The sequence below is a fragment of the Paenibacillus agri genome (genome assembly GCF_013359945.1).
Classification (GTDB): domain Bacteria; phylum Bacillota; class Bacilli; order Paenibacillales; family Paenibacillaceae; genus Paenibacillus_AQ; species Paenibacillus_AQ agri.
The window spans coordinates 114,767-163,793 of record NZ_JABWCS010000207.1; the positions used below are offsets into that span (position 1 = coordinate 114,767).

Consider the following 49,027-nt stretch of genomic DNA (forward strand, 5'->3'; position numbering starts at 1 on the left):
ATTTCTAGGGCCACATTGATATCTATATTGGATTTATTCTCATAGTTGATTGCATTTTTAAGTATATTAACTAATTTAGTCATATTTATAATATCTGATTTATAAACAGTTTCTCTAGAAAATATTTCATCCACTTTTTTTCGAGTGATAATATTTATTCTTTTAAGCTGTGAATATATTGGATAGTAAAATTCTACATTTTTAAGAGCTAATTCATATTGCAGCTTATCATTTATGCTTAATGCATAAATTTCTTGTAGTTGCAGAACTGCAAAGGAGTCTAATAGCTCTTGTTTCATGTAATCGCCCATGCTGGATAGAGTACTTCTAGTTCCCGGATCGAAGCCTATTTTCTCTATTGTACCTATAGAATTTTCATATTTTTTTATTGATAGAATTGTTTGGTCAAATTCCTTGTTAACATTACATGATTTACCATTCAAAAATTTTAAGCGGTCATAGCCATAGTCCAATTCACTGGTAATTCTGTTGCGATTATGTAGTGCCACACTTTCTAATGAAAGCAAACGATAATCATCATTTTTTATAGCAAGGAGTCCTCTGATCGTTTGTAAATAATTCTCAAGCATTAACTTTGCTGTATCTTTTTCATTTATTCTAGCGTAGATTACTGCTTTTTTAATTCCCCATTCAATCTCATTAGTTTGTACATCCCATTCCAGCAAAAGCTTTTCGAGAGTTTCTATATCATTACGAATAAAGAAGTACATTATCTTTTCATAGATGAGATGATGGCACTGCTCTTTATTTAGCGGTAAATTCTCTAATATACCTTGATATTTCACAAAAGCTTCTTCATCACAATCTAACCTTGCCTCTTTTAGCAAACAAAAAAGTGATGGGTAAAGTCTTTCATCAAATTTATTCTGATCCTGATTATCAATAATGGTTACAATTATTTGATATACATAGTATTCAAGCGGAATGTAAAATTTATCATAACACCATAAAATCTCATTCAAAAAATCAATCGATTTATCATCAATTGTTTTCTCTTTAATATAATCTACTAACTTTATTGCAGATAGACGAATACTTTTAGCATATTTTCTTCTAATCTCATCTGGCATCACGATCCAACCAGGATAAGTATTTCTATTATATATAAAAGATTGTACATCGTTATCCTCACTATAAACTTTATGTGGCCACATTGTTTTTTCTTCTCTATTCTTATAAGCTAAAAATTCGAATATATCTGTAAACATTGCTTTATAAGGTTGGTCATATTCCGAATAGATATTTTTAAAATCAATCAAAGTAACGCCTATATCTTCAAGTTCAGATTTGCGATGTTCTTGTCCGAAACCAATCATATAAATTTTAGACATATGCTCCCCAAGATTATTCGAAACCCAAGAAGTCCATCTTTTAAAATTGGGATCATCACCAGAGAAGCCAATGAGAACAAAAGTTGTTTCCATTATTGATTGCTGTACCATGTTTACAAGAGGACTGAACTTTACTTGATATTCGTTGTAATCTTTTTCTGTAAAGACGAAAGGTCTATTAGCAGGAAAACTGCCGTGCAATTTAATGATTCTCGGTTGAACAGAACTTGTTATATCACTAATATTGTAAATAGTCTGATAATTGCGTTCATATACAAACTTTTTTGCACGCTCTAATAAAGTATCATAATTAGTCGTGTAAATATCAGTCCAAGGAAGCTTTAGGAGACTATAGTGAATCTCGTCAGGTTCATAATTATTATCTGGTATAGCTTCTTTCAAAATTGTATCTAAACTCGATCTTCCATATTCTTTTACATATAATTGTCCAATCTCTAAAACATCTTTACTCGTAATCCCTTTATGATGATTTAACTCTTGAATTAATTTATTTTTTATATCCCCCCAAACAGCCATTCCTTCAAAAGAATCTTCAATCTTCTGGGCATTCAAACTAAAGCCAGCACCAATCATGACAGAGACACGACTTTTACCATCACTTGCCCACAATTTGTTACGTATATTTTTAAGATGTGGGTACATTTCTAATTTTTCTTCGAATAGTTCTTCAACTTTTTTATCCATTAGTAAGTCTCCTATCACAAAGTAGGAATTCTATTGAGCTGAAGCTAATCTGGTTATAATTGTTTTTTTTATTTTACTCACTTTTATCTATGTCTGAATGTGTATTTGGAAAGCAATTAATAATCAATTATAATAATCAACCTAGATTCAGTTAGACTATTTTTCTAATATTAAGTGGGAGTGAATACTCTTGTACTTTACTTCTATAATTAATTGTTATGTCGGATTGATCCGTATTATTAACACGTCCTGTACCAAAAACAGCCATTCCTTTATCTATCATAATAATATAGTTTTCAGTAAGAATATTCCGAGCGTGCTGTTCACGTTTCATATTAACAATATGTATTTCGGAAATATTCCATAAGTCAAATGGTGATGATTTGAATTTATTTATAATATTCGCTTCTGTATTTCTATTGTTAACCATTGTTATTAATTTAATATTCGCATCTTTATCAATATATTTAATAACGTAATTATAAAAATTAATAGAGTTTTCATATAAAAAATTGTCTATAATTGTTATTTCCTTTTCATTTTTTAGGAACCTCCCTAACCACTTACTAAGTGCAAAACTATTTTCTCCTTGAGGAACCCTTTTAAATATCGGGATTTTATAGTGATTAAGAATTGTTGGTTTGTTTTCATCAAGAATTTCAGTACTATTAAAGCTAGATATACTCATTTCATTTTCTAACTTTTCTTTTTCAAAATCATTTAAAAGCTCACTCATTAATATTTTGTCCTCTGTCGAATTACAAACATTAGTAACTATTCTATTATTATTAGAATCCGGAAAAATCAACTCTACAACTGGACTTTCATTAATATTATCCACGACTTTACTATACATCTCGTTATTCAATATTGAACTAACAAAAGCAGCATAGATATCAAATAATTCAGGTCTATCATGTTTAAAGTAACTTTCATAAATGTTCTCGAGCTCATGATGTATTATTAGTTTTCTTCTTTTTAACTCATTAAGTAACGTAGTTTCATCAAATACATTAGTGATGCTATCAAAGCACTTCTCAAGTAATGAGTAACATAGTGTTACCTCTAATTTCATTTTTCTCGATCTCCTCTCTTTTTTGACATACTCAGTAATTCTTTACTTAGTTCGTAACCTTTGTCAAAGAATCCTGATGGCCACTTATCAGTAAATTGTCCTTTATCGTTTAGTTCCATTCTTTTTACACAAGAAGAACCATCATTGCTTTTATCTATATAGTAAAAAGCAACATCCTGATGATTTATTTTTATATCAGGGTCAGCTATTAGTACCTGTAATCTTCTTATTAAATGTTCACTATGTGTCTCAATTAGAATTCTACTGTCAATTTCCGACAATGACTTCTCTACGAATAGATTAGCCAGGTTAGCCTGAGCAGCTGGATGTAGATGAAGTTCAGGTTGTTCAATAATTATTGTCGATTTCTTTCCCATATTGTAAACTGTCCTTCTAAATTCATCATTTGAGCTGTGTTCCATGAATATCTGTGTTACTATTGGCAGCACTTGCGCAATACCATATCCTACATCTATTAAATTGTCCTTACTCCTGCCATCTGTTGAAGAAACCACTACTTTAAACAGATTGCTATTTTCAATTTCATCAATATTAATTGTGTAACCCATTGATGCTTTAAACCAATCTGATACTTTATTCAGTAAAAAATTCTTATTTTGATCGGCTTGCCGTAAAAGTAAACTTGTATTTTCACCGTTTTTACCAACATCATTAAAACTGTTCTCGGAATCTCTATATACTCTTTCTGGGTTTTCCCTAAATGGTCCAATATATGTGACTTGGTTTGAAAATTTGTTGAGTTTAGTATAAATAGACGAAAGAATTGCAGAATAAATAAGTAAATTTTTCATAATTGTATTTAATTCTTCAATTCGTTTTTTCATACCTTCAGGAATAATCCCTTCAGCAATATTTGATTCTAATTCAAATAAATCTTGATATAAATATTCCCTATTTGTAAAGTGATTTGAAATAACATTAAAAAGTTCTTCATCCTCTTTTTTTATTCCAAGATTATTCTTAAACGTATCCTTTAAGATTTCACCATACATCTGTATGTCAGGAATGAATTTATTAAATGAAACATTCATATTTATTAACTCTGGATTTGTTAGCTCAGATAAACCCATCTTCCCAATCTCTAGAACACCATGTATTCTAATATCATATTTATTTTTTTTCGCTTCTCTTTTTATAGTCAGTACCAACTTTTTATCGATTAGTAAGTGAAAAGAATCAACTATCATTTTTTTATTCACTTTTTTCACTTCAACTTCAATATCTACCTCATCAAAATTCTTATAAAAATGCCTCATCAAATTTTTCATGTCATGTATGTGTATATTATTTCTACGCATAATTTCATGGCGTAACTCTTTAGCGGAGAAACCAAATCCGAACGCAAACTTCTCTCCTTCATGATTATAAATCACGTCATCAAAGTTACCGTAATCAATTAGTTTTCCAAATAAAAGTAATGGAGTATGTATATCTTCTTGGAACGTTTGGCTTAGAACCACTGGGAATCTGATTAAACTACTTTTACCGGAACTGTTTCTTCCGACAAATATATTTATTTTTTTTAATTCTACTTCTGAATATTCAGAGAATGATTTAATGTTCGACAGCTTAAATGATTTCATAGGTTACCTCCTAGGTATGTTCATTACTTTGTTATAGAATATCATCTCAATAACAGCCTGTTTTCCCAAGCGGATTTATTCAACTCATTAGGCACAGCAATTACAAGCAATTTCCTTGGTCTCGTCATCCCTACATATGCAATTCTTAGTTCTTCATCATCTATCGTTTTATAATTTTGAGTTAGCATTGTTCTATAAAGGCGTCCTTTTGCTCCCTTCTCTTTTAAAATAAGAAGAACCGATTCAAAAGTTTCTCCTTTGACCGTATGCACCGTACCTAACCTAAATATTGCGTCTTTATCAGTAACAGCTTTAAATATTTGATCAAAGGTACATTCAGAACTATCTTCATCAATACGTAATTGTAAAGTAACACCATTAGCTATGAGTTCAGTATTTGCTCGAAGAACCCAAGATTTTATAGATCCTGTTGGTTCGGGTAACATTTCGATAATACGATGTATCTCTTTTCTATGATTAATTAATCCCTTTTTTGATATCCACTGTTCCAGCTCATACTGCGAACAGTAATTTCTATAATTCTGACCTTTGTATACAGCTCTCTCAATCAACCGAAATGCTTCCCTCGAATCACCATTAACGGCCATATATTTCCCCTTAGCCAAATCCTTAACAAACTTTTTCCCTACTAACCAAGGTTCCTTAATAAAATCAGGCTGCTTGTATATTAAATTTTGAATAGACTTGCTCCTGAAGATGACAGCTACATTATCGTGATTAACCTCAACCTCATGTTTCCCACAGAGCTCAAGAAAATAATCTAGTGTAGCTTGAATATTAGCTGGATCATAAACAATTATTTCTGGGATATGCTCGAAGTCTTTCACTGTTTCGGTAATTGAGGTAGATGGATTATCAAAATAGGCTAACTGAGCCGTTGCATTACAGATTTTTTGAGAGCTTCTTCTATTTTCATTAAGAATTATAGAATTTTCTATCCATTCATTAAATTTATCTGTAAAAAGATTCGGTCGAGCATTATTCCATTCAAATATTGCTTGATCGGGATCACCAACTAGCGTAATATTCTCCAGTCCGTTTTCAATTAGCTGATCGATAATACTCATCTGTATCTCAGAGGTATCCTGAGCTTCATCAATAATCATCTCAGGAAACCTAATTGCAATTGAACGAGAAATATTAGGGTATTGCTCTAGAATTTTCAAAGAGAAATAGTTTGCGTCTGCTTGTGTAGCATATCCGAGTTTCCAGAACTTTTCCTTTACATTACGTATATTTTTCACATGTTTATTCCCTGAGCCATCTATATTGTTCTTCCAACCAAAATGAAATTTAGTCATATCGGTAGTAGTCGATATAATATCAGCATTTATATTTAAACTCGTACAATCAAAATATTGGTCATAATCTCTTCCATAATTACCACCAGACCATGTCCCATGAGGTTCACCTACTAGAATAGGTCTCTTGTTACACTCCATAATCAAATGACCAAAGGGGAGAAATATATATTTATTAATAAAACTATCTATCGTACCGAGATAATGAGGATAACTAACCACACTCCCCGAATTATCATTAAGCTTTCTTCCTACCTCTTTCCAAGCCACATTAGTAAAAGATAATACTGCTATTCCCATATTCGGCGAGTTCCAATTGCTCATCCTGTGTGCTAACCTGGCTGCTACTGTATAGGTTTTCCCACTCCCTGGACAAGCTCTAACCACAAACTTACCACTCTTCTCAAATACGATTGAGCGTTGACGAGGAGAAAGGCTATCAAACATTGAGGTCACCCTTTATGACCCAATTAATAGAACGTTTTATATAATCAGGTACAATAAATTGCCTTCTAGCAGATTCATTCGATTCTAGATAAAGCGCTAGGCGATGTGAAAGTTCTGATTTTGCTTTATTACTCGCTACCTTAGCCAAAAAATTCTTTGCATACTCTTTAATATCATTACCTTCGGAAATTCTTGAAGCCGATACTGGGTGCATTTCGCTATAAATCAATAACATTAACTCTCTATTATATTCTCCAGCTATAAACAGTTCATATTCAAATGTAATTTCGGAAGTTTCGACATGTAAAAACCCGTTCTTAAGTGCCAACGCATTGTCTGCTCTGGAGGAGATTTCATCAGTAGTTTGATCCCTATCATCATCGGTAATTATTACGCTTCGAATATTCAACCTCTTATGTGCTTCGTCGGAATTAAATAATTTTCCGAAATGTTCGAACGAAACTCCATTCACTATAACTATTTCTACTCCCATTTTATCTAAGTCATATTCTGTTCCTAAGATTTTAGAAAACTTCTGCAATAAGAGAGCTTCTGATATACCCTCAACAAATATAACTCCGTTTGAAAAGAACAATTGTGATTTTGTTACATCAAGGAATTTCCCAAGATATATCTTGTTCTGATCTGACAACTCTGATTGTAATAAAGAATATGTAAACACTTGGTTGTTCTGGCACTGCACAATAATAAGGGAATCTAAGTTCGCTTTGGCAGTAATTGTTGGTGAATGCGATGTAATAAATATTTGAAAACCTATTCCGTCCAGCTTATTCAGATAATTAAAAAAGATACTTTGGAGTTGGGGATGTAGGTGAGCTTCTGGCTCCTCAATGAACAAGGCTATGTATGCTTCTGGATCTAATTCTTTACGATTTTTTAAATCTCCAAGGATTGCTGCCATGTATAAAAGATTGTTGTAGCCAAGACCATTTTGATTGATGTCGAAGTATTTTTGTTTGTTAGTATCGCCTTCCAGAAGGCTCTCGTCAAAAACCGGAAGTAACACTCTTAAGTTATCTACTATTTTTCTAAATTCAAAGGGCAAGAAGTCTACCTCTACCGCCTGTTTCTTATTTGTTATTGATGTTTCCTCAAGGTGCTCATTAATTTTCTTCTTTCCGGTTTCAATAATATTGTTCCATTCAACATCTCCTGTTAACGAATTTCTAAGACGTTGTGTTAATTCATCACGCTTTTCATCCGTTATAGGATTGCCTAAACTATCTTCACGAAGGTGAGCATATAATTCTCCTAATCTATTCCCGCGCACTGGCCTAAGATTGTGTGAGGCGTCTCTAAGAGCATCAAGATATACGTAAAGTAGCAAGCTAAATACATCTGGTGTGATTTGTTGCCCTTCATTGTCCCCTCCCCAGACTGTGTATTTTATCTTTTCCAATCCATTCCGATCCTCTAGACGGTATATAAAATGAATCTTCAGCCACTGTAGGGATGGATCCTGGTTTTGAGACAATAGATCATTAAAAATACCAGTTTCGATAGGATCCTCTATCTCAAAAGTTAAGTGAAACTCAATCGGATTAATGGTTGCAACGGGATCATTTCGGTTAATATGAAAGTCACTTCTCTTTACATATAAATCTCTTGATTGTTTTCCGTAACTAAGACAAATCCTTAGTGCATCAATTATCGCTGATTTGCCTGAATTATTTTCTCCGACTAATATATTTAGTCCTTTATGGAAATCGACAGCCAAATCATTAATATTCCTGAAATTTTTCATTTCTAATGTCTTTAAAAACATAATCGATCCCCCATTTTTCTAAGATCTTATCCCTTTACTATATTGAGATTTCTTGTAATATACTGCTATTAGTGAGTTCTAAACTTGTGCTTAATCCCTTTTGATTGTTTCACTTTCCATAAAAAATCACCTCGAGCAAAGACGCGACCATTAGATAACTTATAGGAATATTCATTCTTTCTTGCATCCCAAAAAATTAATTCGAATTTATACGTAGCCAGACCCATGCCATATTCATCTATGTTCAGTGGAAATGGATCTGAAGAGCCAAAGCCTACATACAATTGACCCACCACTTCGGATTTGGGAGGCAAAGACAATTTAAAATCAGCCCCAACATATTGATCTAATCCAAATACGGGATGTTTAGTCAGTTCTACGCCCTCTGGATTTGTAATAATCAGCACACCACCTACGATAGTCAATGGCCTCTCTGTAGCATTCGCTATTAAAACCTCTATACTTGCACATCCCTCTCGATCATGTACTGCGTGAAGTACACTCTCCTGCAGCTTAATTTCCACTTTATCTTTGTTAACGTACATATAATCAAAATCGCTTCGTTTTGCATTAGCGTTCAAGCTGCCCTTACGTATTTTGCAAAATCCTTCTTCAAGCCTTTCATATTTACGTCTAATCATATAAGGTTTATTATCTGTATCAAATATTCTAAAAATGCCTAATGTAACACCCTCATAATCATATTTAAAATATTCAAAGTGAATATCCGGCTCAACAGTACCGTGTACGATTTGTGTATAGTTGGACGAGTCAACAAACTCCTTAGCTTCAATTCCCTTAATTACTTTTCCTTCAGGTAGATCCTTTACTCCAACAATTATGTACTTATCTTCCTTATAACGGGAATTAGCCATTGCCATAATATCAATGATTAAATCCATATGTTTATCCTTAGAATATTGTTTTTCTTTAAAATCCAGATACTCACACTCATATCCGTATTGTATCAATTCAGATATTTTATCCATTCATATTCTCCTCACATTACATTAACAATGAGTTATGTTGTCATATCTTGATACTATAAAAACCGACTAAATAAATCTATATCCTACCAATTATACCATCATAAATTGTGAAAATCTGTATACAATAATGATATATAAGAAAATAAGCATAAGCCATTTGACCTATGCTTACACATTACCTAATATTCCTTATCTCTTACTTATTCCTTAATTCTAGCTATTCTCACCGTGTATTAAATAATAGGTTTAGTGCTTGCTCTATTTTCAACTTTTCTTCCTCAGTACAGCTGTTGTATCCTTTTCTGACTTTTAGACTTTCGAAGGAAATTGTCTTGTATCTATTTCCTCTCAAAAATTTTACTACCTGAGGTAATATACGAATTAAATAATCTATCTTTTCTTCCGAACACTCATTGACAGCTCTCTTTGTTTTTGGCAGTACTTCTTTATTAATTGAATATCTACCAAAGTCCTTTTTTGATAATCGAGATAATATTGTATACGGCTTGATTTGCTTTTGTGGGTTTTCTCTGTACAATTGATTGGAAATAGTCCTGATTTTATTATTTAAGTCAAGATCAATTGAGTCATAATCCAGCTTTTCATTACCACCTACACATACGGCCGGCATATTTTTTTCAAACCATACTTTGTCATTCTTAGATAGCCAATTATATTGGACACGCTTCAACTTCTTAATTTCCGTCCTACTTAAGTTATGTCCTTCTTGTAGAAGTGGCTGTAACACTTCTCTATATCGAAGACATTTGGAATCGTCCAATCCAACACATACTTCTTCAATACCTCTTTGTATTTCACTTATCCAAACACTTGAAGTTGGTTTACTTTTTAGCATTGAATCAGGTAGGCAATATTTTCTTACCGTCCTGTCGGAGATGTTTAGATGCTTTGCTATATTCTTTTTGCTCCATCCCTGGGTATAGAACTTTTGGATTTGTTTACGTTTTTGAAAGCCAATCGTCCTTATAGTTAAGGTCTCATTTTCAACGTTAGCCTTAAAATGTATATAAGCGCATCCACACTCATTACACTCAAACAGTCCGATAAAAAATCGGCTTTTTAGCGTCATCTTATAAGTTCTGATTGATTGCTTAGAACATTTTGAATTCTGGCAATTCCATGGGCCAGTGCCAAACTACTTAAATAGTTCATCCATTTCAATATTCCTCATTGATTCAAAAAAATTTCCTGCATCAAAAAAAACTAACTCGATTGAACTATCTTCAAAATGTTCTCTAACTTCACGAATAATTCTTGTACTATTACTCACATCATATATACCATAAGCTATCTTTTGTATCGCTGAATGTTTGATTGCATCAATAATATGCTTATCGCTGTCTTTATCGAGCGATTGTCCGTATATTGTTAATCCTTTAGAAGTTTTAATCAAAGCATCATAACAGAAACTCAAATATTTATTATTCAAAATATTGTTCAATTTTTGTTTCCAAGTGCCTTCTGATATGTATAACGGAAAATATCCTGACTCATATGTCTCTGTAATAGTGTGTAATAAAGGTAAATCAATTTTGCCTATTGGATTTCTTCTAGTAGTTATTTTAATAATCTCACCTTTATCCATGTATAAGTGTAATGAACCATGAAGGTGATATAATCTTATTGGATTTTCTTTTGGAGGAACTCCTGGTCCAGCACCAAAAATTATCATTTCAGAATCTCTGTCATATCCAAAGCCATCTGCCACTTTTCTACTAACACCATTGACTTTATTTAATGCCCAGTATGCCAATAGATCATAATTTGTGGTAAATACTTTTTCTTGAAAAAGCCTGAATGTTGTTTTAAGATCATTATCTTGTTCAAAAGTTAGTTCATGTGGTTCAGGATGAACCTTTCTTACTGTTTCAATTAAGGCATCTTTAATTCTTTGGTAGCTATTTTCAATAGGTTCAAAATCTATATTAAAAATTCTATTTGTATTAATTGAAATACCTAAAATACGGAGTACATACTCAAAATTTGTTGTATCCAAATCTCCAAACAAACTAATATCCTCTTCCACAAGTAGTTCTTTTGCTTCTTCAAATAGGTTACTATACATAAACTTGCTACCAAAGTTAATAGAAAATCCATTTCCGAACAACAGGTTTGTAAGATATATCTTATCTTCATTTATAAGTTCTTCAAAAGTTTTCAAGTCTTCCATGCTGTACATCACTCCTAATTATATTGTGTCGATTGCATATAACGTTGTTGTATTCACGAATTCGTGAGGCTTAAGGGTATTTGTGCCCAGGTCGAGATTTAGCCTCGAAGATTGTCTGCAGCAATAACTTCTTCGCCTTAGTTTCTGCAGACCAAGAAGTCGATAGGGACCCTCAACGTGAATGTACGTTAGCTGAAGTTGCTTGCTTCTTCGAAAGTCCTACCAAATTCTTGATCATACAATATCTTCAATATAGAAAAATAATGAAAATCTCCCTTAAATTCTATATTTCTCGAATAAAAGAGGGATAACTCTTCAATTTGCGTTGTCTGTAAGTTATTCCAAATAAAATCAAACTTGGACTTTAGAATACCTTCAATGCAAGAGTACTTGTTTGAAAGTGAAATTATTCTCAGAAGTACTCGAATAGTAATCTTATGAGGTGTTATGATCTGCTTTTTATTGATTTTATAATCGATAATTTGATTGCTTAAGATTAAATTTAGCTTTAACTGATATTTACCAATTGAATAATTTATTAAAGGTTTTCCAAAAAAGTAGTGCTGAAACCATCGTAAAATTAGAATTGAATACTCAATTAATCGCCATAAAAGAAATCTATTTTCTCGTTCTATTGACTCGATTCCAGATATAATTGTAATCAATTCTGATCTGGGGAACTTCATTTTATACTTTTTTACTCTTCTACTATGATTTAACTGCAGGGAATATAAATAATTTTTCTGATGATTTGTCATATTATCCTCGTATTTTGTTAAATACAAATTTCAGCAAAAATAGCGAGCTACTAATAATAATAGCAGTAATTATTCCTGCAATAATATTTTGGTAAAGTGGATGCATTGCTGAGTACTCACTCAAAAAGCTATTATAATACTTCTTTGTAAAAAGATTTTCGCTATTGATTATATTGTAGAGATTTATTGCAAGTATCGAAACACCTAAGTTAATCAATACATATACAACATAAATAATATATAACGCTTTTCTCTTTCTAAATAATTCATTTGACAATATATATGTTGGATATAGAATTGATGGCCAAATTATTAAAAAGGAAGTTAAAAAACTATATGATAATACTAATTCCCTATAATGATCAGTAAAAATAAAAGGAAGTATCAAACTAAAAACAAAAGTGGGGAAAAATGTAAGAAATACACCACTGATACTTATGTCTTCTGAATCGGAAACAATTAATTGTTTCAATGAAAAGTAAATGGAATTAAACTTGCTTCTAAAGTATTGATGAATAAGGATTGTTGTTATTGAAAAAAAGAAAATGAAAATCAGTTCAAGATTCATATAAGCCTCCTGTTTTTTAGCAAATTCAGCTAACATCTTATTTACGAGTTTGTAAATGACTCTATATGTAGTATTCGCGAAATCATTATTCTATCCTGCACGTTAGTTTAATGCCCTCGACAGTCTAGTACTTTATTTTCTCACTCTGAAGGTTTATTTTCAGTCTAAAACATCATTTTCTTCTGACAGTTAACAATAAGCCAAAACAGTTAAATTTATTTCTTCAATATCTATTTGCCCTTTTTGAACAAGAAAATCCCGATGATTATTTACATCATCGGGATTTTCTTGAGGTTCATGACTTTCTTTACTGGTTGACGAGTTTCTTTACTGGTTCGTGACTTTTTTTACTGGTTCACAACTTTTATTTCACTGGACAACAAAATTTAATTCTCTTTATCCCTTACTCCACCGTAACACTCTTCGCCAAATTCCGTGGTTTATCCACATCGTGGCCCAGGGCCAGCGATGCGTAGTAAGCCAGCAATTGCAGGGATACTACGGACAGAGCTGGTGTCAGCAGTGGCAGAGTTTGTGGAATAACGAACGCCTGGTCAACAGACTTAAGCAGGTCGGTGACATGCTCTTGGTGGGTGATTGCCAGCACGTCTGCGCCGCGGGCTTTCACTTCCTTGATGTTGCTGACGGTCTTCTCAAGCACGCTCTCTTGAGTAGCCAGAGCGATCACTGGAACGCCATCTTCGATCAGCGCCAGGGTACCATGCTTCAATTCACCTGCAGCGTAAGCTTCGGAATGAATGTAGGAGATCTCTTTCAGCTTCAGCGAGCCTTCTTGAGCTACTGCGTAATCTACGCCGCGGCCGATGAAGAAGAGGTGCTTGTGCTCGGAGATTTGCTCCGCATAGTTTTTGATGGCTTCTTTTTGAGCCAGAATTTCTTCTACTTGCTCCGGCAAAGAATCCATTGCTGCCAGGATTTCTTTCACCTGTGCTTCGGACTGTGTACCGCGAACTTCTGCCAAGTACAGACCCAGCAAAGTGAATGCGATCAGCTGCGAAGTGTAGGCTTTGGTAGAAGCAACTGCGATTTCCGGTCCAGCCAGGGTAACCAATACACTGTCAGCTTCACGGGCGATGGAGCTGCCCACCACGTTAGTAATGGCCAGTACATGCGCACCATTCGCATGGCCTTCACGCAGTGCTGCCAAGGTGTCAGCAGTCTCACCAGATTGGCTGACTACGATAACCAGCGTATCTGGGTTTACGATCGGAGCACGGTAGCGATATTCCGAAGCGATATCATTTTCCACTGGAATGCGCACCAGAGTTTCAATCAGGTTACGTCCAACGAGACCCGCATTGTACGCAGTACCGCAAGCGACGATTTGAACGTTACGAATGTTCTTAATTTGTTCTTCGGTCAAGTTCAGCTCAGGCAGAATAACTTTAGTGCCTTCAGCATTAATGCGACCACGCATAGTGTCACGGTAAGCCTTAGGTTGCTCGTGGATTTCTTTCAACATGAAGTGCTCAAATCCGCCTTTTTCTGCGGTTACAGCATCCCAATCGACAGTAATCATTTCCCGAGAAATAAAGTTACCTTCAATCGTCATCAATTCGACAGCATCCCGTGTCAATACAGCCATTTCGCCGTCGTTCAAAATATATACGTTACGAGTGTATTCCAGCAGTGCAGGAATGTCAGACCCGATAAAGTTTTCGCCTTCTCCAAGACCGATAATGAGCGGGCTGGCTTGACGCACAGCAACCAATTTATCCGGTTCATACTCTGTCAGAACTCCCAGTGCAAAAGCACCACGCATAAAGGTAATCGCTTTTTGTACAGCCTTCACGATATCCCCGTTATACTCGCGGGCAATCAGGTGGGAAATAACTTCTGTATCTGTCTCGGAAGTGAACTGGGCGCCTCCGGCGATCAGCTCTTCTTTCAGCTCCAGGTAGTTCTCAACAATCCCGTTGTGCACTACGGAGAATTTGTGGCTATTGTCCGTGTGTGGGTGGGAATTCTCGTCGGAAGGTTTACCGTGAGTAGCCCAGCGAGTGTGGCCGATGCCAGCACTTCCTGCCAGTGGACTGGTTTCCAGCTTGGATTGCAAGTTCGCCAAACGGCCTTTTGCCTTAACTACTTGCAGACCTTCCTGGGTGAACACAGCGATTCCCGCGGAATCATATCCACGATACTCCAGCTTCTTCAAACCCTCGACCAAGATTCCTTGCGAATTCTGATTACCAATATATCCTACAATACCACACATTATATTTTCCTCCGTCCAAGTTATCGTAATGTGGGCGGCAATAGGAAAGAAACGTGCCGTGCGGCATGTTGATGAGAGTTAGCCAATATTCTGTTGTAATTCAGGCGCAACAAAATAAACTTTCACTACTTCACAAAATCATGAAATGTACAGCTTTCCCCTCTGCCGTGGCAGAACTATCGTGTTTCCCTCTGCTTGCGCACACCCATGAATTATTAATTTTGTGCACCCATGAAAGCGTTGTGTGTAAGGTCGCCCTTGCATTTTCCGCTTGCATTCACGGCTCTGGTGCATCACCGGGAGGTCCCCGCCGAACATTTCGAACACCTCCACCTCGTCAGCTTACGTCTGCCGTGATCCGTTCAAGCTAATTAGCTTTCCCTTCTCCCCCGCGCAAGACCAAGCTCTGGCGCTTGTTATTACTGATACCTCACGATCCTCGCTTTCCTTCTTGAATGAATGACACTTTATCTATTATATGCACCATGTCGTACTTTGGCAATGCTTCTGACAATGTTTTCTTTCTGAAACAATGACATCTTAATTTGAAAAATAATTGCAGAACGTTAAACCGGTGCAGCGGTTCGCCCACCGGTTCACCGTTCATTACGCTTAGTAATTACACCAGTTCACGTTGAACAACTTCTACAATCTGTCCTACATACCGATCCAGTTCATCCTTGTCCGGACCTTCTGCCATTACACGGATGAGCGGTTCTGTACCCGATGGACGCACAAGCACACGGCCGTTGCTGCCCAGCTTGGCCTCAACTTCACCAATAGCCGCTTCAATCGCCGGATTATCCGGATAGTTGGTCTTATCCTGCACACGCACATTCACAAGCACCTGCGGATATTTGGTCATCATGGATTTCAATTGACTCAGCTTCTGACCCGAAGCCTTCAACGTGTCCACCAATTGAATCGCTGTGAGAATACCGTCACCAGTTGTATTGTAGTCCAGGAAAATCACGTGGCCGGATTGCTCGCCGCCCAGATTGAAGCCACCCCGGCGCATTTCTTCCATCACATAACGGTCGCCTACTGCAGTTTTAGCTGTGTTGAGGGACAATTGCTCAGTCGCCTTATAGAAACCAATGTTACTCATCACTGTGGACACGATAGTGCCATCTTTAAGCTTACCTGCACGGTTCATTGCATCACCGCAGATACACAGAATAAAGTCACCGTCTACTTCGTCACCTGTATTATCAATGGCAATCAGGCGGTCAGCATCTCCGTCAAAAGCAAGTCCCAAATCCGCGCCATGCTTCAGCACTTCTTCACGCAATTTCTCCGGATGGGTGGAACCGTATCCGTCATTGATATTCAGCCCGTCCGGCTCTGCTCCGATAGCGATAACTTCAGCGCCCAGCTCGCGGAACAGTCTTGGAGCCAGCTCATATGCCGCGCCATGTGCGCAGTCCAGTACGATCTTAATACCTTTGAAATCCTGGGAAATGGTTGTTTTCAAGTATTCCAAATAAAGATATTTGGAATCATGATCGATAGTCACTTTACCCAAACCGGAGCCTACAGGGCGTGGCAGTTCGTCTTTTTCCGCATCCATCAACTCTTCGATCTGCAGCTCAGTCTCATCTGTAAGCTTGAAGCCGTCGCCGCCAAAAAACTTGATTCCGTTATCCTCTACCGGGTTGTGTGAAGCAGAGATCATAACCCCTGCGTCAGCCTTAAGCAGACGCGTAATATACGCTACCGCGGGTGTGCTAACGACACCCAGCCGGATGACTTCTGCCCCAATGGATAGCATGCCTGCTACCAGTGCGGATTCCAGCATAGGACCGGAAATCCGTGTATCCATGCCAATAACAACCTTCGGTTTCTCCACATTCCCTGTTAGTACATATCCACCGCAGCGGCCAATGCTATAAGCCATTTCTGCTGTCAACTCGCGGTTCGCTACACCGCGAACACCGTCAGTTCCAAAATACTTCCCCATGTCTTTTCTCCTTTGATTATGCTGCTATAGCTTAATGTATAATGTATGCTTAAACTGTCTTCCGGTGTCATCAAGATACACCTGTATAGACATCTTGTTCCCATAAAAGTTAGGTCCCGCCTGTACCCGTAGCCTCTCCATTGCTCCCGGTACCTGCGTTCCCATTAGTTGAACCACTATTTTCAGAATGCTGTTCTGTAGGAGTCGGCGTCGGCGTTCCAACTGGATCTCCACTATGTGTCGGCTGGTCCACCGGGTCCTTGCCCTCCCCTATAACTGGCTCAGCACTTGGCTCAGGCGTATTCTGGGTTCCCCCAGTGCTCGAGTTCTGTGAAGGCTCTGTGGACACTTCTGGTGTCGAGGAGTCCTGCAACTGTATAATCGCCTTAAGCTGCTGCCCTGCCGGTTGCTTTAGGGCAATGAACTTGGGCAGAGAAACCTGAAGGGTGACTTCATGCGTACCTGCTGCTAAATTACTGACGTCAGCAACGACGCTGATCTTGTCTACACTAAGCTGGTTCAGAAGATCAGGCGCCCCCGATACTGTTAACGAAAGGGTCTGGTCCGCGGGATCTGTTATGACCGCCTTCAACCCGGCAGCAGCACCTTCGAGCTTGATGGGTACCCCTTCAAGGGTACGCTCCCCATTCTCGGAGGTCGTCACTGTCACATTGACCTTGCCTGGCTCGATTTTATCGATCCCAGTTGGTGGTACCAGGTCCACTTTGAGCTGCTCCGTGCCGGCCGATTTAATCTGGCTAAGATTGACGGTCGCCTCGTAGGCTGTCAATGTTGCCAGCGCTTCTTTCTGACCATATACGGTTACCGAAGTCTGGTCCGCCTTCACCTGAGACAACACCAGTGAATCGGGCAGCTGACCGGTATAGCCGATCTCGAGCGGTACACTTTTAAACGGAAGGGTGATCGGAATTTCTACCGAGACGTAGGCTGGCTTGATCACCGCATCCTTGATTTCATTCCCGTTGCTGTCATAGGCGAACAGCTTCATTCGCTTCTCCTTGAAGGTCTCACTATCACCATCAAGCTCAACGGTCCCCTGCACCTTGGCAACCTTGCTCAGCTCACTGGCAGCGAGAGTGACCTCTGCTTCCCCTGTTGGCTGAATCACCGGTGTGCCGAGTTGATAGCCCTGGGCGGGCGTTCCTTTCGTCAATAGCGTAATCGGAAAAGCCTTCGTATTCCGCAGCTCCACATGCACATTCACTTCATCCGGTGTCAAGGATTCTAGAGTCACACCATTCGGAAGTGAATAGGACAAGGAGAGTCTGTTATTTCCCGGCTTCACCTTGCTAAGATCAACGCTTACCTTGTAAGAATCGGAGAACCTATAATTCAGATCCGACTTTTTTCCCCGGACCTCCATTCTCACACTATCGACATCCAAAGGTTCCATGACATATTTGTCCTCATCAAAACCGGTCACTTCGATCTTCACATTCTCAATAGTCTTCGTATCCATACGTGTAGTTGTCTGGGAGACGGGAGCCGTATCGGCATGAACCATAGCCCACAGGATAATCCCCAGCGCCAGCGCCAGAATCTTGTTGAAGTTATTGTTGTTCATCCATTTATTCATCACGCTTGTCCCCCTTCCGTTTCCAGAAAGCAGAACCCTTCTCCTTGAGCGGAGAACTCGCGCTTAGTTCTTGATACAGCTTAGAAATTAGCGATTCTTCCTTGATATCCCTCACAATCTGACCATTGATCGCCAGAGAAATCTGTCCCGTCTCTTCCGATACCACAACCGACACAGAATCTGCCACTTCACTGATCCCGATCGCCGCCCGGTGACGCGTCCCTAACTCTTTGCTGATAAACGGATTCTCGGACAGTGGCAAGTAACAAGCAGCAGCCGCAATCTGATTACCCTGCATAATGAGCGCCCCATCATGCAGTGGAGTATTGGGGATGAAAATATTGATCAGCAGCTCCGAGCTGACCGCCGATCGCATAGCTATGCCCGATTCCGTGTATTCGTTAAGCCCGGTGGCTCGTTCGAACACGATTAAGGCCCCAATTTTTCTATGGGATAGGTAATTCACGGCTTTAATGACTTCTCCGACCAGCTTGCCGACTTCTTCATCGTTCTCCGCACCACGTCCGAAGAACTTCCCTCGCCCAAGCTGCTCGAGACCACGCCTCAGCTCCGGCTGGAAAATAATGAAGATGGCAAACACCCCAAACGTATAAATCTGATTCATCAGCCACTTCAGCGTATACAAATCAAGGATCGTGGCGAATGCCCAAATGAGCACAAGCACCAGAATCCCTTTTAACAACTGAACCGCCCTTGTACCCCGGACCATATTCAGCACTTTGTAGATGATATAGCTGACAATCAGAACATCTATAATATCTTTAAAGGACTCTTTCCAGGTAAGGTCCATGAAATAGCTCATTGCTCAAACCCCCATCAATTCTAATTAGCTGGGTTTATTTATGTAAATGGCTAAACAGTGCCATAATATATCTAGGTTATAACGTTCACGCCCAGGTTGCAAGTTTAGCCCCCCTCACAAATTAAGGATGCGGCAAAAAGGCAACAAAAAAGCGCCATCTTTCCGGAAAAAGAGGCGCAAAGGATATGCCTGCAAGGGGCCACTGCTTAACGGTAGGCAACTTCAGAGAACATGTTCGTGACTTTATACCAGATCCAGCCTACCGCTTGGTCTATGCTTTTGACTTGGCCAGAAATATGGGCCGTTGAAGCCTGATACAGAGAGCCGTCGATGACCGTTACATTGCCGTTGACTTCCCCATACACCTGAGTTTTGCCATTCTCCACCGTAAGATCCCCGGTAATGATTTTGCCGGAAGGTACAATGACTGTATCTCCCTTGATGACAACCTGATCCAGGTTGGTACCCCGAACCACCAATTGTCTATCCTGATTCCAGAAAGAAACAGAGCTCATCAGCATCACCAAAATAAAGATCGATGCCGCCGTAAGGGCGGGATGTCTCTTGATCCAGGTAATAAACCGTTTCTCCTTCTTGGATTTCGGTAAAGAATTCATTATCCGGCCTACAAGATCTTCCGACGCGACAGGACTTTGGTGCATCAGGGAAAACATCAACATATCGGTCTGTTCCAATTCATTGAACTTCGCACGGCATTCCGGGCAGGATAGAAGATGCTCCTTCAATTCCCTCTGCTGCTGTTCGGGCAAGTCGTCATCCAAATAATCATGCATCATAGAGACGGCCAGTTTGCATTCCATAGGAGCCAATCCTTTCGTGAGTGCTATTTAATTTTTCCAAGACACAGGGTCGGGTCATAAGACTTGCTCATCATACATACGTCCCTGATCTGAAGATGTTTCATAATTCCGCTGGTTATTTTTACATTTTAGGGCCTAATTTTTTACGTAAAAATTCACGTCCGCGGTGTACACGGGTCTTAATCGTGGTCACTGGCATATCCAATACATCGCTGATCTCCTGAAGTGACAGGTCCTGCAGATATCTCAGGATCATCACGGATCTGTACTTCACAGGCAGGCTGTCAATCGCCTCATAGATGGTTCTCTGTGTCTCAGAGAGCAACAGTTCCGTCTCTGGTGTCACATTATCGCTCGGAATCATGGAATAGCCGTCAATGCCATCCTGATCGTTCATCTCCGCATCCAGCGAGTAGGTTGGTTTGCGCTTCCGCAGTCGGTCTATACAGAGGTTCGTGCCGATCCGGTAGATCCATGTCGAGAACTTCTGTTTGTCATCGTACCGATCGAGATTTCTGTAGACACGCAAAAACGTCTCCTGAACAATATCCTCCGCCTCATGGCGGTTGTTCAGCATCCGGTATGCCAAATGATATATTTTGTCTTTATATAGTTCCACAAGCTCGGCAAATGCCCTTTGGTCGCCCTTCAGGGCGAGCTTTGTCAATCTGCCTTCCAAATTCTCCACCTGTCAACTCCCCCAGACTTGCCGCCCTTGGCATTCAAAACTAACTGAATATCCACGGTACAAGCATTTAAATCGTAATTCAAGTTTGTGTAAAAATCAAGGATTGAAAACAAAAAAAGCCGTTCGCCCAGGCAAAGGGCGAACGGCTTGGTATCCATTGTAAACGCAAAATATAACGTGTTAGTTCATCAGCCAGTATTCCGAAGTCCGGCAGCGACGCCGTTGATGGTCAGTAGCACCTCACGCAACAATTCAGCGTCATCCCCATCCTGATCGCGCAGCTCTCTCAGCTCGGACAACAGCTGTACCTGCAGGTAGCTAAGCGGATCGACATACGGATTCCGCAAGCGGATCGACTCCTGAATAACCGGAACGTTATCCAGAATATCCTGTTGACCTGTAATTTTCAGAATCAGCTCCGAGGTCAGCTTGAATTCCGCATCAATTTGACCAAAGATGCGCTGACGAGCCTCTTCATTTTTAGCCATGCCGGCATATTCCTTCGCAATCACGAGGTCCGCCTTGGAGATGGCCATTTGCAGCGTGTCGATCAATGTTGTGAAGAACGAGAATTTCTCATACATCGTTTTCAGGATGCTAAGGTTCTCCTCTTTACCGTCATAGAAGCTTTGCAGACCTGTTCCAGCAGCATACCAGGCTGGAAGCAGATACCGGCTCTGCGTCCAGGCGAACACCCAAGGGATGGCCCGCAGATCTTCAAACCGGTCGCTGTTCTTGCGCTTGGAAGGACGGGAACCAATATTTAGCTCGCCCACCTCAGGCAGTGGAGTCGACTCCTTGAAGAATGTCAGGAAGTCTGGATCACGGAAGATCAGGTCCTGATATTTGTTCAGGGAGACTTCCGAAATTTGCTTCACAATCTCTTCCCACTTGGACTCGTCCAGATCAGTTTGCGGCAATCTGGCATTAACTGCAGCCGTTACCAGCGCTGAAGTCGCTTGCTCCAGACTGCGGTAAGCAATCCCCTTCATCGAGTAACGTGAAGAAATAACTTCGCCCTGCTCTGTAATCTTGATGCCGCCGCCGATTGTAGAAGCCGGTTGGGCCAAGATACTGCGGTTCAGTGGCATGCCTCCGCGGCCAAGCGCACCGCCGCGACCGTGGAAGAACTTCAGCTTGATGCCGAATTTATCGGCAGTAGCTGTAATTTCATTCAGGGCCACCCGCAGTTCCCAGTTCGCAGTAACCACACCGCCGTCTTTGTTGCTATCCGAATAACCCAGCATAATTTCCTGCATATCGTTCATCGCCAGTACCGCTTGACGGTATACAGGCAGATTGAATAACGTCTCCATGATTTGTGGTGCTTCATGCAGATCATCAATGGTCTCGAAGAGTGGTACAGCCTGAAGGGTACATACAACTGTGCCGTCGTTATCTTTACGGAACAAGCCCACTTCCTTGGCGAAGACCATAACCTCAAGAATATCACTTGCTGCCTGTGACATACTAATGAGATAACTGGTGATGCATTTCTTGCCATATTCATCCTGTGCTTTGAAGATTGTCCGATAAACTTCCAGACATTCTTCCGTGCTCTCACTGTAGTTCTGGTATGGAGAGGTCAACGGACGCGGATCATTGAGCAAACCTTCGAGAAGAACGATCTTCTCTTCTTCCGGTAGCTTAGAGTAATCCGGTGTGATGTTCATCTTCTCCAGAATCTCAGTCATCGCATTCTCATGCTCCTGACTATGCTGACGAACATCCAGTGTAGCTGTATGGAATCCGAAAAGTTCTACTTGGCGGATCAGTTTCTTAATATAGGTATCGGCCACATAATCGGCATAGTGATGCCGCAGACTGCGGTCGATGACGTTCAGGTCATGGATGAACGCTTCAGGCGAAGCATAGCGCTCAGGCGTACCTTTTTTCTCATCGTCGAGTACGTTCTGTGTCTTAGAGATCATATAGCTTAGCTTGATCCGGTAAGGCTCGTTGTCATTGCGCCAAGCATCGCCCCGGGTCAAATTGATGATCTCCCGATCCTCTTCAATGGAATTCAGCAGCTCCGGTGTCACGTCCACAATGCTGGTACTGAAGCTAAGATACTTCATCAGTTCCCGCATAATCCGTTGGTATTCCCGGATAGCCAGCTTGCGCTGCATTTGCAGTGTCTGCAGGGTCACGGCAGCCTTCACAGAAGGGTTACCATCACGGTCGCCGCCGATCCAGGAGCCAAAACGCAGGTACGTAGGCACATGCCAGTTCTGACCCGGATAATATTTACTTAGACATCGTTCAAGTTCTTCATATACATCCGGCAAGACATGGAAAATCGTCTCATGGAAATAGTACATTCCGTTACGAACTTCATCGAGTACTGTAGGCTTACGGTCACGCAGTTCATCCGTTTGCCACAGCGTAATAACTTCATTCAGCAACTTCTCACGCAGCTGTTCCCGCTCCCGGAAGGTTAGGGTAGGATTATCAAGGTACATAACATCGTCGGCTATCCGTTTATGAATATCGAGAATGGCCCGGCGCATTGCTTCCGTCGGGTGGGCTGTAATGACCAGCTCCAGAGACAGGCCTTGTATAATCTCCCGGACCTCTTCATGTGAGAAATCACGTTCTCGAAGTCCTTGAATCGCACTTTCTATAGAACCAGGCTGTACAGTTTCACCGGCTGACCGCTCATAATCACGTTTGCGGCGAATCCGATGATTCTGTTCGGCAATATTCACCAATTGAAAATAAATGGCGAATGCCCGTATAACCTGATGACGATTCTCCGAATCCAGAGAATTAATTAACTCCTTAAATTCACTGTGCAGTTCTGGCAAAAACAATGAACGCAAAGACTTACTGGTCTCGCGGATCTTCTCCACGATCTCCAAAAGTTCGTTGCCGCCTTGGTGAACCAAGACCTCGCCCAAAATGTTCCCCAGGAACCGTACGTCCCGCCGCAGCAGATTGTTCGAGTTGCTTTTGCTAACGGTAGTCGTAAGTTCGGTCATGCTGCTCCCCCCATCCTCTCACGGATCAATGTCTTTAGCATTGTCTCTTTGAAGCTTTCCTCATATCATACAATAAAACCGCCCGGAAATCTTCATCTTTATTACGCGGTAAAGCGATACAGTAATTTTGATTATACACGAATTTCTCCATTATTACAGTCATTTCATCATAATGTATTTCTACATATTATACGGGATATCGTCAATAGCATATTCAACCCTGCTCTCTTGACCGCAGAAGATCCATAAATAATCCCATAAGTGGAGAAAAAAAACGTTCCCGATGATAAGAGCAGAAAATGTGCCGCTGGAACGGATAATTGGGAATACTTCGCATTATTAGCTTCCCCCTGGACACCTCATCCTCTACTGCCATTCTGGAGATAAAAGACACATGTTTGCCACCCAGCAAGGATTGCTTGATGCCTTCCAGCGAATCCAGAAGCAGCGAAGCCCTCGGTGTGAAACCTCCCTGCTGAAACCATTTATTAGTTAATTGCCGCGTACTCGACTCCATGTCATGAAGAATAAAGCTAGCAGAGGCAATCTCAGCCGGTTGCAGCACACTCCGGGAAGCCAGTGGATGTTCAGGTGAAAAGACAAGCACCAGCTCATCTTCGCATAAGGAGGTGCTGAGAAGACCCGGCTGTTCAAAACGCTCGGTGGAGAGAATACCAATGTCAATCTCATGGTTCAACAGCATTTCCTTGATAACAAGGGAGAGTTTTACTGTCAAAGAGATTGTCGTTCTGGGGTGCCGCTCACTGAACTCTCCCAAAATTCCTGGCAGCAGATAAGTGGCTGGTACATAGCTTGCGCCAATTTTCAGCGTACCGCGCCCGGCGTTCCCGAACTCCTTGACCACCCGCTGAGCTTCTGCCGCCAGTGAATTGATTTTGACCGCATAGTGGAGGAATGCCCGTCCGCTCTCCGTCAGGATCATCTTGTCCATTCTTGGTTCAAACAACTTCTCACCCAACTGTTCCTCCAGATTCTTCAAATGGTAGGTAACAGTCGGCTGCTTCAGCCCAAGCGCATCAGCTACAGGTGTGATTTTCTTATGTTTATCCAATAGCTCCACAATTTGCAGCTTAATTAAATTCAGGTTCACTCTTATCCTCTCCCTCATGGTGCTAGATCCATCCTAGCATAGAAAAATTCTATGAGTGTTAAGGGAATTGCATGAAAAAGTTAATAACGAGGTTACACTCGGCAAACATACCGGGAACCCTTCTTCTTTACACTAAGTACATACCAAGACCATTCATCAAAAAGTAAAAATTAAATACTAATGACAGGGAGAAAGAAATGAACGAGTTAATCATTCGCGATCTTGCCAAAAGCTTCGGAGATGTTCAAGCCCTGAAGCCGGCTAATCTGCACATCAAGGCAGGAAGCTTCACGACACTGCTCGGACCGTCCGGCTGTGGCAAAACCACATTGCTCCGTCTGCTCGCAGGCCTTGAGACGCCAGATGCAGGAGAGATTTTGGCGGATGGCGAGCCCATTTATTCAGCGTCCCGGAGAGTGAATCTGCCGGTTCACCGCAGAAATTTCGGCATGGTCTTTCAGGACTTCGCGCTCTGGCCGCATCTGAGCGTCTTCGAGAATGTTGCCTTTGGACTGCGGGCAGCCAGGCAGAAGCAAGATTTGCGGGGAAGGGTGCTAGAGGCACTGCGGACGGTCAGACTGGACGGGCTGGAAGAACGATATCCTCATCAGCTGTCAGGCGGACAGCAGCAGCGGGTAGCCTTTGCCAGAGCAGTTGTCACACGCCCACGGCTTGTCCTTTTCGATGAGCCACTGAGCGCTTTGGACGCCATACTCCGCGATGAAATGCGGGTCGAACTGATCTCGCTGGTTAAGAACATTGGGATTACCGCTTTATATGTAACCCATGACCAATCCGAGGCTATGTCGATGTCAGACGAAGTCGTAGTCATGCAAGGCGGCCATATCCTTCAGAGCGGCTCGCCTGAAGAAATCTATCGTACACCTGCGCATCCTTTTGTCGCACGGTTCATTGGTAAATCGAATTGGGTGATTCCGGATCAGCAAATGCTTCGTCCAGAGCAGCTCCGCTGGTCCCAGGAGAGCGATTCCAATCTGTCCTTTCATGGCACGATCCGGCACGTCAGCTATATGGGCGATCGTTACGAAATGATCCTGGATATGCAAGACATGGGGCAATGGATTGCCTATCATGAACAGCGGCTTTCCGTCGGCGATAACGTATGTCTGTATGCATCTCCGGGGCAAATTCACAAGCTGAATCCATCCGGATGATAACTTTTGCAATGAACTTCAACCTATTATATGGAGGTATTATCAATGAAAAAATGGGTCAATCAGAAACGAATCGGTAGTCTTCTTCTCACCACAGTTTTGGGACTGAGCCTTGCAGGCTGCGGCAACGCCAACACTCCATCGACAACAGATGCGGCCAACAATAATGGAGCGACCGGAAACACAGCTGTGGATCCAACGGCCTCTCCTGCTGGGACAAGCCTTAGCGGTAATCTCGTGGTGTATAGCGCAGGTCCTGAAGGCCTGGCGAACAAGATCAAGGAAGGTTTTGAAGCAAAGACTGGAGTAAAGGTCGAAATGTTCCAAGGCACCACGGGTAAAATCCTCGCCCGTATGGAAGCGGAAAAATCAAATCCGGCCGTGGATGTTGTCGTTCTGGCTTCCCTTCCTTCGATGCAAGGAATGAAAAAAGACGATTTGCTGCTTCCATATAAGGAAGCTGTCAACTCGGACAAGCTGGTGAGCGACTGGTCTGATCCGGACGGCAGCTATTTCAGCTACAGCGCCTCCGCACTTGGCATTGTCTACAATACGAAGAAAGTAACTACACCTCCAACTTCCTGGTCGGATCTCGGCAAGCCAGAGTGGAAAGGACAAGTTAACATCCCCGATCCATCGCTGTCCGGCTCGGCGCTTGATTTCATGACTGGCTATCTGAGTGCTCAAGGCGAGTCCGGTTGGGACCTCTTCAAGCAATATAAGGCTAATGGAGTAGCGATGGCAGGCGCCAACCAGGAAGCACTTGATCCAGTAATTACAGGTGCCAAGTCCGTAGTCGCTGCAGGGGTAGATTACATGGCTTACAAGGCAAAGGCTGCCGGTGAACCGGTTGACATCGTCTATCCTGCCGAAGGAACTGTGATCAGCCCACGTCCGGCTGCGATTATCAAAACAAGTCCAAATGTAGACAACGCCAAAGCTTTTATCAATTACCTGCTTTCTGATGAGGCCCAAGCCATGGTCTCCAAGGCATATCTCCTGCCGGGACGCACAGATGTTAAGGCTGAAGGACGCGCCAATCTGGATGAGATCAAGACGTATGATGTGAAATGGGACTGGATGAACGACCACGGCGATGAGGTCTCCACTACCTTTACGGATCTGTTCAAATAAACATTATGAAGAAGTCTTCTGTACGTACCTTTCCATGGAGAGGGGGCAGCCTGGCACTGGGGATATTGGCGATCCTGGTGCTGCTGCCGCTGCTCCTGATTTTCTGGACAAGTATTTCGCCAGGCGGCAGGCTTGATATTGGTGCTCCCTTAAAGACGATTGTGAACAACAGGGGATTGTTAGAGGTTCTGCTAAACTCGCTGGGTCTTGGAGTTAGTGTTATTGCACTGACTACTATCTTTGCCCTTCCACTGGCCTGGATTATGGCGAAAACGTCCATCGGCCGTCATCGCTGGCTGGATGTCGTTCTGTTGATTCCTTTCATGACACCGCCCTATATCGGTTCTATGGGCTGGATGCTGTTTATGCAGTCCGGAGGTTATATGGAGCAGTTGCTGCCGGCTTCGGCGGCGGTCACTCCCTATTTCTTCTCTTACTGGGGCATGGTTCTGATTATGAGTCTGCATTTATTCCCTTTTCTCTATCTGCTGCTGCGTAATTCGCTGCTGCAGATCGGCGGCAGTCTGGAAGAGGCCGCTGCGGTTCATGGCGCATCTTTTGCTTATAAGAGCAGGAAAGTAATCCTCCCCTTGTTATTATCAAGTTATGGGCTGGGCGCGCTGCTGATCTTTGTCAAAACGATTGCTGAATTCGGGACGCCGGCAACCTTTGGCCGCAAAATCGGCTTCTATGTTCTTACTTCCGAAATTCACCGCTACATCGCCAGTTGGCCGATTGATTTCGGTAAAGCTACCTCATTAGCTTCTGTATTGCTGGGGGTATGTTTGGTCATGTGGTACATCCAGACCTTAATTAGCAGTCGTTACTCCTATCGTCTGGTTGGCGGCAAAGGAATGCGTAGCAAAAGCAAAACCTCAGGCGGACTTGCAGGCTTGGCCAGTTGGGGTTATCTAGTGTTTCTGCTAATTGCTTCGATTGGGGTACCTTATTTCTCCATTATCACCGCTTCGCTGCTCAAACTGCGCGGAGAAGGCTTGTCTTGGGGGAATTTGACGCTGAATCATTATTGGGAGCTGCTATCCCCTGGTTCTCCTGGAATGCACGCGCTAATCAATAGCTTGGGCCTGGCCGTAGCCGCTTCTTGTATTGCAGTAATTCTAGGCACCTGGTTCGGGCTGACCATTGGCAAAGCCTCGTCATGGAGGCAGAAACTCACCGACCTTTTCAGTTTGCTGCCGAATACTGTTCCAGGTATTGTACTTGTCGTGGGTCTGATTCTGTTCTGGAACGCCCGCTGGATGCCTATTCCGCTATACAATACGTACGGCATGGTCGTGCTAACTTATGTAGTATTGTTTCTTCCTTATACCGTGCAATATGTAAAATCAAGCTACGGACAGCTGGACCCCGCCCTCATGCAGGCGGGCCAAGTGTTCGGCGGCAGCCGGATATATGTTTTTAGGCGTATCCTCCTGCCGCTGATTCTGCCCGGCATGGCCGCAGGCTGGATGATGACCTTCACCATTTCCAACCGGGAATTGGTCGCCTCATTGCTGATCTTGCCCCCGTCTATGCAGACATCAGCAACTTATATTTTCGCCCAGTTTGAGCAGGGCGCTGTTCCGCTAGGCATGGCTATGGCTGTCGTTTCTGTCGGCATCACAACCGCCTTGCTACTGGCGATCGAATATCTAAACCCTGACAGAAAGCGGAGACAACGATGACTACACTAACCATATGGGGGGGCGCCGGGGAGCATGGGCGCTCCTCTTATCTTATCAGGAACGATCAAGCCGGCATTTTGCTAGACTGCGGAGTCAAAAAAGAAGCAGGAAGTGAGTATCCGCTGCTGGAAGCAGAGCGAATTCCGGAACTGCTGGCTGTCTTTCTCTCCCATGCCCACGAGGATCACTCCGCTGCGCTGCCTCTCCTCTATAAATACGGATATAAAGGAAAGGTGTGGACGACCCGGGAAACCGCGCTGCAGCTGCCGGATTATTTTACAGCTTGGCGTAATTACGTGACTGCAGGACCGACTCCACTTCCTTTTGAACAAGCAGATTGTGAAGCGATTGAGTTCGCCTATCTGGAGAAACACACTGCCCCCTTAACATGGCATTGCCTGGCTCCAGGTCTTCGTGTCATGTGGGGCCGCAGCGGTCATATGATCGGATCGATTTGGCTGGTCCTGGAGTGGGACGGTAAAACCATTTTCTTCTCTGGTGATTTCACTGGGGAATCTCAGTTGCTGGCGGTGGATGATCCAGGATTGGCATTGTTCCATTCTGCCTTGCAGAAGACTGAGGAGCACTCGGCTGAGATGACAATCGGGAAGAAGTCGGAGGAAATAGCTGAAACGACACCGAAAGCGGCAACTCAAGAGATAACTCAAAAGACAAATATAGGGATAACTGAAGAGATAGGCAAAGAGGCTATTGGGGAAGCAGGCACAATGACTATAGCCGTTGAAAAAATATCCCAACGTTCTATAGATCTCGCGATCATCGATGGAGCCTACGGCGCTGATCCCGAGACCCAGAGTGACAAGCTACTGCAATTGGAGTCCGCAATCCGCAGCACATTGGAGGCAAATGGGACCGTCCTTTTACCTGTTCCACTGTATGGGCGAGGTCAAGAACTGCTTGTCTGGGCCGGGGAACAATTCCCGGATACAAAGCTAGTCGCGGAAGACAGATTGCTCGCACCTTTACGTGAGCTTGAACAAAGCTCCTTTTGGCTCAGGGAGACAGCTACCTCACGTATTCAAGCATTGCTGAACAGTGACAAGCTGCATATTGTTTCAGATCCGGACCAGCGTAGGCAGGCTATGGATCAATCTAGTGGGGCTATTATCTTTACAGAGGATGGCATGCTACTCTCTTCTACAGCCCGCTGGTATTACGATCAGTTATCGACCAGCCCCAGCAGTCAGGTTATCTTCACTGGGCATCTACCGGCTGGCAGCTTTGCACAGGGGCTGGTGACGTCCCCTCCTACTGGCGGACCTGCCATTTCTTTAATCCGCTACAAGGTCCATCAGGGCCTGCCGGATATCCGGGATATGCTGCACAGCATTCCCAGCCGTCAGAATGTACTCGTTCACGCACCCGATCATCATAATCGGCAGACGATCACTCTGCTCCAAGAGGAGGGTACTGCTGGACTGCATGCTCTTTTGCCGGGAGACCAATTGCACTTCTAATTGAATCTACTTCTATGTAAACGGCTGATACAACAGAATCCTCCGATTCCTGTATCAGCCCTTTGCGTACTATTCATTTTTTAATGATTGCATGTAATCTCCACCGTCTTGGTTAGCGCATCGTAGCCCGTTACCTTGGCGCCCAGTGCTTCGACAAGCACTCGTACCGGCACATAAGTCACTCCTTTATCCAAAAGACCGTCAGCGATTTTAATACCGTTAACTTTTACCGTTGCTAATGTTTTTTCTTCCATAGTCTGCTCCTTCGGTTCCTGCTTCGGAGTGATTATTCGGTATGCGGCTTCCACTGCAGAGTCAGACGGTTGTATTCCAGCTCTTAACTGGGCCAGTGTTAATCCGAAAGTCATTTGTAAATGGGGGTAGTCCTTGAAGCTGGTCCAATCTCCACCCCATTCAAAGCCCAGTCTCTTCCCTTCCTCTGCAACTTCCAGCCAATCTGCTATGTTGTTCCCATTACCGTCCAGCTTCATATCCCATGAGACACTACTCCCGTTCGGTAGCAGCAGCGCGAAGTCCACGGCGAGTCCGTAATTATGGTAGCTGTAACCGCCCTTGGCATTGGTAACAATGGACCCCGGCTTGGTGCGTCCTTGTGCATACAGCGCATCCTGTTCGGCGATGGTACGCAGTCCTTGTGTGATAACAATAGGGATGCCTCGGGCATAACAGCGCTCAATCAATGCCGCAGAAGCGGCAAGGATAACAGGGTGCAGACCGGAGAGCCGGGCTGTCGATTTACTTTTCACCTGAGTCAGTGTCAGCATGATGTCGTTCTTCCTTTCTGTGCACCTTTTTAATATGAAGAAATTGGTCATACGTTCCTGAACGGGTCAACGCAGCCAGAGCCAGCAGTCCTGCTGTCGTTCCTAATTGGGCAAAGATCCATGCGTATTGCAGCCAGCTAAGAAGTTCGGTTATATCCGCTCCGAGCAGCACTGCCACCTGTACCAGTAAGACAATTAGCATTTTGAACGTGTATGCCAGCAGAAAAATAAGCATCGCCAGCATGAACACGCTAACTACACCTTTTTGAAACCGCTCATAGAAATATTCCCTGTGGCAATGAATGATGTACCATGAGCAGGCAATAGCAAGGCTATACAGCAGCAATAGTACGATATCAATCATGTTCATGATGATCCCCTCGATCATAAACTAAATATTTGGCGAACCGGTTGCGGTGGATCTCCTCCTGAATTTCCTGAGAGACGTTCTTATAGTGGCTTATGGTTAGTGTAACGCTGGTTGAGGCCCTGCGAAGCTCCATCTCTTTATGTGCATGCCGGGGGAGAAGCAGCCGCTGAATCCATTGTGACAGCATCCCTAACTCCCCCTGTCTTCCGTATGGTCAATCTTCAATTTCTTGAGTACATCCAGTGTTGGCTGCATGAATTCAGAGCGTTCCTTGTCCAAAATCGCCTGTAGTCGATCCCGGTCCTCTTCGGCCCGGTCCAGCAGTTCCCGGGGCACCAGATTTCCCTTAACAATCGCTCGCAGCAGAACCATGACCACGATCATCAAGATGAATGCCACAATATAAGCGAGGCCATACTTATCGGCCAGTGGCAGCAGCTTCTCCAGTTGCGCAAGATCTCCTTGTTCCATCCGCCCGCTCCCTTCTGTGATGTTGTGTGAATTCCTGTATTGTTGAAAAAGCCCTCGGACGACTCCTCCGAGGGCTTAAAAAAACACGCTCCTGATAAGGGCGTGTTAATTAATGTCCTGAACCACTTTGCTCTGTTCCGAGAGTTTCGGTGAAAGAGATATCGGGACGCTTTTCCACAATCTGCTCTCTGACCAGTTGCTCATTGTCTACCTGCATATTATAGGAATGAATCACATCCTCAATGGGACGCTCTCCCCGATCAAAACGGGTAATGCAGGCATTGGCCATCAGCCGGATTTTGGCAGCAGCGAGTGAATCTGTCGACATGTTGAGTCTCATCTCCTTTCGGTGTTATATACTAAGCAATTCCGCCATAATAACTTCTACGTCCCCAAGACGACCGTGCAAGGATGCATTCTCTGCTCGCAACTGCTCGTTCTCCGTCAACTGCGGAGGCTTGTTCGCTTCAGCTTCCTGATAAGTCTCCCAGGCCGCTTGCAGTTCTTGCTCGGTTGGCTGTGGAGCGTCCAGGTTCCAGGCGGCAATGTATGGGCCGCGCTCTACGATATCGTAGTCTTCGCCTTCGGTTAACCGGTTGTAGTCAATGCCGTACCGGTAGTGCACGCCCTCTACTGATTCCTCGCCGTTTTGTGGTGGCTTGATCTCATAGCGGACACGGCCTTTTTCTTCGGCTCCAGGTCGAAGTACAAGCTCGGGGCCATTGTCTAGTACGATAAAATCCCTCAGTGGATCAGCATAAGGGTATAAGTGCTTGATTGCTACAGCTATATTCATCTATTCTCCTCCATTCTAGGCAATTCTTAAAATACGAACAAAGTTGTATTCCGTGGTTGTCGTAAGGAGTTTTGTGGTACTTAACCAAATAAAAACTTCGGCATAATCTCCAGCTCCCAGAGAGATGGCAGCAGCGCCCACCGCAGAAAAATCAGTACCCGCTCCCATGGTGCTGTCAAAGATTCTCACCTTTCCCGCTCCGCCATTTACCCAAAGCTCTACTATTCCACGGGTTGTACCTTCAATGCCTCCTGTAACACCAATTTGAACGCTGAATAAATACGCTCCCGTGGCACGAGCTATAAAACTTGAAGTTGCGGGATTATATTCTCCCAAGATATCCTGGTACTCCGTTGCAAATGCAACTTTGGTGAAAGTTGCAGGGTTTATGGTCTGCACACCATTTGGACCAGCTTCGGCGCGACTTCTCTGATACCACGTATTATCTCCCCATGGGTTAATAACTCCGCTAGTGATAATACCGCTGTTGACACCAACAGCACCTGCTGGTTGCGTGCCTAATGTATAAATGGCACCAAGGTTTGTATATAAACCAGCAGTAGTATTACCAATACCATTGTTATCTATTGAAGATATCGTAGAATCATTGGCCAGCATCGCTACTGACCGGTTGGAAATAGTGCATTTTGATATGGTTGAAGTCGTACCTCCCTGAACAACAATCCCCTCACGGCTCCCCGATGCGATAACTACACAACTGTCAAAATCAACCTTTCCGCTATCATCCGCCGTAAAGCCGATTGAATTTGCTGAGGTGGCTTTAAATCCTTTCACTACTACTCGGTGACAGCGGTTTGCTTTAAATGACTGTATCGATGTTTCTGGTACGCCTACAAAGTTGACATACCCCTTGCCTGTGATACCCTCAATCAGAACTGCTTCCGCATAAGTACCCGAAGCCACATTAACAGTGACTGTGTGATTAACCGTCTGTGGAATCACACTGACTGCCTTACCAATCGTCCTAAACGCCCCACCCGCCGTATTCGCCAACCCATTATTATTATCATTACCATCCGTCCGCACATAGTACGTAATATCCGCCGTCGTCTGCTGCGGCGTAGTCGTCAGCAACGGACGCGCATTAAGCTGCCCCTGAATCCCACTGGTCACACCATTCAGATAGCTGAATGCCGTATTGGATACCACACCTGTCCCGATCTTCGAGGCATCAATGCCCGCTGCCGCATTCACATCGGAATTGACAATCACCCCCGGCGCGATCGCTGTCACACCGTCCCCATTACTTGTCACATCACCTGTATGATTGGGATGCACATAATTGTTAGCCCCCGCAGCAACGCCATTCAGCTTCGCCTTATCCGCAGCCGACATCCGCCCGTTCTCCGTAGGGGAGGCAAGCTTCACGACCTCAGTGTCCAGCTTGTCCATATTCCCGTTAAGATCGGCTATATCAACGTAATCCGTGCCCTCAGGCTTTTTCAATCCTAAATTCCCTGTTGTCTGCATGTGTCACTCTCCTATCTATAAGTTCTTAATTGGTTCCATGTTTTGATTGCAGCTGTGTTCCATTTGAGAGCTTTGAGCGACTCCCACCAGGTATAGGTATAGACAAATGAGTAACTCAGATGCGCAGGCTTGATCTCCTCGATCATCTGTATGAGCCCCGCCATATTCTGTGGAACGCCGAGTGTACCGACGAAATGCACCTCAAAGCTGTACTCATTCGGTACCTCTACAACCTTTACATCCCCTCCAGAAAAAGCAGACGCCGTCCGCCTGATCATCTCCGGGGTCGTGGTTCCATTGCCCCGCCGCTTCGCTACAATCATCTCTCTACGGCTGGCATAGGACTTTGACGTGTCCGTGCTGAGCCCAAGCTCCTTCTCGAAGCGCCACAGCCCCCAGGTAGCAGACTCTACCACCAATTGTGCGGCACTATCTTCTATCGCATATATAAGCTGCCCGCACTCCACAGCCTGGCTTTTCTGGAGCTCTTCCATTTCCAGAACACCCAGGTAGTAGTCCGGCAGATAACTCATCAGATCGGGTATATTGAAATCAGGGCCTTCTTGAACCGGCTTTTCAGAAGAAAAGCTGATCGTGCCGTATAGATGCTCACCATAAGCCATAGCTATACCCCCTTAAGCTGATTCCATTTCAGCGGTCCCTTAGGCATATATTCCGAATGGGTATGGGAAGCAGGTGGAAATACTGAGGGTTTGCCATCGATGCCAGCCCACGGGACGCTATCTGCTACTTGTGCAAAGTCGACTTTCCCATTGTTGTTTGTATCGTAGATGCTTTTCAGCATGTCCCCGGTGCTTTGAGCTGCCACGAGCAGTACATTCCCACTGTTCGCCGTACCAATATACAGCTTGCCGGAATCAGTGCAAAACCCCAACTCGCCTGCAGCCAGCGTACCCAGCGCGTTTTCCAAACCACGGCGAATTTGAATCAATGTCTTTCGCGCCATTTTATCGCCTCCTAGAAAGTGCCGCCATCGATGCTAGCTACCATAAGCCTATTGCTGTTGGAAGGGTCATATACAATACTGGTACCATCCACATTTGCAGATACGCCGCCAGCATCTACAGTGATCCCTTTGCCCGCTGTGACTGAAATGCCATTGGTATTAACCGCAATGCCGTTACCACCACCTATATTAAGGGTTACTGTATCGGCCTGCCCGCCCCCGGTTAATCCATTACCGGCTGTAATTGTCTGCAAAGCTCCTCCAGTACGTACCCAGGTCGTGCCGTTCCAGCTATATATTTTCTGTTCGTCGTCCACATACGCAGTCCAGCCTACATCGGGTGGATAATACGTCCAGACAGAAGATTGGTATTCTACGATCTGGTTTGTTTTTCCCGCCCAGCTCCCCTTTGCCCCGGATGGGATAATGAACCGGTCAGCTTCCACCGGATTTGTCGGGGGAGTGGCTACGTTCTGACTTTTTACAGAAGCCTGGGGTTCAATATTACGCTTAGCTAACTCAATCTCGTTCCTAATTTTCTGAGCAGACCACAGATCCGTATTGGCATTGCTTGTATCATTGATAACCCGGTGCTTGGCCGTATCGTCGATATGGGTCTTGATCTCTGCAGCGGTTTTCACATTGGTGCCATCTGACACTTTGTTGATATGTCCGCCGCTAACGTCTGTCTTCAGCACTTTGGCATAGGTCGTGCCATCTGCAATATCATCGAGCGTGCCGGTTAAATCGCTGAGCTTCTGAGGATTGACCCGCCGCCAGGCAGAGCCATCATCGGTGTACAAATAACCGTTATTCGTTCCGCTCGTCACATAATATAGTCGTCCTGCTACCCCGGCAACAGGCCTTGAAGCTTCCGGACCGGACAGCGCCCGGCCAACCATGGAGTTGGAGGCACCATCACCGATAAAGACCTCCTTAGTATCCAAGCAGAACCCAAGCTCACCAGCCTTTAGTACCCCATAAGTAGTCAGTTCTGCCTTTGTTCCCCGTTTAATTTGTATCGTCTGTGCCATGTTACACCTCTCTTCTAAATGTTCCTCCGTCAATCCGGCCATGCTCTTTATAACGTTCCACTTCACTCTGGACAGCTGTCAGACCACTCTGAAGAACATTGATGTCCTCCGCTTCCACCGTGTCGCCAGGAGTTTCATAAGTGACATAGGCTTCAGAGACATTGGCATTGGCAAAAATTTTGATCATACGCTGCCATGGAGCATCATCGGGAAAAGCCACCGTAAAATTCCGCAGTTCCTCACCGCTATAACGTGGCCCCGAATAAACCGTCAAACTCTGATTATTAATATTGTCATGAGCAAGAGGTCCATCATATACACCATTAACAAGCGTTAATTTCTCTTCAATTAAATAGCTTCCGCCATTTGGCTTTTTATTAAGTTTATTCTTGAAAGTATCAATCCCGTCCGGATATCCCACCCCCTACACCCCCAGCGCGACATTGCCGAACAGCGGAACTTCCTCTGCATCAAGCGGTACATTTCCCGTCCCGTTATTAAGCTTCAGCTCTGTGTAATCCACAATTCCCTCCGTATTTAGCAGCAAAGCACCAATCACCGACTGACTGATATAGGTAGAGGCAAAAGCTTTATCCTTGCGATATTTTTCCAATACAGCAGCAAACTCAGCATTCACCGCCTGCAAGGTATACCCCGCAGCAAGTGTGACTTTAGCCTGAATATTGATGTTCTTGCCTACGGCTGGCGCTACTGTCACAACGGCTCCGACAGGGGCCTGTCCCTCTCCTTTGCCAGGTACCGGATCGATATGCTCTTGGACTTTTGCTACCAGCAGCTGAGAAGCAGGTTTCTTGTCAGCATCCACAATGACGACCTTTACCGTTTTGGGACCCGACCACAGTGGAAAAACACGCGCTCCCCCCACCCCGGAAATCTGCTGTGCCCACTCCATATAATGATATTTATTCCCGCTGGTCGAAGGCCGTCTTGCCGCATCGAAATAACGCTCACGCAAAGTTTCGTCATCCTCGGCATCCTCGCCGGGAATCAGCAGCGCCGTAATCTCTCCCTTCGCCAAATCAGCAATATAATCCACTGGCAGCAAGGGCCCGAAATAACGATTGCCTACCGCACCAGCCGTTTCACATTCCAAACGATAGACACCAGGTGATAATTTCTGTGTAGCCGTGTAGTTTAACATCTCTAGCGAAAACCTACTGCCAATTGGCACCTCTTGGGGCTCTCCTTTATGGTTAGAAAAAACACCCTGAAGCTCCGCCTTACTAGCCGCTCGCCGTTTAATCCCTAACCAGGCAATACAGCGATCCAGATATTCACCGCTAGCAGTATCGGCAAAATGCAGATTGGTATTCAACGCAAGCTCCATGTACATCTGGGCCATTTCGGCTGCTGCCGGGGCCAGTGCATCATAAATAATGCTGCCTTCCCGTTTGTCCAGACCATTCGGTACCCGGGCTAACATTCGTTCCAATAACGCTTCAAAGCTCTGTTCCTTAGCCATCTCCATTCATCTCCTTTCTGACCCGGAAGCTGCCATAGCTCGTTACTACAGTGCAGCTTACATCCAGATTGTCTCCGTTAAAAGCAATGCTCAGCTCTTCTACCCCGGTAATCCGGTCATCCTGAAGCAGTGCTTCTGTTAAAATACGCCGGAGTTCCGCCCGAACAAGCAGCCGGTCTTGCCCCAAGACCAAATTCCACTCCGTACCATAGTCGGTACTGTAGATCAGGTGCTCATAGCGAAGCGTATTCAGTATTTTGGCTGCGGCCTGTTTGACTGCCTCCAGTCCATCCGTGTGGCTGCTAATGCGTTTGCGCTCCCAATCCATCCGATAGGTTAGACTGGGCATTTCCACAGTTTCAGAAGTGAACGGCGTTTCTTCAACGGCAGCGGTAATCGGGCCCTCTTTTCCAATCTCAGGGATCATGACGGGTTCACCAGCCTATCCAGTACAACATAGCTCTGGCCGCCCTGCATCCGCACCATCAGCACCCGGTCTCCAGCAGCAAGCCCGCGCCGCAGTATCACTTCCTGGCCGTTTAACTGGATCTTACTTTCAATGACCGATTCCGGAAGAACCAAGGCATTACCTGTTAAAATAAACCGCTGATCCACCTGGATCTGAAGCGGAGCCGTCCCTGTGACGAGCCCATACGAAAAAGCCACCGGATTGGTGCTTCCCACCGCGCCGAGGCTCGCTTTTTTAATAATATCCAACATTTTATTACACCACCTTAATATCCAGAGACATGGTATGCTCATCGCCGGAGATTTTGTGCGTACACTGGTCCACCAGAAATAACTGAGTTTTGAGCTCATCCAGCAGCACATAAATGAAATTTCCCGCCCGCACACGAAGATCTCCAAGTGACTGCACAGAGAGGCTGAGGCTTTCCCGGTTGTGCAGCTTCAATAGATTGTTCGCTTTCTCCATATTCTGCGCGGCATTGGACTTGTCGTCTGCTTTCTGAAATAGCCGTAAAATCCCCCAGCGTGCCACATTATCCTTGTCAGTCACTGCAAAAGGCTCCCGCTGGCCACTCTGCTCATTCTCCTGGTAGAGAACAATCGTGTTGTACGTATCGTCATCGATGCTCTTTTTCAAAGAGTACTCATACAAGGAGTGTCCATCTCCCAAAATCAGATTAAGCAGCATCGAATTCGGACTTCGCAGAGTTAACTTGCCAAAATCATCGTAAAAAGCCATCAGCTTCCCTTTATACTGCAGCTCACTCCCGACAGCGCCCATGATAATATCAAGCAGCTTTTTATCCGGCTCAATTAATGAAGGAATACGATAATCCGTCTGCTCCAGCACGCCAATCTGCAGCCCGTAATCCTTGGCGATTTTGTCAATTACATCACTCGCGGTAGCATCCTGAAAAACATAGGTTCCGTTCCCCAACAAATACCGGGTCTGATCATACGCCGTCAGCTTGATCTCCTGATTTGAACCCGTACTTATACTGAAGACAAAACCATAGAACACATTGACCCCGTCTTTTCGAAACTGCACAATATCTCCGTTTTTGATCCCAAATTTGGGATGCTGGTAGATTCCGCTATTGATCAAAGTAAGCTCCAGCGTCGCCGGTTTGCCGGTACGAGCTGTTTTCCAGGAGATATCCGATACAATTTTGGAGAGATCCCACACCCTGCCCTCCTTGTTCTTTAAAAGCAGCTCCACAGTATCCCTCCTTATGGCATCTTAAGGACTTTCCCGATCGGCAGTTTCCTTAGCTGGCTATCGGGGATGCCGTTAAGCTTTTGAATAATTGTGTACTTCTGCCCGTCACCTAGCACCTTTTTCGCGATTTTCCATAGATTATCTCCCGCTTTCATGGTGTAGGTGGAGGGCTGCTTTTTATCGCTGGGCCGCTGCTGCTCCTTCTTGACTTGGCCTTTTTTATCGACCTTAATTGGGAGCGCTTGGTAGAACACATATTTCTTCAGCGACAGTGAAAACTCGATGTCTCCCGAACTGCCAGCTACCAGCTTCCAACTGAAGTTCTCAATGCTCATGGCCATGTTGACCGCAAAATCACTGGACTCCCTCGGGTCCCGGCTCTGCTCTCCCGCCCTGAGTCCGGAAAAAATAAAACGGATGGGGCGCCTGGTCTCCATCCATTTCTTGATCAGCTCCACATATTCAAATGGCCGCCGCAGTCGGTTGGGCCCTTTCTCCGGTACAAGCACAAAGGGGTACCGCTGCGCCGGAAAAATACTCTCAATCGTAATCTCCGTCAGTTTCGGATACGATATCGCATTTATTTCCCCGAAATCCACGATCGTATAGCTTTTGCCGTCGCCGGATTCCTTCATTTCCAGCGTCTCCGGGTTCACCGGGAGCCGGAAAATCTCCTGCATGTTATTGAAGCTTAAGAAAAAACCATACTCTTCCACGTTACGTGTACACCCCCTGTGCCGTCGAGATGAACTCTTCGTTCAGCTTTTGCCCGATTTTATTGATAATCGTATCAATATCACCGGCATTGTTGATGTTCCCTGTCGTTACCTGCACGGTTGGCGTCAGCTCCACAAAATTCTGGATCGCCTGAATCTCCGCCAGCTCACGCATCATCTTCAAGTCTTCACTGGAGATGTCGACGGTGTCATTGATTTTGCCGACTTCACCAACCTTGTTGATGTCGGGGGAAACATTATCGGCAGGACTTTTAATTCCGGGCGTTGCACTCTTTGAAGTATAATCTTTCAAACTAACTTTCGTATCAAATTTATCTGTGACCTTCTTGGCCCTTTGCGCATAGTCGACCATAACGGCTTGAGGGTCTTTATACTCTTTCTTTTTAGTATCATAAACTGGTTGATTACTTGTGGGCGCCTCTAACTTTCCTCTTTGCTTCAGAATCAAATCACTGAAAACGTGAGGATTTTTGGTATCAAGATAATTTATCTTGATATTAGCTAAGGACCCAAACCCCGGAATATTGCTTAGGAAATCCGTTAAATTTTTGAATTTCTTTAAAGCGGCGTTGATTGCATCTGCAATGATCTTAACGAATCCCCCCGCAAAATTCTCCGTACCCAATGCCATCTTATAGAACAAGTCCAGAACACCAGTAGCCAAGTCGTAGAATAGCTTTTTTGCCGCATACGTCGGATCCAAAAACAGATTTCGGAAGAAATCAGCAAATGAGATAAACGCGTTGTAAAGATAAATTATTATATTCTGGATAAACACATTTAACCAGCCAAACGCCGCAGCCACGACAGAGACTATCTCCTCCGTAGAAACGCCTGCTTGTTGAAGACAATATATAAGCAAAGCGATTGCTGCCACAAACAGCAGTATAGGCAAGTTAGTTACCAGCCAAGCAGCTGCAAGACTATACACCTGTCCAATCATAGCTGCTAATAATACAAAGGCTATTGCTCCAAGGATCGGTCCTATAACATCCCAGTTCTGTTGCACAACCGTAGCCATATACATTAGTCCTTCAACTACCATGCTGATGACTGTTGCAATAACCATGAATATATTAGCCATGAAATTCATAGCAGCAACCATTTGATCCGATTGAAAGGCTGTGTTCAGCATATCAAGTGCAGGACGCAGGGCTTCAATTGCTTTTTGTCCCATTGAACCAACAACATTGGTTGTGCTCTTTTGAATGTTCGCCCACTTCTTCTTATCCTCATCAGTTGCATTCGGTTTTATTATTTTCTCACCCAAGGATTTTACTTTACCAAATAGTTTACTGATGTCCAAAGAAGCAACCAGCTTGGCTATAAATCCCGACTTTTTGTCTTTGTCTTTGTCTTTATCTTTGTCTTTCTTTGAATCCTTTTCTTTTTCCTTTTCTTTTGACTTTGATCTCTTTTTCTTTGAGTTCACTACCTCGGAGTCTTCGGATGAACTACTTACATCCTTTGTCTCTTCCTTTTTGTTCTTGGTATGCCCAACAACCTTTTCCCCCATATTGCTAGTTGCCTTAAAACCACTGACATCCAGAGCTTTCATGATCTTTTGTATTTTACTTATCAGACCCTTTTTCGTCTTCGGAAGACCACTGTCAGCTGAATTGTCAGCTAAAACACGATTTACATTCCCTGTTTTTCCAGACATATGGTCTGCCATTTGCTGTGAACGCATGAAGCCCTCCATAAAGGACTTGTTTTTCTCCTCATAGATTCGCTCTAAGATCTTCTGAAGGTTTTTCAATGAGTCACCGGACTGATCAAAGTTTTGATTCAATCGCTCCCATTGTGCGTTTACATTCTGCCAGACCGTTACTGCAGTTACCGGAACCAGTGCTGTACTTGTCACTGGATTTTCCACATTACCACCTCCTCCACCTATCTCTTCCTGGCCCTGCTCTTCGCCTGTTCCCGCTTCTCCTTCTCCACCCTGACAGCGATCATCGCGTAGATCGCCGCCCGTTCGCGGGGGGAGAGCTTCATCAGCTCGTGCGGCAGGATATGCAGCTCGTGGAGGGCGTAGTAGGCTAAGTTAGCCTCACCGTCGCCCTCGTTGATTAGTTTTTTACTTCATCCACCAGCTCGTTCATATCCGTGGCGAAGCCATTCAGGGCCTGTACCCGCTCTCCGAGCGCAGCAAATTCACCAGGAAGCAGCATTTTCCGCAGCAGCGATTCCGCACCCATCACCCCATAGGAACGCTGAAGCTCAGCATTTCGCAGGTCCGGATGAACGACACTGGACGTCATCAGCTTCGCCATATACTCATTGGGGTCAATATCCGTTGTATAGACGCCATTTTTCCCTTTGATCTTACGGGTTGCCGCCTTACGGCATTCCTGATTCTCGTCTTCAGTCATGCTGCGCAGCTTCCAGGCCACGGCACTCCCCTCTTTATCCTTGAAACGCTGAGAGACCACAAAATCCTCTGTCGTATCGCATGCTGCATTTTGGGCAAAAAACAAACTTAATTCGCTCATATTAATCCTCCTAAGTTGGTTGTTATGATGTACTTTCCAATAAAAACGGACAGAGAAGAGACCCGTCGTGTAATCACGCCCGGGCCTTACCCGCTCTTATCCATAATTAGTAGAATTGCTATTACTGACCAGCAGGTGTAGCAAAGGCCTGAGCAATCTCTACGTCTTCAAACGTAAAGCTCACTTCTTCCTCCAGCGCATCCGACTCGGTATCCAATGAAGCCATGATGACACTGTCCAGGTTTACACCCTTCAGCACAATACGCTGCGCTCCCACACTGGAAGACGGATCATGGTTCGTAACTTCGATGTCAAAATACTGATCCACACCAGTCTTCATGTAATCCAGCATCATCTGACGGAAACGGCTGGTCATGTAGAAAATGGTCATCGATCCGCTGCCGGACCAACCCGTCGCTTTATGCTGCACCCCGCGGCGGCCCAGCGTTTTCACTTCCGCCTTTGTTTTCTCGACGGTGGCCTCCAGCGTCTTCACATAGAACATCTCTTCCGTCTGTGTGCCAATCACGGCATATGCACGGCCCTCTTGGCCGGAAATTGTATCGCTAGCTTTCAAAAATGCCATCTTAAACCACCTTCACTTTCATATATACTTTTTCTACGGAATCCACCGGCTTCACTGCAACTTCCAGCACAATGCTGTCACTGTCGCTTCCTGCAACAACCACTACATCAGTCTGCGCATTGAAAGCTTCAATCGCCCCGATATTCTGGAGATCGTTCATGTAGCTTACACACTGGGACCAGAACAGCGCACGGCCATCCTCATTGTTAGCCACCTTACCAACAAAGTAATGTTCAAAAATAGATTTGAGATCGTTCGCGATTCCATCCAGTACCCGCAACACACGGTTTTTGGAGAATGCTCTGGCTTTATCCGGGGAGAAAGCCGTAAAGGTGTTAATATCCTGTTCCACTACCGCCCGGCCGCTGCTAAATGTGAAGAGCAGATCGCCGTTCAAGAGGGCAGCCGTCGTCTCGGAATGACTCAGACGAATGTCGGCATCCACTGCATCGTCATACGCTTGGTACGTCAGCGATTCATTAACCGCCGCTGCAGCCGTAGCACCTGCCACCCAGGCGACTGCTGCTGTCTTGTCCACAATGGTACCGTCAGCGAGCACAACGCCATTTTTCACACTGATAACACCCTCATGGCCAGCCGTAGCATAATCCGACAGTACCGCTTGCACCTTCTTACCTTCCGTATCGCGCAGGCGCTTCACAAAGGAAGTGTAGAGCCCTTTCAGCGCATTATCTTGGGAGAGCAAACCTACAGTCTGGAAATCCTGAACCTCCAGAGCCGACAGGAAATTACTGTGCTCCTGATTGGTTACTGTGCCATTCGTACCACCTGTCAGCGGCAGTGCAGCCGTCAGCTTCAGACCCTCTGTACCGTTCACCTGGAATTTGACCCAGGCGCTTGCGACCAGTTCCTCGGCTTTGGCAACGGTTTGCTTGTCCACTTCAGAGCCATCCAGCAGCGTCTTCACGTCGAAAAGCGTGTTGTTCTCAATATTCTTTTCGATCACAAGGGTAAGATCATTCCCCCGCTCGCCGCTGTATTTAGCCGTTGCTTGCAACCCGCTGCCGGTAATAGCCGCTTTTACACCGTCATTCAGACGATACAATAGCAGCGTACCCGCACGTTTCAGCACTTCACGAACCGGCAGCAGCGCCGGATGGCTCAAGCTGTGACCCAATAGTTTATAAATATCATCTTGAGGCGTAAACTTCAGAAGGGTTCCGGATGGACCCCATGGCAGTGTCAGGGCCAGCGCTGTAATACCGCGTTCACCCATTTTACCAATCGCGCTTTGTTCCGAAGCTACGTTCACGTACACCCCAGGGCGCACCTTATTTTGTGTTGTCCATGTTCCACCAGCCATTAAATAACCTCCTTATTTAAGAAAAGCTCCATCAATTGTTGTGCTTCTTCCAGCGAATAACGTTGTTCCTCTTGCAAAATAACATCCAGTACATCCTTTTCCTTCGGTGTGAACCGGGAAGACTTCATTATCTGTTCTTTTCCAAACACATTACTATCTGCCTGATTTGTCGTCATTTCAATCGTTCTCCTCCCGTCATCTGGCCCATCTTCACGGCCTCGGCCTGTTCCTGATGGAGATACACCATGTAATCCGCAGTAAAAAGAGGAGCTTTACCCTCTGTCCCGGCTTCCCAAGCCTGACGCACCACACGATATACACCGCTCTCTTTCTCCATCGCAGCCAGCGCTTCACTCAGCTTATCAGCCATACGTTCAGCCTCCAGCGGGCTTGCTTTTTCATAACGGATACCGAAGCGGTACACTGCCAGATACCTGTTCTCACGCTGCCGGTCATACGTAGCCGAGATGAGCCCGGGTTGAAAGTACGGCGTCTGCGGCTTGTCCCCCTCAACATATACAGGAACGTCCGGAAAATGACGCTGCAGCACAGCAGTAATAAACTCCCGCAGTTGTTGTACGCTCATCGTTACGTTCCTTCCCTGACCGCAATCGGCGGTTCTTTCATGTCATCAATCTTCAATGCTATGAACAATTCATCCCTCCCGTTCCTGGATAAACAAAACGGATACAGTCCTTATAGCAGGAACTCTATCCGTTTAAGACTATGGCAGCTGAGCCAAGAAACTTTTCACCGCGCTCTTAGTGTTTCAGCCTTGCTGGCCTGATGTGTAGTGGAGCATTCATGCTCCTGCGGTGTCCTTTTGCTTCATTTGCCATGTTATAATCATACCCCCTTATTTCGTGCACAGAGACGGTGTTAAGGCGAACTTCAGCAGAGCTTACGGATGGAATAGAGTGGTTTTTAGTTGGGAACACTTGTTCTGTTTTTTCGCGTATAGAAGTATTAAGCGAGCAGACCTAACATATAAAAAAGCTGTACCACCCACATTACGGATGATACAGCTTCTATAGATTTAATAGTTTCAATAAACTGTGAACCCAGGTTCCTTTTTGGGATCTTTAGAGGTGGCCGATACTCTCTAAGGAGGATCCACCTCTTTCTAGCTTCGGCGACTTTGACGTAACTTTTAACAGAGAATCCAGTGACAGCAGCCCAAGGTCAGTTAATGCCAGCGCCATTTTATAAAAAGCCTTGGAACGTATCTTTACATATGTGTCCTTGCTAACGGGTGGATCAAACACATGATTGTATATGGTGTAATCGTACATCTCATCTCTTCTCATGTACCGTTCCCGTACCAGCTGCTGCTCTCTTGTGTCCAGCCTGTCCACCACCGTGTCGATTGCGGCGCAATAAGCTCTACGAGCTGCGGGCACATCCACATTATGTGTGGCGAGCGCTGCCGTCTGATCTGTAATAGCGTTCGTAGGTCCATGAAAACGTTCGGTATAGGAATAAGTGATACTTGCTTCCTTAGCCTCAAAGGTAACGGTTTTGAAAATACGGTATTTCTCCAGCATACTTTCTATAGTGATCTGTGTCCGGCGACGGTCCAGTTCAGGTAAAGAAGATAGGTTCAGCACAGCATACACTCCTTTGCATTATAGTTGCAGTATTTCTCCAAGATTTGTGGTAAAATTCTACTTGTTCGCATTTTGTTCGCCTTTTTCAATAATATACCACCTCTCTTCCAATTCCGTAAAATCCGATTTAAGGCTATATAGGCCGGTTAATAGCTACTTTTCATCACTTATCTTGCCTTTTGGCAATAAACCATTCTTTGTTGTTTACCTCTTGGCAAAAATGGCTTATATTATTTACAGCAGCTAACAGTGCAGAAGGAGTGGGTAGTGATGGAACAAGAATTTGGCCGTTTTTTAAAAGAGCTTCGCGAACAAAGAGGACTAACCATCAATCAATTGGCATCTGCAGCAGGTATCAGCGGTTCACAAATCTCACGGATCGAGAATGGTCTGAGAGGCATCCCGAAGCCGGCAACCCTACGCAAGATCGCTGAAGCAACAGGATGTTCTTATGAGGAGCTGATGGAGCGTGCAGGGTATTTACAAGATCAAGGTGCTGCTGAAGCTGAAATCGTCCCTGAATGGGCTACAAACAAGGACAAGCGTGACTTCCGCAAAATGCTGGAGGATGACGGTGAATTGATGTTCGATGGTATTCCACTGGATAGGGAGGACAGACAGAGGATTAAAGACGTGCTTACGGGGTTGTTCTGGGAGGCCAAACAAATGAATAAGCGCAAAAAGCCCAAACAGGATTAAGTGTTCGAGACTTCCCTAGGATAAAATAACAAATACACTAAACGTACTGCAGGTGAAGACAATGGATGAATTGATTAATAATCTGATTAAAAAATATAAGACCAACTGCCCCTTTGAAATTTCCAGAGCACTTGGTATTCACATTCGTTTTATGAATCTGGGGACAGGTACGAAGGGATTATATTATCGAAAATTAAGAAGAAGATTTATCGTCATTCATAATGAACTGCCTGTAGAATGGCAGCGATTCGTTTGTGCGCATGAACTGGGGCATGATCGGCTTCACAAAGGTATTAACCGTTTTTTCCTGGAAGAGAACTCTTACTTCGCCCCTGGTAAGCTGGAGAGGCAGGCGAATGCCTTTGCGATCCAACTGCTGACGGCCAATACTGCGCCAGAACAGGACGAATCACATCAAGGCTACTACCAGAGATTAGGGATCCCACCGGAGGTACGACTATTTTTGCAGGATTAATTAGAATGTACACTTCGTCATCCCCATCTACCAGTCAATTACATAGATCTGTCCTGCCGATCAGATGATTGATAATTCAGCTTAACTGTATAACTTTGCAACCTCCAAGCTTGTTTAAGCTTCTTTAGGCTTGTTTAGGCTTCGTTTTTTTACTTCTCTAAGCTTTTTCATAGTTGCAGTAATTATGCACACCTCTCGTGATTAGCAAAAGTTAAACAACAAAAAAACTCTTACCAGAGTAAGAGTAATTAGCAATTAAGTATCGGGATGACACGATTTGAACATGCGACCCCCTGGTCCCAAACCAGGTGCTCTACCAAGCTGAGCTACATCCCGAAAGTATAAGATTATGGAGCGGGTGATGGGAATCGAACCCACGCTATCAGCTTGGAAGGCTGAAGTTCTACCATTGAACTACACCCGCAAAAAATTTAAAATCGGGATGACACGATTTGAACATGCGACCCCCTGGTCCCAAACCAGGTGCTCTACCAAGCTGAGCTACATCCCGATAATATAAAATGGCGCGCCCTGAGAGATTCGAACTCCCGGCCTTTTGATTCGTAGTCAAACGCTCTATCCAGCTGAGCTAAGGGCGCAAAATTATGGAGCGGACGACGGGAATCGAACCCGCGACCCTCGCCTTGGCAAGGCGATGCTCTACCGCTGAGCCACGTCCGCATAAGTGGTGCGCGTGAAGGGACTTGAACCCCCACGTCGTTAAACGCCAGATCCTAAGTCTGGTGCGTCTGCCATTCCGCCACACGCGCATAATACTAATAAAAGTGAGCCATGAAGGACTCGAACCTTCGACACCCTGATTAAAAGTCAGGTGCTCTACCAACTGAGCTAATGGCTCATAAGTCAGGTGCATCCGATGAATACTCGGACTTTCACCAAAGCTTAACTTCACTCGTTTAGAGTGAAATGGCTGGGGATATAGGATTCGAACCTATGCATGACGGAGTCAAAGTCCGTTGCCTTACCGCTTGGCTAATCCCCATTAATGGATACCTATATATTATCCAATATCTCCTCAGTTATGAAGACGATAATGGTGGAGGCTGAGGGGATCGAACCCCCGACCCTCTGCTTGTAAGGCAGATGCTCTCCCAGCTGAGCTAAGCCTCCATATGTATAGTAACCCTTGATGGGTAACGATAAGTAAAAATTGGTGACCCGTAGGGGATTCGAACCCCTGTTACCTCCGTGAAAGGGAGGTGTCTTAACCCCTTGACCAACGGGCCTTAAACTTGTGGAGCTCTCAACCGGATTCGAACCGGTGACCTCTTCCTTACCATGGAAGCACTCTACCTACTGAGCTATGAGAGCATGGCTCCCCGAACAGGACTCGAACCTGTGACAACTCGATTAACAGTCGAGTGCTCTACCAACTGAGCTATCAGGGAATACTGCTTGGCGGCGTCCTACTCTCCCAGGACCCTTCGGTCCAAGTACCATCGGCGCTGGAGGGCTTAACGGTCGTGTTCGGGATGGGTACGCGTGGAACCCCTCCGCCATCGCCACCAAACGG

45 protein-coding genes, 12 tRNA genes, 1 rRNA gene and 1 pseudogene (1 of these 59 only partly in view) are annotated in these 49,027 nt (G+C 44.3%); 6 read left to right on the forward strand and 53 right to left on the reverse strand.

All coding sequences use genetic code 11. The annotated features are described in order from the left end of the window. The 17 genes and pseudogenes from HPT30_RS12935 to HPT30_RS13015 form a co-directional block, all read right to left on the reverse strand. Window positions 1-2,057, reverse strand: the 5' portion of a protein-coding gene (locus HPT30_RS12935; protein ID WP_175371797.1) for an SIR2 family NAD-dependent protein deacylase. It extends 1,462 nt beyond the left edge of the window; 2,057 of the gene's 3,519 nt are visible here — the first part of the coding sequence; its start codon is at window positions 2,055-2,057; the stop codon falls past the left edge of the window. 151 nt (window positions 2,058-2,208) lie between these two features. Next, window positions 2,209-3,132, reverse strand: coding sequence for a hypothetical protein (locus HPT30_RS12940; RefSeq protein ID WP_175371798.1), 924 nt, complete (start codon window positions 3,130-3,132; stop codon window positions 2,209-2,211). Next, entirely contained in the window at window positions 3,129-4,736 is a 1,608-nt protein-coding gene (locus tag HPT30_RS12945; protein WP_175371799.1) for an AAA family ATPase, read from the reverse strand. The genes HPT30_RS12940 and HPT30_RS12945 overlap by 4 nt, the downstream gene beginning before the upstream one ends. A 41-nt stretch (window positions 4,737-4,777) precedes the next feature. Beyond that, window positions 4,778-6,505 (reverse strand): ATP-dependent helicase, encoded by a 1,728-nt coding sequence (locus HPT30_RS12950; RefSeq protein WP_175371800.1) that lies wholly within the window; start codon window positions 6,503-6,505, stop codon window positions 4,778-4,780. Next, the gene (locus HPT30_RS12955; protein WP_175371801.1) at window positions 6,498-8,291 is read right to left on the reverse strand and encodes an ATP-dependent nuclease; all 1,794 of its coding nucleotides are present in this window, start codon (window positions 8,289-8,291) and stop codon (window positions 6,498-6,500) included. Before HPT30_RS12955 ends, HPT30_RS12950 begins: the two co-directional genes overlap by 8 nt. A 68-nt stretch (window positions 8,292-8,359) precedes the next feature. Continuing rightward, a complete protein-coding gene (locus HPT30_RS12960) occupies window positions 8,360-9,280 on the reverse strand; it encodes an AlbA family DNA-binding domain-containing protein (RefSeq protein ID WP_175371802.1) in 921 nt (306 codons plus the stop codon). Between the two features lie 223 nt (window positions 9,281-9,503). Beyond that, window positions 9,504-10,424, reverse strand: a pseudogene (locus HPT30_RS12965) (TnsD family Tn7-like transposition protein); the annotation flags it as partial. Window positions 10,425-10,436: 12 nt separating this feature from the next. Then, window positions 10,437-11,471 carry a DUF4917 family protein gene (locus HPT30_RS12970; protein ID WP_175371803.1) on the reverse strand — a complete coding sequence of 345 codons (1,035 nt, stop codon included), beginning with the start codon at window positions 11,469-11,471 and terminating at the stop codon, window positions 10,437-10,439. 759 nt (window positions 11,472-12,230) lie between these two features. Then, window positions 12,231-12,797 carry a hypothetical protein gene (locus HPT30_RS12975; protein ID WP_175371804.1) on the reverse strand — a complete coding sequence of 189 codons (567 nt, stop codon included), beginning with the start codon at window positions 12,795-12,797 and terminating at the stop codon, window positions 12,231-12,233. Between the two features lie 403 nt (window positions 12,798-13,200). Further along, window positions 13,201-15,033: a glutamine--fructose-6-phosphate transaminase (isomerizing) gene (gene glmS, locus HPT30_RS12980; protein ID WP_175371805.1), complete on the reverse strand. Its 1,833-nt coding sequence runs from the start codon at window positions 15,031-15,033 to the stop codon at window positions 13,201-13,203. A 619-nt stretch (window positions 15,034-15,652) separates the two neighbouring features. Next, window positions 15,653-16,993: a phosphoglucosamine mutase gene (gene glmM / locus HPT30_RS12985; protein WP_175371806.1), complete on the reverse strand. Its 1,341-nt coding sequence runs from the start codon at window positions 16,991-16,993 to the stop codon at window positions 15,653-15,655. 109 nt (window positions 16,994-17,102) lie between these two features. After that, complete coding sequence (locus HPT30_RS12990) at window positions 17,103-18,590, reverse strand: CdaR family protein (protein WP_175371807.1); 1,488 nt, start codon at window positions 18,588-18,590, stop codon at window positions 17,103-17,105. Then, window positions 18,583-19,413, reverse strand: coding sequence for a diadenylate cyclase CdaA (gene cdaA / locus HPT30_RS12995; RefSeq protein ID WP_175371808.1), 831 nt, complete (start codon window positions 19,411-19,413; stop codon window positions 18,583-18,585). Before cdaA ends, HPT30_RS12990 begins: the two co-directional genes overlap by 8 nt. A gap of 206 nt (window positions 19,414-19,619) precedes the next feature. Next, window positions 19,620-20,234 (reverse strand): zf-HC2 domain-containing protein, encoded by a 615-nt coding sequence (locus HPT30_RS13000; RefSeq protein WP_175371809.1) that lies wholly within the window; start codon window positions 20,232-20,234, stop codon window positions 19,620-19,622. Between the two features lie 121 nt (window positions 20,235-20,355). After that, a complete protein-coding gene (gene sigW, locus HPT30_RS13005; protein ID WP_066366323.1) occupies window positions 20,356-20,922 on the reverse strand; it encodes an RNA polymerase sigma factor SigW in 567 nt (188 codons plus the stop codon). Window positions 20,923-21,110: 188 nt separating this feature from the next. Further along, on the reverse strand, window positions 21,111-23,903 hold the full coding sequence (ppc, locus tag HPT30_RS13010) for a phosphoenolpyruvate carboxylase (protein WP_175371810.1): 2,793 nt from the start codon (window positions 23,901-23,903) through the stop codon (window positions 21,111-21,113). A 214-nt stretch (window positions 23,904-24,117) separates the two neighbouring features. Then, on the reverse strand, window positions 24,118-25,014 hold the full coding sequence (locus HPT30_RS13015) for a LysR substrate-binding domain-containing protein (RefSeq protein ID WP_175371811.1): 897 nt from the start codon (window positions 25,012-25,014) through the stop codon (window positions 24,118-24,120). A 197-nt stretch (window positions 25,015-25,211) separates the two neighbouring features. Between HPT30_RS13015 and HPT30_RS13020 the strand changes: the two genes are divergently transcribed. From HPT30_RS13020 to HPT30_RS13035, 4 genes are read left to right on the forward strand one after another with little or no spacing between them, the layout of a single operon-like run. Next, window positions 25,212-26,189: an ABC transporter ATP-binding protein gene (locus tag HPT30_RS13020; protein ID WP_175371812.1), complete on the forward strand. Its 978-nt coding sequence runs from the start codon at window positions 25,212-25,214 to the stop codon at window positions 26,187-26,189. 45 nt (window positions 26,190-26,234) lie between these two features. Continuing rightward, the gene (locus HPT30_RS13025; RefSeq protein WP_175371813.1) at window positions 26,235-27,323 is read left to right on the forward strand and encodes an ABC transporter substrate-binding protein; all 1,089 of its coding nucleotides are present in this window, start codon (window positions 26,235-26,237) and stop codon (window positions 27,321-27,323) included. A 5-nt stretch (window positions 27,324-27,328) separates the two neighbouring features. Beyond that, complete coding sequence (locus HPT30_RS13030) at window positions 27,329-29,008, forward strand: ABC transporter permease (RefSeq protein ID WP_175371814.1); 1,680 nt, start codon at window positions 27,329-27,331, stop codon at window positions 29,006-29,008. After that, complete coding sequence (locus HPT30_RS13035; protein ID WP_175371815.1) at window positions 29,005-30,486, forward strand: INTS11 family MBL fold metallo-hydrolase; 1,482 nt, start codon at window positions 29,005-29,007, stop codon at window positions 30,484-30,486. Before HPT30_RS13030 ends, HPT30_RS13035 begins: the two co-directional genes overlap by 4 nt. An 80-nt stretch (window positions 30,487-30,566) precedes the next feature. Here the strand turns inward: HPT30_RS13035 and HPT30_RS13040 are convergent, their stop codons facing one another. The 23 genes from HPT30_RS13040 to HPT30_RS13150 form a co-directional block, all read right to left on the reverse strand. Then, window positions 30,567-31,271 (reverse strand): M15 family metallopeptidase, encoded by a 705-nt coding sequence (locus HPT30_RS13040; protein ID WP_175371816.1) that lies wholly within the window; start codon window positions 31,269-31,271, stop codon window positions 30,567-30,569. Next, window positions 31,243-31,641, reverse strand: coding sequence for a hypothetical protein (locus HPT30_RS13045; RefSeq protein ID WP_175371817.1), 399 nt, complete (start codon window positions 31,639-31,641; stop codon window positions 31,243-31,245). The genes HPT30_RS13040 and HPT30_RS13045 overlap by 29 nt, the downstream gene beginning before the upstream one ends. Beyond that, on the reverse strand, window positions 31,628-31,828 hold the full coding sequence (locus HPT30_RS13050) for a hypothetical protein (RefSeq protein WP_175371818.1): 201 nt from the start codon (window positions 31,826-31,828) through the stop codon (window positions 31,628-31,630). The genes HPT30_RS13045 and HPT30_RS13050 overlap by 14 nt, the downstream gene beginning before the upstream one ends. 2 nt (window positions 31,829-31,830) lie before the next feature. Then, on the reverse strand, window positions 31,831-32,112 hold the full coding sequence (locus HPT30_RS13055) for a hypothetical protein (RefSeq protein ID WP_175371819.1): 282 nt from the start codon (window positions 32,110-32,112) through the stop codon (window positions 31,831-31,833). Between the two features lie 109 nt (window positions 32,113-32,221). After that, entirely contained in the window at window positions 32,222-32,440 is a 219-nt protein-coding gene (locus tag HPT30_RS13060; protein WP_175371820.1) for a hypothetical protein, read from the reverse strand. Between the two features lie 24 nt (window positions 32,441-32,464). Next, complete coding sequence (locus HPT30_RS13065; protein ID WP_175371821.1) at window positions 32,465-32,908, reverse strand: XkdW family protein; 444 nt, start codon at window positions 32,906-32,908, stop codon at window positions 32,465-32,467. 15 nt (window positions 32,909-32,923) lie between these two features. After that, on the reverse strand, window positions 32,924-34,399 hold the full coding sequence (locus HPT30_RS13070) for a C1q-like domain-containing protein (protein WP_175371822.1): 1,476 nt from the start codon (window positions 34,397-34,399) through the stop codon (window positions 32,924-32,926). Window positions 34,400-34,410: 11 nt separating this feature from the next. After that, window positions 34,411-35,022: a putative phage tail protein gene (locus tag HPT30_RS13075; RefSeq protein WP_175371823.1), complete on the reverse strand. Its 612-nt coding sequence runs from the start codon at window positions 35,020-35,022 to the stop codon at window positions 34,411-34,413. 2 nt (window positions 35,023-35,024) lie between these two features. Continuing rightward, window positions 35,025-35,366, reverse strand: coding sequence for a hyaluronate lyase N-terminal domain-containing protein (locus HPT30_RS13080; RefSeq protein WP_175371824.1), 342 nt, complete (start codon window positions 35,364-35,366; stop codon window positions 35,025-35,027). A gap of 11 nt (window positions 35,367-35,377) precedes the next feature. Then, the gene (locus HPT30_RS13085) at window positions 35,378-36,400 is read right to left on the reverse strand and encodes a DUF2793 domain-containing protein (protein WP_175371825.1); all 1,023 of its coding nucleotides are present in this window, start codon (window positions 36,398-36,400) and stop codon (window positions 35,378-35,380) included. A 1-nt stretch (window position 36,401) separates the two neighbouring features. After that, window positions 36,402-36,821 (reverse strand): phosphoglucomutase, encoded by a 420-nt coding sequence (locus tag HPT30_RS13090; RefSeq protein WP_175371826.1) that lies wholly within the window; start codon window positions 36,819-36,821, stop codon window positions 36,402-36,404. 3 nt (window positions 36,822-36,824) lie between these two features. After that, window positions 36,825-37,883 (reverse strand): baseplate J/gp47 family protein, encoded by a 1,059-nt coding sequence (locus tag HPT30_RS13095; protein ID WP_175371827.1) that lies wholly within the window; start codon window positions 37,881-37,883, stop codon window positions 36,825-36,827. Beyond that, entirely contained in the window at window positions 37,876-38,310 is a 435-nt protein-coding gene (locus HPT30_RS13100; protein WP_175371828.1) for a DUF2634 domain-containing protein, read from the reverse strand. Before HPT30_RS13100 ends, HPT30_RS13095 begins: the two co-directional genes overlap by 8 nt. After that, window positions 38,307-38,603, reverse strand: a complete 297-nt coding sequence (locus HPT30_RS13105) for a DUF2577 domain-containing protein (RefSeq protein WP_175371829.1) — start codon at window positions 38,601-38,603, stop codon at window positions 38,307-38,309. Before HPT30_RS13105 ends, HPT30_RS13100 begins: the two co-directional genes overlap by 4 nt. A gap of 4 nt (window positions 38,604-38,607) precedes the next feature. After that, window positions 38,608-39,570: an XkdQ/YqbQ family protein gene (locus HPT30_RS13110; RefSeq protein WP_175371830.1), complete on the reverse strand. Its 963-nt coding sequence runs from the start codon at window positions 39,568-39,570 to the stop codon at window positions 38,608-38,610. 11 nt (window positions 39,571-39,581) lie between these two features. Then, the gene (locus tag HPT30_RS13115; RefSeq protein WP_175371831.1) at window positions 39,582-40,286 is read right to left on the reverse strand and encodes a LysM peptidoglycan-binding domain-containing protein; all 705 of its coding nucleotides are present in this window, start codon (window positions 40,284-40,286) and stop codon (window positions 39,582-39,584) included. Between the two features lies 1 nt (window position 40,287). Further along, a complete protein-coding gene (locus HPT30_RS13120) occupies window positions 40,288-42,183 on the reverse strand; it encodes a hypothetical protein (RefSeq protein WP_175371832.1) in 1,896 nt (631 codons plus the stop codon). A 196-nt stretch (window positions 42,184-42,379) separates the two neighbouring features. Then, window positions 42,380-42,802: a phage tail assembly chaperone gene (locus HPT30_RS13125; protein WP_175371833.1), complete on the reverse strand. Its 423-nt coding sequence runs from the start codon at window positions 42,800-42,802 to the stop codon at window positions 42,380-42,382. 121 nt (window positions 42,803-42,923) lie between these two features. Beyond that, on the reverse strand, window positions 42,924-43,388 hold the full coding sequence (locus HPT30_RS13130) for a phage tail tube protein (protein WP_175371834.1): 465 nt from the start codon (window positions 43,386-43,388) through the stop codon (window positions 42,924-42,926). 1 nt (window position 43,389) lies between these two features. Next, window positions 43,390-44,712 (reverse strand): phage tail sheath family protein, encoded by a 1,323-nt coding sequence (locus HPT30_RS13135; RefSeq protein ID WP_175371835.1) that lies wholly within the window; start codon window positions 44,710-44,712, stop codon window positions 43,390-43,392. Further along, window positions 44,712-44,888, reverse strand: coding sequence for a hypothetical protein (locus HPT30_RS13140; protein WP_175371836.1), 177 nt, complete (start codon window positions 44,886-44,888; stop codon window positions 44,712-44,714). The genes HPT30_RS13135 and HPT30_RS13140 overlap by 1 nt, the downstream gene beginning before the upstream one ends. Next, on the reverse strand, window positions 44,885-45,298 hold the full coding sequence (locus HPT30_RS13145; RefSeq protein ID WP_175371837.1) for a phage tail terminator family protein: 414 nt from the start codon (window positions 45,296-45,298) through the stop codon (window positions 44,885-44,887). Before HPT30_RS13145 ends, HPT30_RS13140 begins: the two co-directional genes overlap by 4 nt. Window positions 45,299-45,794: 496 nt before the next feature. After that, window positions 45,795-46,316: an ArpU family phage packaging/lysis transcriptional regulator gene (locus tag HPT30_RS13150; protein WP_175371846.1), complete on the reverse strand. Its 522-nt coding sequence runs from the start codon at window positions 46,314-46,316 to the stop codon at window positions 45,795-45,797. A 273-nt stretch (window positions 46,317-46,589) separates the two neighbouring features. Between HPT30_RS13150 and HPT30_RS13155 the strand changes: the two genes are divergently transcribed. Both HPT30_RS13155 and HPT30_RS13160 read left to right on the forward strand, forming a co-directional pair. Further along, a complete protein-coding gene (locus tag HPT30_RS13155) occupies window positions 46,590-47,018 on the forward strand; it encodes a helix-turn-helix domain-containing protein (RefSeq protein ID WP_175371838.1) in 429 nt (142 codons plus the stop codon). A 61-nt stretch (window positions 47,019-47,079) separates the two neighbouring features. After that, window positions 47,080-47,493 carry an ImmA/IrrE family metallo-endopeptidase gene (locus HPT30_RS13160; RefSeq protein WP_066366350.1) on the forward strand — a complete coding sequence of 138 codons (414 nt, stop codon included), beginning with the start codon at window positions 47,080-47,082 and terminating at the stop codon, window positions 47,491-47,493. Between the two features lie 262 nt (window positions 47,494-47,755). Here HPT30_RS13160 and HPT30_RS13165 read toward each other — a convergent pair. The 13 genes from HPT30_RS13165 to rrf all read right to left on the reverse strand — a co-directional run bounded on the left by HPT30_RS13165 (window position 47,756) and on the right by rrf (window position 49,024). Beyond that, a tRNA-Pro gene (locus HPT30_RS13165) sits at window positions 47,756-47,829 on the reverse strand. A gap of 14 nt (window positions 47,830-47,843) precedes the next feature. Further along, window positions 47,844-47,917, reverse strand: a tRNA-Gly gene (locus HPT30_RS13170). A gap of 13 nt (window positions 47,918-47,930) precedes the next feature. Next, a tRNA-Pro gene (locus HPT30_RS13175) sits at window positions 47,931-48,004 on the reverse strand. A gap of 11 nt (window positions 48,005-48,015) precedes the next feature. Beyond that, window positions 48,016-48,092, reverse strand: a tRNA-Arg gene (locus HPT30_RS13180). Window positions 48,093-48,099: 7 nt separating this feature from the next. Then, window positions 48,100-48,174: transfer RNA gene (locus tag HPT30_RS13185), tRNA-Gly, on the reverse strand. Between the two features lie 5 nt (window positions 48,175-48,179). Then, window positions 48,180-48,263, reverse strand: a tRNA-Leu gene (locus HPT30_RS13190). A 16-nt stretch (window positions 48,264-48,279) separates the two neighbouring features. Then, window positions 48,280-48,352: transfer RNA gene (locus tag HPT30_RS13195), tRNA-Lys, on the reverse strand. A gap of 69 nt (window positions 48,353-48,421) precedes the next feature. After that, window positions 48,422-48,496, reverse strand: a tRNA-Gln gene (locus HPT30_RS13200). Between the two features lie 52 nt (window positions 48,497-48,548). After that, window positions 48,549-48,624: transfer RNA gene (locus HPT30_RS13205), tRNA-Val, on the reverse strand. A gap of 41 nt (window positions 48,625-48,665) precedes the next feature. Then, window positions 48,666-48,740, reverse strand: a tRNA-Glu gene (locus tag HPT30_RS13210). 9 nt (window positions 48,741-48,749) lie between these two features. Further along, window positions 48,750-48,825 (reverse strand) — tRNA-Thr (locus HPT30_RS13215). Between the two features lies 1 nt (window position 48,826). Continuing rightward, window positions 48,827-48,902: transfer RNA gene (locus tag HPT30_RS13220), tRNA-Asn, on the reverse strand. Between the two features lie 5 nt (window positions 48,903-48,907). After that, window positions 48,908-49,024: ribosomal RNA gene (gene rrf, locus HPT30_RS13225) — 5S ribosomal RNA — on the reverse strand. Window positions 49,025-49,027 lie beyond the last annotated feature (3 nt).

Coding starts and splice junctions, on each gene's coding strand:
- HPT30_RS12940 (WP_175371798.1), bottom strand. CDS start 3,132: ATGAAATTAGAGGTAACACTATGTTACTCATTACTTGAGAAGTGCTTT.
- HPT30_RS12945 (WP_175371799.1), bottom strand. CDS start 4,736: ATGAAATCATTTAAGCTGTCGAACATTAAATCATTCTCTGAATATTCA.
- HPT30_RS12950 (WP_175371800.1), bottom strand. CDS start 6,505: ATGTTTGATAGCCTTTCTCCTCGTCAACGCTCAATCGTATTTGAGAAG.
- HPT30_RS12955 (WP_175371801.1), bottom strand. CDS start 8,291: ATGTTTTTAAAGACATTAGAAATGAAAAATTTCAGGAATATTAATGAT.
- HPT30_RS12960 (WP_175371802.1), bottom strand. CDS start 9,280: ATGGATAAAATATCTGAATTGATACAATACGGATATGAGTGTGAGTAT.
- HPT30_RS12970 (WP_175371803.1), bottom strand. CDS start 11,471: ATGGAAGACTTGAAAACTTTTGAAGAACTTATAAATGAAGATAAGATA.
- HPT30_RS12975 (WP_175371804.1), bottom strand. CDS start 12,797: ATGAATCTTGAACTGATTTTCATTTTCTTTTTTTCAATAACAACAATC.
- glmS (WP_175371805.1), bottom strand. CDS start 15,033: ATGTGTGGTATTGTAGGATATATTGGTAATCAGAATTCGCAAGGAATC.
- glmM (WP_175371806.1), bottom strand. CDS start 16,993: ATGGGGAAGTATTTTGGAACTGACGGTGTTCGCGGTGTAGCGAACCGC.
- HPT30_RS12990 (WP_175371807.1), bottom strand. CDS start 18,590: ATGAATAAATGGATGAACAACAATAACTTCAACAAGATTCTGGCGCTG.
- cdaA (WP_175371808.1), bottom strand. CDS start 19,413: ATGAGCTATTTCATGGACCTTACCTGGAAAGAGTCCTTTAAAGATATT.
- HPT30_RS13000 (WP_175371809.1), bottom strand. CDS start 20,234: ATGGAATGCAAACTGGCCGTCTCTATGATGCATGATTATTTGGATGAC.
- ppc (WP_175371810.1), bottom strand. CDS start 23,903: ATGACCGAACTTACGACTACCGTTAGCAAAAGCAACTCGAACAATCTG.
- HPT30_RS13020 (WP_175371812.1), top strand. CDS start 25,212: ATGAACGAGTTAATCATTCGCGATCTTGCCAAAAGCTTCGGAGATGTT.
- HPT30_RS13025 (WP_175371813.1), top strand. CDS start 26,235: ATGAAAAAATGGGTCAATCAGAAACGAATCGGTAGTCTTCTTCTCACC.
- HPT30_RS13030 (WP_175371814.1), top strand. CDS start 27,329: ATGAAGAAGTCTTCTGTACGTACCTTTCCATGGAGAGGGGGCAGCCTG.
- HPT30_RS13035 (WP_175371815.1), top strand. CDS start 29,005: ATGACTACACTAACCATATGGGGGGGCGCCGGGGAGCATGGGCGCTCC.
- HPT30_RS13040 (WP_175371816.1), bottom strand. CDS start 31,271: ATGCTGACACTGACTCAGGTGAAAAGTAAATCGACAGCCCGGCTCTCC.
- HPT30_RS13045 (WP_175371817.1), bottom strand. CDS start 31,641: ATGAACATGATTGATATCGTACTATTGCTGCTGTATAGCCTTGCTATT.
- HPT30_RS13050 (WP_175371818.1), bottom strand. CDS start 31,828: ATGCTGTCACAATGGATTCAGCGGCTGCTTCTCCCCCGGCATGCACAT.
- HPT30_RS13055 (WP_175371819.1), bottom strand. CDS start 32,112: ATGGAACAAGGAGATCTTGCGCAACTGGAGAAGCTGCTGCCACTGGCC.
- HPT30_RS13060 (WP_175371820.1), bottom strand. CDS start 32,440: ATGTCGACAGATTCACTCGCTGCTGCCAAAATCCGGCTGATGGCCAAT.
- HPT30_RS13065 (WP_175371821.1), bottom strand. CDS start 32,908: ATGAATATAGCTGTAGCAATCAAGCACTTATACCCTTATGCTGATCCA.
- HPT30_RS13070 (WP_175371822.1), bottom strand. CDS start 34,399: ATGCAGACAACAGGGAATTTAGGATTGAAAAAGCCTGAGGGCACGGAT.
- HPT30_RS13075 (WP_175371823.1), bottom strand. CDS start 35,022: ATGGCTTATGGTGAGCATCTATACGGCACGATCAGCTTTTCTTCTGAA.
- HPT30_RS13080 (WP_175371824.1), bottom strand. CDS start 35,366: ATGGCGCGAAAGACATTGATTCAAATTCGCCGTGGTTTGGAAAACGCG.
- HPT30_RS13085 (WP_175371825.1), bottom strand. CDS start 36,400: ATGGCACAGACGATACAAATTAAACGGGGAACAAAGGCAGAACTGACT.
- HPT30_RS13095 (WP_175371827.1), bottom strand. CDS start 37,883: ATGGCTAAGGAACAGAGCTTTGAAGCGTTATTGGAACGAATGTTAGCC.
- HPT30_RS13100 (WP_175371828.1), bottom strand. CDS start 38,310: ATGATCCCTGAGATTGGAAAAGAGGGCCCGATTACCGCTGCCGTTGAA.
- HPT30_RS13105 (WP_175371829.1), bottom strand. CDS start 38,603: ATGTTGGATATTATTAAAAAAGCGAGCCTCGGCGCGGTGGGAAGCACC.
- HPT30_RS13125 (WP_175371833.1), bottom strand. CDS start 42,802: ATGAGCGAATTAAGTTTGTTTTTTGCCCAAAATGCAGCATGCGATACG.
- HPT30_RS13130 (WP_175371834.1), bottom strand. CDS start 43,388: ATGGCATTTTTGAAAGCTAGCGATACAATTTCCGGCCAAGAGGGCCGT.
- HPT30_RS13135 (WP_175371835.1), bottom strand. CDS start 44,712: ATGGCTGGTGGAACATGGACAACACAAAATAAGGTGCGCCCTGGGGTG.
- HPT30_RS13140 (WP_175371836.1), bottom strand. CDS start 44,888: ATGACGACAAATCAGGCAGATAGTAATGTGTTTGGAAAAGAACAGATA.
- HPT30_RS13145 (WP_175371837.1), bottom strand. CDS start 45,298: ATGAGCGTACAACAACTGCGGGAGTTTATTACTGCTGTGCTGCAGCGT.
- HPT30_RS13155 (WP_175371838.1), top strand. CDS start 46,590: ATGGAACAAGAATTTGGCCGTTTTTTAAAAGAGCTTCGCGAACAAAGA.
- HPT30_RS13160 (WP_066366350.1), top strand. CDS start 47,080: ATGGATGAATTGATTAATAATCTGATTAAAAAATATAAGACCAACTGC.